Raw genomic sequence first — 57671 nt, 5'->3', positions numbered from 1 at the left:
GGGGAGTACGATTAAGATAACCTATTTGTAATAAATAAGGCTCATAGACCTCCTCGATCGTCTTGGCATCTTCCCCCGTGGCTGCTGCTACCGCTTCCAATCCCACGGGTCTGCCTTGAAACTGTTCGATCATCGTCTTTAATACTAATCGATCGGTCCAATCTAAACCCATAGAATCCACATTTAATTGATTTAATCCCTCAGCGGCTAACTGGGGGGTGATCATAGTTTCTCCCTTCACCTGTACATAGTCGCGCACCCGTTTTAATAAACGATTGGCAATGCGTGGAGTTCCCCGACTGCGACGGGAAATTTCGATCGCACCTGCTTCAGTCATGGGAATATTAAAAATAGTGGCACTTCGGAGAATAATTGTGGTCAATTCCTCAACTGTATAGAAACGCAGACGTTGAATCATGCCAAAACGATCGCGCAAAGGGGAAGTTAAAGAGCCAACTTTGGTAGTAGCACCGATTAAAGTAAAGGGAGGTAAAGAAATACTGCGAATTTTCGCCGCTTGACCCTTGCCAATCGTCACATCCAGGCGATAATCCTCCATCGCGGGGTATAATAACTCCTCCGTTACCCGATTCAGTCGATGAATTTCGTCGATAAAAAGAATATCCCGGGGTTGAAGATTGATCAGGATGCCGGTAATATCCCGGGGACGCTCTAAAGCGGGGGCGGCAGTAATGCGGCAATTTACTCCCATCTCAGCCGCTAAAATTAAAGCCATGGTGGTTTTTCCTAACCCCGGCGGTCCGTAGAAGAGCAAATGATCGATCGCTTCTTGTCTAGCTTTGGCCGCCGCGATGGTGACTTTTAGATTAGCTTTTAAGTCCTGTTGACCGATATAATCCTCTAGGGATTGCGGACGAATCTGCGCTTCTGCTTTTTCCGTTTCTTCTATAGTGGGATTGGGGGTGAGCAGATTTTCCTCGGCAGCCGGGGGGGAATTATGCGATCGTTTGATGGCCATTGTTACAATCAAGAGTCTAGGATATGTTAGCGAAGCGGATTTTGCCTTGTTTGGATGTCAATAAAGGTCGGGTAGTGAAAGGGGTTAATTTCGTCAATCTTCAGGATGCTGGCGACCCCGTGGAGTTGGCCCGCTTGTATAATCAGGCAGGGGCTGATGAGTTGGTTTTTCTTGATATTACTGCTACCCATGAAGATCGCGACACGATTATTGATGTAGTCTATCGCACGGCGGAACAGGTTTTTATTCCTCTGACCGTGGGGGGTGGTATCCAATCCTTAGAAAATATTAAAAATTTGTTAAGAGCCGGGGCCGATAAAGTCAGCATTAACTCGGCTGCCGTGCGCGAGCCGGAATTGCTCGATCGAGCCAGCGATCGCTTTGGGAAACAGTGCATTGTGGTGGCGATCGATGCTAGACGACGTAGGGATGAGCATAACCCTGGTTGGGAGGTTTATGTTCGGGGTGGACGCGAAAATACGGGTATTGATGCTTTATTATGGGCCCAAGAAGTGGAAAAACGCGGGGCAGGTGAGTTGTTAGTTACCAGTATGGATGCCGACGGCACGCAAGCGGGTTACGATCTGGAATTGACAAAAGCGATCGCTGAAAGGGTGGAGATTCCTGTGATTGCCTCTGGAGGAGCGGGTAATTGTCAGCATATTTACGAAGCATTGACGGAAGGGCGGGCAGAAGCGGCTTTATTGGCTTCTTTACTCCATTATGGTCAATTAACCATCGCTGAGGTCAAAAATTATCTGCAAAATCAACAAGTACCCGTGCGTTAGCCCGGGAAAATGAGGGTCAGATTTGCAGAACTTAATCTAGGGATTGAGTCGGTTAATGCTATTAGTTACTGCCAATTTCTTCAGGCTGCAACCCCAGAAGAGCAAGGTTTAGACCTATTACTGAAAGCTAACGGCCGACGGCTGACAGCCCCGATCGAGAAACCGGCAAAAATCCCTGTTTTTAACTTCAGTCCGATTATCCCTGGGGAAAATTATGTATTAGAATAGAGGAAAGTTAACAAAATTTAAAATATGTTAGTTCCGATTCTCATCTTTGACCTCGGTCTTGTGGCCTGGTCATTGCATCTGATGCAGCAAGCGTTCGACCAGCAAGAGTTTTCCTTGATGCTGGCGGGAACCTTAGTAGCAGCGGCGGCAGCGGCTATGTTAGTAGTTTATTTCCTCATGGGTCACTGTTTAACCTATTTAACCCAAATTCCGGCTCCTGTCTAAATGGGGGCGATTGTTTTACCATTGTCTTAACAGCGATCGCCTTTTGTCTGACAAATTTTTTTCTCGTCCCCCCTTGACAAAATGATTCTATTTAAGCTATATTCAAAAATGGTCTTCGCGGGGTTATAGCTCAGTTGGTAGAGTACCTCAATGGCATTGAGGGGGTCAGCGGTTCGAATCCGCTTAGCTCCATAGGGTTAGGATAAGAGTTTCGGGATTACTTGAGACTAGAAAAGTAACGAGGAGATGCTAGATTGAAAGAGGATTTCTGGTTAGAAAAGTCTCTTTTTACCTCGATACTATCTCAGGACAAAATTAGTTATATGATAGAGCTTTTTAAGCAACTACCTCGTTGGTTGCGGCTAAGTCTAGTTTTTCCGCTCTTATTTCTCAATGGCTGGTTATTATTCCAATTATTTAGCTATCTAGAACCCTTAGTCAGTATTTTTGTCACTGCTAGTTTACTAGCTTTTGTCTTAGATGTTCCCATCAAACTGCTGCAAAGACGCGGGGTTAATCGCAGTGGTTCAATCGCTATTGTCTTTTTAATTGCCCTATTAATTTTGGGCGTTTTAGGTTTAATTTTAATTCCGCAGATTGTCGAACAATTAAGCAGTTTAATCAATAGTTTGCCCCAGTGGATCGAGTCAGGAACCGAACAGATACAAAATTTAGAAAAGTGGGATAAAACTCAGAAATATGCGATTTATATCGAGCAATCAATCACCCAGTTATCGGAACGACTCACCAACGTTTTACAAACTCTTAGCACTCAATTACTCAGCTTTGTGCTGGGAACTATCAACAGTATCCTAAACATTCTCTTTGTTCTAGTTCTCACCGTCTTTCTTGTTCTCTATGGCGAACAAATTTGGGAGGGAATTTTTAGCTGGATTCCCTCTCCCTGGAATTTCAAATTAAGAACGATTATTCGTCAAACTTTTGAAACCTATTTTGCCGGTCAAACCATTTTAGCGGGAATTCTCAGCCTTGCTCAAATCTTTGTTTTTGTGATTCTCAAGGTCGATTATGCCCTATTATTCGGGGTGGCGATCGGTCTAACTACACTAATTCCTTTTGCCAGTGCTTTTACCATTATTGGCATTAGTACCCTACTGATGTTTCAAGATTTTTGGTTAGGATTAAAAGTTTTGACCCTGACGGTTATTGTCGGTCAAATTAATGATAACGTCATCGCCCCTCGGTTAATGGGAGGTATGATCGGACTTAATCCCGTCTGGATTATTCTATCTCTTTTTATCGGGGGCAAAGTGGCAGGAATTCTCGGTTTATTGATAGCAGTTCCCATCGCTAGTGTGCTGAAAAGTACCATCGATATCATCCGCTCCCAGCAGCGGGAAAAAGAACCGGTAGTTTTCCTAGAAGAAACGGTGAAAAATTCCTCGGAGGAGAGCAAATAATAATAAATCCTGTTTTTTCAGTGAACAGTGAACAGTGAACAGTAATGAGTGAATTGAAAACTCACATCTGCTAACTGCTAACTGATAACTGATAACTGATAACTGATAACTGATAACTGTTATGAGCGGCTAATTTCTTCGAGAATAGCCATCGCTTCTGTCACCCTATCCCTAGGGATAAATAAATGATCGTGATAATAACCGGAAATGACATTGACGCTAATTGCCGCTTCGGCCAGTTTCTTGCTAATCACCGCTAAAAATCCCACCGCCGCTAAACTAGAATGCACAGAAAGAGTAATTTGTCTATAAATACACTTGTACTGTAAGTCTCTGCGATCGGCTTGCTGACGGGGAATAATCACCGTTATGCCTTCCTCTTCCCGAAATTGGCAGATAGGGGTTAATTGTAGCTGTTCTAGTCCTGTGGCTGTTAGGGAAGAGAAAACGAATTCTTCGGTATTGAGGATTGGTTTCAGGGATTGGAGCAGAATATCGCCATTAGTTTCCCCTTCCTTGGCTTTTTCGGGCGATTTTTTCGCCGCATCCATACAGTGATTAGCAGCAGCGTCAGCCAAACTATTTTTAGCTCGTTCAATCCAGCGCCAGCTAATGCGATCAAATTGGGCGACTAATTGACAAGCACGCTGATAAAAGGGACGTAAACTATCGCTTTTTACCTTCCAGTCTCCCTTAACTTGATTGATGACTAATTGACTGTCTCCGCGAATTTCTAGGCTTTTTAAGCCTAATTCTTGGGCTTTTTCCAATCCAATAATCAATCCCGTGTATTCGGCCTCGTTATTAGTGGCTCTCTCCATATATCTAGTCGTAGTCAAGGAATTGCCCTCGGCTAAAACTATTACCGCAGCACCGGCTGCTCTCCCCGGATTGCCGCGAGAACCACCATCAAAATAGAGAACTGCTGAATTATCGTTTTTTTGAGCTTTTTTATCCATAATTTTCGTCAATAAATCTTGTTATCTCCATTTTTATCCCTTTGACAATTCTAGGCGGTAGGGATTCCTGTCGGCAAAGCGGACAAGCAAGATTTTAGCCGATCGCCGCTACCGGGTAACTTTTTTTCTTCGGGTTATTGATAATTATTTGCATTTGTCGGTTATACTGAAAACATTAGCCCAGACTTATATTGCTAATAGTTCTCAATTAAAAGCCCCATGAGTATAGACAAATGGCCATCGGAAGGTGAGAAAATCTTCCCTCTTAGTGCGTGGGATCGCTGGCATCTCTACCACCGGCTCCAGTCCCTAGAAATTGAATGTAAATGCTGGCTCCATCAGCTTTTGCAGGTTCGCATCGATGGACCGGCTCAACTTTTACAGCTGTGGAGTGTCCTGCGACAGGTAGAGGATCCGAGGCTGTTTAATCGGTTGGCTGGAAACCTGTTGGCAGGCCTAATCCTTGATAAAAATTAGCAATTTGAGAGTAAAAAGTGAGAAAGTATGTCAAAATCTGCAACTACCATGGTTCCCTTTCAAGTGGTCGGTCAATTCCTCGGTTTTGTCCTCAAGGACGGATATAAGGTAAAATACCTGAGAATCAGTGTTGATAAACGGGAATATTGGTTTAAGCCCGAAAAACCACTGCGAGACCACATACCTCTGAATATTGCTCTCCACTCATGGCTAAAAGTGACGGGAGAAAGTAGTCTTTGTTCAAAAAAGGGAAAATTAAAACTGAGGGTACTAGGGATCGAGCATTTATCTGGCGAAAAAACCCCAGAAGTCGCCCCGGCAAAAGCTAAAAAAGCCACCGTCTTAATCTGTCAGAAGTCCGATTGTTGGAAAAATGGCGGTGCGAGAGTTTGCCAAAGGTTAGAGAGTGGTTTAGAGGAAAAAGGACTGGGAGAAGCGGTGAATATTAAATTAACCGGCTGTTTAAAACAGTGCAAAAAAGGACCAAATCTGGTGGTTATGCCCGATAAAAAGCATTATAATCAGGTGGCTCCCCAAGATGTCCCCTCTCTGATCGAGCGGCATTTTGCCACTTCTGAGCAAGGGAATAGCCTATCAGTTTAACCGGAAATTTAATCGGCGATCGCTATTGACAAAAGATCTTTTTTGTGTATCAAAGGGACGAAGTGCCTAAAATTGTAATAAATTAGGCATAGAAAAAGTCAATTCCTGCCGCCGATAATTTATGACTGCTGCCACTGCAACTTTGTTAATTTCTTGTCCCGACCAGATTGGTCTAGTGGCGAAAATCGCTAATTTTATCTACGCTAATGGCGGCAATATTATCCATGCTGACCAACACACGGATTTTTCGGCGGGATTGTTCCTGATGCGGATAGAATGGCAATTAGAGGGGTTTAATTTACCCCGTGGGATGATCGAACCAGCTTTCGCCGCTATTGCCAAACCTTTGCAGGCTAGTTGGTCCTTACATTTTTCCGATACTGTCCCGCGTCTAGCTATTTGGGTGACAAAACAGGATCATTGTCTCCTCGATTTATTATGGCGACAACAGGCGGGAGAAATTAGGGCAGAAATTCCTTTAATTATTAGCAATCATCCAGAATTACACTCAGTTGCCAATCAATTTGGTATTGATTTTTATCATCTTCCCGTTACCGCCGAAACCAAGATTGAACAGGAAGCCAGACAATTAGAGTTACTGCGGGAATACCGGATAGATTTAGGGATTTTAGCTAAATATATGCAGGTTCTCACCCCAGATTTATTAACTTTTTTCCCAATATTATCAACATTCATCATTCTTTTTTACCAGCTTTTGCGGGAGCTAATCCCTATCAACGGGCCTACGATCGAGGGGTAAAAATTATTGGAGCCACGGCCCATTATATCACTGCCGATCTCGATCAGGGGCCAATTATCGAGCAGGATGTGGTCAGAGTTAGTCATCGCGATACCGTGGGAGATTTAATTCGTCAAGGTAAGGATTTAGAAAGGGTGGTGTTAGCGCGAGCGGTACGTTTACACTTGCAAAATCGCGTTTTAGTTTACGCTAATCGCACGGTAGTATTCGCTTAAAATGGTATAAGATGTACTTGACAAAAAAGAGAGCATGGAAGGTTAAAAATTAGGAAGTACCGGCGCAATTGACTAAAATAACAATAGACTAGATCGGAAGGAAACAATTATTTATGGCAACCACATCCGAAGACGTATGGCGACTCTTAGCCGAATTAACTGCCGCTCAAAAAGAAACTGACAAACAACTCAAAGAACTGGGCAAACAAATTGGGGGACTCGGTGCAAAATTCGGCAGCTTTACCGAAGGACTTGCCCTTCCTTCAATGGAAACGATTCTCGGACAACAATTTGGTATGGAGGTTATCAGTCCCAGTGTCCGAGTCAGTAAAGAAGGACAACACCTAGAAATTGATGTTCTTGCCTATAGCAATGGTGAGCTAAATACTGCTTATATCGTTGAGGTTAAAAGTCATGTTAGACAGGAAGATATTACTCAATTAAAAAGTATTTTGCAACGGTTTCGCCGCTTTTTTCCTGAACACAAAGATAAAAAACTCTATGGCATATTAGCAGCCGTTGATTTATCCCCAGAATTACGCGAAAAAATTCTGCAAGAAGGGTTTTATGTGGCTCGGATTCATGACCAAGTATTTGAATTAGATATTCCCGATAATTTCCAACCTCAAACCTATTAAATAACCCTGTACTAGGAAAAACTTTTTCAGTAAGCTTTATTGTAATTGTCCGCGCAGAGCATAACGATCTTTTTCTAAACCGAAAGCGAAGAGAAAAGAATGGCTTATAGTGGGGTTAGAAAGAGTAAAAAAGAGAAAGAGAGCGATAACAGCTAATCCTGACGATAAACTAAACATAGTTTTGTAGGAAATTGCTAAAACCCCCAGAATTGGACCTGCTAAGGCCGTTCCCACATCAAAACCGCCGATACAGATAGAATAGGCCCGGCCGCGTTCTTGGGGCCTAGAGCGATCGGAGATTAAAGCCAGTAACATAGGGAATAAAATCCCCCCTCCCGTACCTTCGAGAATAGCGGCTAAAATTAAAGCGGAAGGAGATCGAGCAGAAGATAGAACCAACATGGATAAACCATAGCAAAAAACGCTAATAGTGATGAATAAACCCCGTCCATAGCGATCACTGGCTCCTCCCGACAAAATCCGTCCGATTACCCCCGATACTGCCGCACAACTGTAGAATAGACCGGCACTGAAAGGGATCTGATTTTCGAGGAGAAACAGGGGTAAAAAAGCGACTAAACCGCCGAATAAAGTGCCAACCAGCAGAAAAACTAAGGTAGGGACTAAAAAAGCCCGCTCTTGACATAATGCCCAAAAACTGCGCTCAATTGTCGGATTTTCTGCCTTCATTTCGGCTAATTTTTTCTTGAAGTCCGGTTCTTGAATGGAGAAACTCAGGAGAAAGGCGATCGCTCCCGAAGTGGCGGAAACTAGAAATAAACCGTCATAACCGATCGATTTGTAGAGATAACTGCCTAAAGCTGGACCGATTCCCATGCCTATGGGTGCAGTTAAGCTCATATAACCAATTATCTCTCCCCGTTGACGAACGGGGGAAAAATCCACCACTAGGGTACTGTAACCGGTGGTAAAAGCGGCGATACTGAGGCCATGGTAGGCACGGACGACGAATAAAGAGGAAAGATCGCGAAAAAATAGATAACCGAGGGGTGCGGTAGCGGCGACAATAGTTCCAAATAAAACCACTAATTTGCGACTGCGGCGATCAACTAGATTGCCTAACCAACTGCGCGATAAAATTAAACCGATGGCAAAGGCCCCCATGACAAAACCGATATCTTGTTTGCTACCGCCTAGGGAGTCAATATAGATGGGGAGAGTGGGGAGGAGAGTGGTGATACTTGTCCAGAAAAACAGCGCCGTGACGAAGAGGATGAGTAGTTGACGACGAGTTTCGGCAGTAAGCGATCGAAAAGTTTTGAAAGCGTTCACAACAGCGACCGTCACAGGCAACAAAAAGACCCGGAGATCACGCCAGTCACAAGCATCCCGTATTGCTGCTACCTTCCGGTCCTGACAAGGTTAAGGCGTTGCGATCGCATGAGTCCGAGTCTTTTCTATCATAACATCTTTTTCGGGGATACTGGTATTTTTTTCTGGACAATTTCCTCTCAATCTAGACTGGGAACAGAAATTTTCTCAACGAGGCGGTTTTTGCAATTGTTGTTGTAGAGAAATTTCTGGTTCGATCGCCAATCCGCTACACTGTCGGATCAAGAGGGAAGGACTCTCCCTAGAATCGGCAGCGAGGAAAAATAACCAACGGCTGCCGGGGGTGAGTTGTTCGATGGAATTGAGGTTACTTGTCAACCAAATTACAGGTAAATTAGGCAGATTAGCCTTTTTTTGACTAGCTTTTGCCTCTATACCAGCTAAAGTCTCTAAAATGACCCTTTCCCCTTGAATTAAACCCGTTTCACCGGTCCAGAGTTTCACATTTAATTGCCGACGATGGGCATAAAAATAGAGGGAAGCAGCGGCAATAATCGCCTGTTCAAAACTGTCTTCTGGCCAATCACAGAGGGTATCGAGACAGATAATCACTTCCTGTCCTCCCGTTAACACTTCTAATTCCCGAATTTGCAATTCTCCCAAACGGGCGCTAGTTTTCCAGTGAATTAAACGGGTAGAATCACCGTGGCGATATTGTCTCAGGTTTCGGGTCAGTCCTTGACTAGCCTTTTGATAATAGCGATTATTTTCTAATTTTTGTGCCACCTCTTGACCGAGGGAATCGATCAGGGGACATTGTTGTAAGGGTAAAATTTGCGGATAAACTAAAGCTTTAGCCGCTGCTTGACTACAACGACGACACCAAAATAAACCGAGAGGGGCCGCTGTTCTTAATTGTACTTCTTGCCAGTGATAAACACCCCGTTTACTGGTGGGTAAATAATAGGTCCAACGATGGCTACTTTTGGGGGCAATCGCTTCTATTGGGGTTATTTTTGGCTGATCGAGAACAATTGGCAGCATATCTGTCACTTCTAACAGATTTATCGGCTGATTGCTGGTATTTTCTATCTCTAGGCTCATACTAAGATCGTCCCCCGCACTTACGGGTACAATGGCAAGACGACGCACTTTCAGAGGAAGAAGGGAACGACGGGGTAAAATTATCGATAAAATTAAAATGGCGATTGTCGTGCCACAGATAGCATACAACCATCCCGCCATGGTATTGGTCGCCGCCCCGAAAAAACAGAGGGTAATGCCAATGATTACCCCCCCACCGTAAGCGGGTAAAATACCGCGATCTTCTAACCAAGTTTTCATAGGGTTTAGTGGTTTTGTCGTCTTTGCTGGAAGGCTAAAAATCAGGCCCACACTTCTAGAATTATCCCAAAACCCTTGAGAAACTATCAAAGAAATCGGACTGATCTGTTCAGGGAGTTCTCTTCCTTGCCACTCTTAGGACTTTTCTTAACAAAACTTAACAATTGAGGGCAAAATTTTGCTTGCTTTTGTGGGCAGATTTTGGGATAATATTTTTAAAAGAGTTTATTCATAATCGGAACCTAAGCAGTCAAAAATAAACACAGACATCCCACTATGAAACAAGCATAACCCAAGCCGCCGCTAAAGTCAAGCACTTACTCTAATTATTTTTCGCCTAAAACTTCTAATTCCGTGGTCGGTGGGGGGTTGGGGGTATTGGTTAAAAGGAGAACGCTTGATTGTGCATCAAGTACGATCGCTCTTGTTTTCGTTGATTTGTCGGATGATTTCAATCATTTGGGCGTGTCGATCATCCATTCTCTCTAAATGCCGGTAAAAATCGGCTTGAGTCTGATAAAAATCTGATTGTGCGCTGGCTATTCGAGCAAGGTAATCGTAAAGCCCTTTTTGCTCTTGTTTTCGTTCTTCTCGATCCCTAGCCACGGCATCGGCAAGAGCTTGAATTGCCCTAGCGTTTGATTCAACTATTTTCTCAATCCGTTCTAATCTATCTTCTGCCATTTCTGCCTCCTCTCTTTTGGGATGTTGCGATCGCTATGATGGGAACCCATTCGACAATATCGTTGACTCCGATCCCTTGATCCTTATATCTCTCAAGGATCAAGTCGAAAACTCTAGCACTAGGGAACTGAGAGGGATCATTTTTCAGTAAGTAGATATTATTCATGCTAAGACCAGTATCTTTGGCAAATCGGTAGGGAGTTATGCCAAGTCGCTTGATGAAGGAGTCGATCTTGTTTTTCATGACCATATAGGCATTATCCTTTTTACCCCTTGCCTTTCGCCTGTCCTGATCAGTAGCCCATACTCAACCGATTTAGTATTGTACACCATTTAAGTAGGGAGGCACGATTATTTGTAGGATGGGTTAGCGGGAGCGTAACATAATCGGGCGTTGGGTTTCATGCTTCAACTAGAATTACCCCAAAACCCTTGAGAAACTATCAAGGAGATCGGACTGATCTGTTCAGGGAGTTCTCTTCCTTGCCACTCTTAGGACTTTTCTTAACAAAACTTAACAATTGATGGCAAAATTTTGCTTGCTTTTGTGGGCAGATTTTGGGATAATATTTTTAAAAGAGTTTATTCATAATTGGAACCTAAGCAGTCAAAAATAAAAACAAACATCCCATTATGAAACAAGCATAACCCAAGCAGCCGCTAAAGTCAAGCACTTACTCTAATTATTTTTCGCCTGAAACTTCTAATTCCGTGGGGGGTTGGGGGTATGAATTAAAATAACAAAGGTTGAAACCCGTGTTTGCGGGAAGCTGCACCGATTTGTTCCATTTTAGGGACGGTAATTTGATTGCGTCCCCAGGAAAAATTAGTTTGCCAACCCTCCAACTCCAATAAAATCGCCTCGGCAAAACAGGCAAACATTTGACGAGAGGGAATATCCATATTAACGATTTTCATAATTTTCCAGTCAATATCGAGGGAATGCTCGACAATGCCGCCCTTAATCACCGAAATATCGGGGGCATTTAATACCATGCCTAAATTTTTCGGATAACCACCATCAATAATAATACAGGGGCGCTTGAGTTTATCTGGATCAATTTCCACGCCTTTAGGCATACTAGCCACCCAAACAATGATATCAGCCAGGGGTAAAGCCTCCTCTAGGGGGAGAATTTTACCGCGTCCTAACTCCTCTTGGAGAGATTGTAAACGCTCTTGATTGCGTGCCACATAGATTAGTTCTTTTGTATCGGTTTTTTCATTTAACCAACGACAAACGGCGCTGCCGATATCTCCGGTTGCCCCGCAAACCACGACGGTGGATTGAGCTAAATCGATGTCCATTTTGTCAGCGAGGGTTTCCACCTGATTGCAGATGACGTAAGCGGTGTGGGTATTACCGGTGGTAAAACGGCCAAAATCTAGCTCGATATTCCGTACCTGTCGATTATCTTTGAGATTAAATTCCTCGAAAATAATCGAAGAAAAACCACCGAGTGCGGTGATATTGATATCACTTTTTTGAGCGAGTGCCATGGCATTTAGCACCTTACGAATAGCAGACTTTACCCAACGATTCGACAACATCTCTGGTAAAAAACAGGATTCGATATATTTTCCTCTGATGGTTTGCCCCGTGATGCTGGTGACATGAAAATCATCGACAATTTGCGGGGGGGCAGCACACCAAAAATCTAATCCCTGGTTAGCATATTCAGGATAACCTAGATCGTCGGCGACCGATTGGGCGTGTTCTAAACTGGTAAGATGACCTATAAGACCAAACATTGATTGTTCTTTCGTTAGACTAGATGGCACTAGATAAAAAAATGAGGATATTGCTAAGAAATCGTTAAGACTCTTAAATATATTACACAAAAGCGCCGCTCTGTGTTGAGCGGCAGCAGGGGAAAAACAGGAAATCTCGACGCTCAAGGTTTAGACGGCAGTTAATCCGTAGGCAGACATCCGCATAATATCACGGGTGCTGAAACCAATATTGCTTAAAGCTTCCCCGTAGCTAATCATGAAGTCTTCCACGAGGGCCTCTTTTTCCATACCGAGGACGCGAGCATCATCCTCGACTTGATTGAGCATTCTCCAGACAATGGGAAGATTAGCTCGATTTGCGGCTTCTAATTCCTTTTTAGCGGTTTCAAAGTTCGCTTTTAGCCATTCTTCGCCAAAATTGAGATGTAAATATTCGTCTTTAACTACGCCTTCAGTAATTTTACGAGCAAAAGGATCAGCAACAGGAATATAAATATTATAGGCAGCGATCGCGAAAGCTTCGATAATCAAAGATTGGATTAATAAACAGGTGACAACTTTACCTTCTGCGTAGGCAATTTGGAAGTTCTCGTGCAGAGAGGAAAAGAATTCTCTGGCATAATCCATATCAGGAGTGATTTGCAAATTTTGGCCGCAAGCTTGAAAACCTTTCATGTGACGGTTTTCCATTTTTGCCAGACGGTGTAACTCTTCTTTGTTATCGGCGAGGATGTCTGCTAATTGAATATAATTGCTATTGGCCTCGTATTCGCCTTCAATAACGATGGCATTAATGCGACTATAGGCTGATTTATAGGTTTCGCTGGTGAAATCAAGCTCTAATGGTACAGCAAGCTCTGGCATAAACTCGATTGACTCCTATTTCTGACGAGATTTTTCCGACGTTCTTTCCAGTCTAGGGTAAGCCTTCTAGATGGAGTTATCTTTTTACGAGTCTAGCTCGATCGGTCTTTTTTGTATAGCTTGGCTTGAGAGGCTGACTTGCCAAGTTAGCTATAGGGGTTATCTTTGGCCACTGAAAACAAGTTTAGAGGCAACCCCTTCTTAACAGAGGAGATTGCTGGCTGTTTGCTCAAACCGTAGCCAAAGATTTCTGGCGCTCGGCCTGTTGTAAGATGGCCCTGGCTGCCTGTTTACCCGATAAAGTGGCTCCTTCCATGCTATCAATGTAATCCTGTTGGGTATAACTACCGGCAAGGAAAAAGTTAGGGATAGGAGTCGCTTGCGAGGGACGATAGACATCCATCCCCGGTGCTTCCCGATAGAGACTCTGGGCCAATTTCACCACACTAAACCAAGTCATCTTTAACTCCCGGGAGGAGGGAAATAACTGATGGACTTGCGCTAAAACGTGCTGGGCGATATCTTCATTTTTAGCTTTAATAAAAGGATCCCCGGGGGTTAAAACCAACTGTAATAAAGAACCTTCTCCGGGGCGATAATAATCCCTAGGACTGGTGAGAGCAAGATCTGCAAAACAGGAAAAATCCGCTTGGTGGGTGTACAAAAGATTGTCAATTCCCACCGCTTTTTGCAGTTGTCGGCGTTTTTCGGCATCATTTAACTCCGTCACCCAACCGTCAAAACGCAATTGTACCGTGGCGACGGGGACGGCTTCTAGTCGGAAAATATTGTCAAAAATCGGCATTTTTCGCCAATCTTGGGGAATGAGACGCTGAATACCGGGGACATCACCAGCGCAAACATAGGCATCTGCGGTGATAGTTTCCGTGGTTTCTCCGTTAGCGACGATCAGGCCATTAACTTGCAGATTTTCGCCCTCTCCAGAATAGAGAATTTCCCGCACCTGACGACGGGTAGAGATTTTGGCGCCCCGTGCCTCCAGATAGTTAATAATCGGTTTATGTAGGTATTCGTGGGGGGAACCTTCCAACATCCGCAGGACGGAAGCTTCGGTTTTAGCGGCAAAAAATTGGAAAATCGTCAGCATACAACGGGCCGAGATATTTTCCGTATCGATAAATCCTAAGGCATAGGCGATCGGATTCCACATTTTTTTTAAACTGCCTTGATTACCGCCATGGCTACGAAACCAATCAGCAAAACTAATCGAGTCCAGATCCCGAATCGTTTTCATCGCTCCTTGGAAGTCTATCAGACCGCGGACGATGGGACTGGTACCTAAGGCCAGAGAATTAAAGATTTTATCGGCTGCCGAGAGTTGGGAGGAGGTAAAAAAGGCTTTTAAACCGTTAAAAGGCGCACCTGCGGCGAAACGAAAGTCTAATTCGCCGATTTTTCCCCCTTCGTTGATAAAAGTGTGGGTGTGTTCTTTGAGCAGTAGGGATTGAAAAGCGCCCACTTTTTTCATTAACTCAAAAAGATTATAGTAACAACCAAAAAAGACGTGCAAGCCCATCTCGATGTGATTACCGTCCGCATCTACCCAACTACCGACTTTTCCCCCGACAAAGGGACGAGATTCTAAGATTTCTACTGTACAGCCCGCATCGACTAGATCGATAGCTGTTGCCATTCCCGCTAACCCTGCACCAACGATCACCACTCGCATTTGTCAAGTTCCTGTTACAATTTTTCACTAAATCTTTATTTTACCCCGATCGGTCTGGTGTTTCTTGCTGGCGATTTTTTCAGGGTCGCTTGAGAGCGTGGCAGAATAATTGAGAGTTGCACTAGGGAGAAGTCATTTTGAAGCGATCGCTAGATGGGAGACAGGGATTAATTATTGTCAGTATTATATGGATATTGGGGATATTAGTCGATAGATTCTGGTTTAGTCTCGATCATACCATTCCTGCTTGGGATCAGGCCGATTATCTCAACGGTGGGATTATCTATACCCAAGCTTTCCAAAATCCTCGCTGGTTTGACGGGGATTGGTGGCGCAGTTTATGGCTAATGTCGCCGAAAATTCCCCCTTTAACCTATCTTGTAACGATTCCCTTCTTTAATCTCTTTGGTATTAGTCTTGATGCGGGTATGTGGGTAATGGCTATCTATAGCGCCCTACTGCTCTTTTCTGTGTACGGATTGGGAATTATCCTCTTTAATGGGACTGTGGCTTTATGGGCAGTCCTAATCTGTCAATTTCTCCCCGGTTTATACTATTATCGCCTCGAATATCTCTTAGACTTTCCCTTAGCGGCAATTGTAACGTTTTCTTACTTTTGCTTGACATGGTGGCGATTTAGTGGACAAGGCTGGCCAAAAGCGATCGCTTTCGGGATTTCTTTGGGTTTAGGGATGTTAGTCAAACAAACCGCCCTATTTTTCCTCTTTTTACCGATTTTGTGGGTATTGGGCGAAAATCTCCGGCGAAAACGTTGGGGCAATCTAGCGCAATTAATGCTCAGTTTTTTAACGGCAGCATTGTTAATGTTTCCCTGGTATCGGACGAATTGGTTATTAATGTTAACCGCAGGCAAACGTGCCACGGTAGATTCGGCGATTTTGGAGGGAGATCCGCCTCTTACCAGTCCAGATGCCTGGACGTTTTACGCCCAAGTTTTACCCTATTTTCTTTCTTGGGTATTGTTATTAGTTCCTGTGGTGGGATTATTAATCTCCTTACGTCATAGAAAAACCGAAGATAAGGTTAATCGTCCTGTGTGGATTTGGTTAGGAGTTTTTCTGCTGGGGGGATACCTATTATCATCCCTCAACATCAATAAAGATGCTCGTTATATTTTGCCGATTTTACCGACTTTATCCTTAATTTTATCCGTCGGTTTATTATCTTGGCGCGGTCGTTTTGCCCCCGCTATCCGTTGGGGAACGATAACTATTGCCGCTATCCTCACCAGCTTAAATTTATTCCCCTTGGGGGGAGATATAATTACTAACGTTTTCAGTCCCAAATTACAACACCATCCCTATTTAAAAACTGGCTGGCAAAACGAAGAAGTAGTTAAAGAGATTCTAGCCGATTCTCCCTATCTTCGCAGCACCCTAGGGGTTTTACCTTCCACCCCCGAATTAAATCAACATACTTTCTCTTTCTACGGTGGTAAACATAATTCCCAGGTTGCCGGCAGACAGGTGGGAGTTCGGGAAGAAGATATCGAAAAGGATGTCAATTCTTTAGATTGGTTTTTAACTAAAACTGGTGAACAGGGTTCCGTCCCCAATGTCCAGAAAAAAATTGTTAATCGAGTCGCCACTGGGCCAGATTTCCAAGTGGAGAAAACTTGGCAGCTACCGGATGATAGCACCCTGTCCCTACACCGAAAAATATATCCTTCCGTCACGGTTAAACCCCTTGAAAATCCGCCAAAACGGGTGGAATTAAGAGAGATTACCCTTGCCGAAAAAGCTTCTCCTAATCAACCCCTTCCCGTGGTTTATAAATGGGCCGGAGACTGGCAACAATTAAAGTCAGGGATAGTAATTTTAACCTGGCAAGAAGTGGACGGGAAGGATTATTGGATGCACGATCACGGTATGGCTATGGGGGGATTAGTGGCAGAAAAATTAACTTCAGAAGAGCAACAAAAGGGTTTTGAAGTCACTGAAAAAACCGCCATGCAGTCGGCAGCAACCCCCGGAGTTTATCGCTTATCTGCTGTCTATCTCAATCGGGAAACTGGCGAAACCTATCCGATTAAAACTAATGCTCAAATTACCATCGATCCTCAAGTTCCCAAGTTAGCAACCCCCCAATTAGATTTAGTCACCCAATTGCGCTTAAAGTCGGCTAATATTGGTCAAGGATTAACGGGGATTGAGCCAATTTTTGAGTTAACTAATCGTATCAATCAATACGATTCGATTCAGGATTATGTGCTGCAAGCAGACAAGGCTTTTTCCTATCGTTTACAGCAACAAAACCCCCCCGATAAATTATCTTTAGCCTACGGATTAGCAATTTCTAAGGTACTACAACAGGATGTGGCAGGGGCAATAAAAGCCACCGAGGAAATGATTAAAATTGACCCCCATAATCCCTATCATTATGCTTATCAAGGTTTTATTTATCTCTACGATTGGCAACCGCAAGCAGCCCAAAAAGTCTTAGATAAAGCTAGACAATTAAATCCCGATAGTGAGGAAATTAAGACTTTAAATGCAGTGGCTGCCTTGATGGGGGGAAATCTCGTTAAAGCTTGGCAATTATGGCAGTCAAATTAAAATAGAGTGGGGTGTAGGGTGTGGGGTGTGGGAAGTGGGAGGTGGGGGAGTGGGGTGTGGGGAGTTTTCTCAGTGAACTGATAACTGATAACTGATAACTGATAACTGATAACTGATAACTGACTTCTAACCCAATGTTGGACAAAGATAAGTAAAAATTATTTATTGACTGCAAAAACTTAAGAATATTTAAATTAACATTCCGCAATATTTATAAATTCTTAAGAATTAATTGAGAAAGATTTTTATTTAACAACGATGTTATGATAGTTACAGCGATTTGATAGAATTTCATAATGGGTTATTCTGTGCTTTTTTGGGCAGCAATGGTTAAAACCCTTGCCACACCTAGAAGGTGATCCTAATTAAGACGGGTAAATCAGTCAATTTCACCGGCAACGATGATCTTTTTTTGTGTAGTTTTATTGCAAAAAAAAAGTTTTTTTGACAAAAAGCACAAAGTATGATATGAACCCAAGGTATTTCTGGTTGCGAGTAATTATTGTAGAGAAGGGAGGAGGGAAGTGGGGAAGCTGTCTCATCACCCTATCACCCCAAAACCCTATCACCCTATCTCCTGCCTCCTGAATCCTGACTCCTGACTCCTGACTCCTGCCTCCTATCTCACCATTGAGACAACTACTGTAACAACTCCCTGGGATCGGTTACTTCCCCTTTAATTGCTGCTGCTACCACCATCGCCGGACTCATCAACAAAGTACGCCCAGAAGCGGAACCTTGACGACCTTTAAAGTTGCGATTGGAGGAGGAAGCGCTGATCTGATCTCCCTGCAATTTATCGGGATTCATGGCTAAACACATGGAACAGCCAGCCTCGCGCCATTCAAAGCCCGATGCTAGGAAAATTTGGTCTAATCCTTCCGCTTCCGCCTGTTTTTTGACTCTTTCGGAACCGGGGACGATAAAAGCTTTCACATGGGGGGCCACACGATGACCTTGGGCAAATTTGGCCGCTTCGCGCAGATCACTGATCCGGCCGTTAGTACAGCTACCGACGAAGCAGACATCGATTTTTGTGCCTTTAATCGGGGTGCCGGGGGTGAGTTTCATGTATTGATAGGCTTCCTCTGCGATCGCTCTTTCCGTTGCCGGTAAACTTTCGGGAGTGGGAATGACTTCGTTAACTCCGATTCCTTGGCCCGGAGTGATACCCCAAGTAACTGTAGGTTCGATTTCGCCGGCATCAAAGACCACCACATCGTCATAAACTGCATCGGCATCGCTTTTAATGCTTTCCCACCAATTAACCGCACTTTCCCAGTCTTTAGGCGCAAAATCAAGACCTTTGAGGTAATCGTAGGTGATTTGATCGGGGTTGATATAACCACATCGGGCCCCACCTTCGATCGCCATGTTACAAATCGTCATCCTTTCTTCCATGGACATCCGTTCAATTGTACTACCAGCGTATTCATAGGCATAACCAACACCGCCTTTAACGCCCAATTGACGGATAATATGGAGAATTACATCTTTAGCATAGACCCCGGGGTTTAAATCGCCGTTTACCTCCACTCGACGCACTTTTAATTTCGATAGGGATAGGGTTTGGGTAGCAAGAACATCGCGTACTTGGGAAGTGCCGATGCCAAAAGCGATCGCCCCAAAAGCGCCGTGGGTGGAGGTGTGGGAGTCACCACAGGCAATCGTCATCCCGGGTTGGGTTAGGCCCTGTTCAGGAGCGATCACATGAACTATGCCCTGATTACCAGAACCGATGCCGTAGAAAGGAATATGATTGCTTTGAACATTAGTTTCGATCGCCCGGATCATTTCCTCAGCCAAATCGTCAAGGAAAGGACGCGCCTGATTTTCGGTGGGGACGATGTGATCGACGGTAGCAATAGTCCGTCCCGGAAATAATACTTTTAAACCCCTTTCTCTCAGCATCGAAAAAGCTTGGGGACTGGTGACTTCATGGACTAGATGCAGTCCGATAAATAATTGTGTCTGTCCACTGGGAAGAATCTTAACCGTGTGTGCGTCCCAGACTTTATCGAATAACGTTCTTGCGCTCATTGACCTTGGAATGATAGTCATCTCCTTGATCATATCAGCTAACCTGGTCCGATAAATATTAATTTTTTCTTTTCTCTTGGTTAGGAGGGATAATAGGTAAATAGTTCTGTTTTTGCTGGATTAAAACCATCAGTTTTTGAGTGAAACAAAGGACTTTCTAGGAGAGTGGGAAGTGAGGAGAAACAATCAATTTAAAAACTGATTTGGTCTAAGAATAACAAATTGGCGAACATATAACTAGCTATGAGGGAGAGCTTATAGAGGAGTTCCGCTTCTGTGTATCTGCCTTAGTATTTGTCTAAATCTACACATTTATCTAAGGGTAAAACATCTAAAGCTATAGACTCAAATTCCGTACTAAGACACCTTTCCCTAGGGATGACTAATATCTTAATCCTAGAATCTTTTGGTAACATTCGATGTTGAATATTGTCTTCAAGGTTTTGTAATTGGTCAGTAGCCATGGTAAAATAAGCTTAAATTAGCCAATTAATGCAATTATGATCTATCCATCTAGAAATGTCATTCCTTTGGCTGTCCCCCACTCACCAACACCCAACCCCCAACACCCAACACCCCAAGGATCACAGAAAAAGCCTAGCTCAATCTGGAAATTTTGATTATGATCATTAAGTGATTGACTTGTATTGTGATATAGATTCAAAGGAGAGACACGGTGTCCACAGAAGTGATCGAAAAGCGTTCCACAGCGACAATCCGTAAACCAGCGCCTCGTTATCGCGTTTTACTCCACAATGACGACTTTAACTCGATGGAGTATGTGGTTCAGAGTTTAATGCAAACGATCGCCGGTATGACGCAACCCCAAGCAGTTGATATCATGATGGAAGCGCACACGAATGGTACAGCCTTGGTGATTACCTGCATCCAAGAACACGCGGAATTTTACTGTGAAACCTTGAAAAATAAAGGTTTAACCAGCAGCATCGAACCCGATGAATAAAAGATTACGGGTAATTGCCACTTACCCAGTCCCCCTGCGACTGGGAATTTTTATTTTGCTCCTACTTTTTCTCTGGTTGCCGATCGCACTTCCCCTCTATCACTTTTTTGCCACTAATGCTAATCTGGTCTCAATTTTGACCCTTTCTGTTCTCTATCTGGAATTTTTGGGGTTATCCCATTGGTGGGGACGGACAATTTATGGCGATGAGGGATTAGCCGATTATGGGTTGATTTGGCGAAGAAAAACGCTGATCAAGTTAATTAACGGGTTAGCGATCGGTCTATTTTTTACTTTCTCGCTTTTTCTGTTCCAAGCGTTCCTAGGTTGGTTAAATTTCTTACCTGCAAATCCCCAGATCAGCAAAATCATCCTGGAGGGGTTTTTAGTCGCTTTAGCGGTGGGTTTTGCCGAAGAATTGCTATTTCGGGGCTGGTTACTGGGAGAATTAGAAAAGGATTATCGTCCCGCTATCGCTCTAGTGATTAGTGCCTTAATTTTTGCTCTTGCTCACTTTATTAAACCTTTAGCCGAAATTATCCGCACTTTTCCCCAATTTCCTGCCTTAGTCTTGCTAGGATTGATTCTCGGTTGGGCAAAACGCGCCTGTGGTGGTAGTTTGGGTAAAAGTATCGGTCTGCACGCGGGTTTAATCTGGGCATACTATATATTAAATGTGGGTCAGTTAATTAAATACACTGGTACTGTTCCCGATTGGTTAACTGGAATCGATAAAAATCCTTTAGCGGGAGTGATGGGTTTACTTTTCCTGACAATTCTCGCTATCTGGATCAGAAAAAAAGCAGTTTTGAGTGAACGATAGGGGATTAAATCAATTACTATAAAGGGGAAATTGCCCATGAGAGTTATAGCCGATGAATCGATTATTATCTTTTCTAGAATATCGCCCGCGTTTGCGTAATATCCTATCTTTTTGTTTCTCTCTTATCGTCATGCTGTTGATCGGTGTAGGCAAAGTCACAGCACAAGATTTAAATAATTCTACTCTGGATTTAGTTGCTAATCTCTGGATGTTAATAGCCGGCTCGTTAGTATTCTTTATGAATGCGGGTTTTGCCATGCTGGAAACGGGTTTTTGTCGTACTAATAACGCCACTAATGTCTTAGCTAAAAACCTAATTGTCTTCTGTGTTTCTGCCTTGGCTTATTGGATGTTTGGTTTCGGTTTAATGTTTGGTGATACATCTGAACTGGGAAATAGTTTCTCTGGTGGGACAGGATTTTTCTTGGAAATTTTAACCCCCAATAATCAATACATTCAATTCCAAAAATTGTGGCCAGGTCGTTCAATTGCCACTTTATTTTTCTTTCAATTAACTTTTGCGGGAACTGCGGCGACCATTGTATCGGGAGCAGTGGCAGAAAGGGTTAAATTTTGGGCATTTTTGCTATTTAGTTTCTTTTTAGTTGCTTTTTCTTATTCTCTGACAGGACATTGGATTTGGTCATCGGAAGGGTGGTTATATAACTTATTTAAGTTTCGAGATTTTGCCGGTTCAACGGTGGTGCATTCGGTGGGAGGAATGGCCGGATTAGTGGGTGCTTGGTTACTAAAACCGAGAGATGGACGTTTTGGTTATAATTGCAAAACTGACTGTTATGAAGAAAAAGAAAGAGGAAACTTTGCTCCCCATCAGTTAGGATTTGCAACCCTTGGTTGCTTAATTCTTTGGTTAGGATGGTTTGGTTTTAATGGTGGTTCGGCGGTAAATTTGGATAATGTCCCCATGGCAATTACTACCACGATGATTGCCGCTGCCGCTGGGGGAGTTTTGGCATTAATTCTTAATCCTTTAATCGGTCGCAAGGCCAGTTTATCCACAATTATTAATGGCATTTTAGGGGGATTAGTGGGGATTACGGCATCATCAGGTTATGTTAATATCAGATCAGCTATTATCATTGGTGGCATCAGTGGCATTATTGTCTTATTAGGAGAAGAATTTTTAATTAAAACTAAAGTAATTGATGATCCAGTGGGAGCAATTCCAGTACATCTTTTTTGTGGTTTTTGGGGAACAATGGCGGTGGGGTTATTTAGTAATAAAGATGCGGGAGAATTTGCTGGTCCCAATTTATTGACACAGGATAATTGGCTATCTCAAGTCGCTTTTCAATTTTTTGGATGGATTGTAGTCATGGCATTTACCTTTATTTTTAGTTTAATTCTCTGGCTAATGATTGGCAATCTCCTCTACTATATGCAAGTAATTGTTTTACGTCAAAAGAACCCACAGGTTAACTTCTCTCCTGTTGTCAGGAGTCAATCCTTCAATGTTTCTGACCTATTCTTTTTATTTTGGTCACGGGGAAGAGAAGGAATCCGAGTATCATTATCCGATGAGTTAACGGGTAGTGATGGGGTATTTAGTGATTGAAAAATTAATGTTTATTCAATAAGTTTTTGGCAATTTGGATTATCTTGCAAAGCTCGATCGATATCCGATTTCCAAGCTCTGTCATTATACCAACGTTTTGCCCAAAATTGAGCTTCTTTAAAGTTATCAGAAGTTGGGGGGATTTTGCACAAAATTTCAAAAGCACCTTCTCTACCCGGCACATCAGCGACAAAATTATCGACAGCTATTCCTATTGCTTGCTGAATTAACCTTAATTCATTTAATTGAGTCCCACACTTGTAATAAAACTGATCACCTTGTTTCCTTTCCAATTCTTGCAGTTGTTGAATGTTCATTTCTAAGCTAATATTAAAATCTCGTTTAGTACAAATTTCTGGAATACTAGGTGAGGGTTCCTTATCGGGAGTTCTTTGTGGTTGCAATGATAATAAGAACAAAATAATAAACGTACCAAGTAGTAATAGTACCGACGAAAAGGTAGAATCCTCCTCCTTAACTAATTTTTCTAATTCTTGTTTAACCCATTGAACATTAAATACCTCTTTATAAATTCGGTTGGTCACTTCTAGATAACCATCATTTTTAATCACTAATTCTGCTTGCTGAAGTGCCAATTTTTCTGGTTTGTTATCAGCAGAGACTCTCCCCTGCAAAATTTCTTGATAGATTTCTAATCTTGACCTAACATTTTTATCAGGAGTTAAGAGACTGTTTTGTATTTTCTGGAGATGAACTGCCGCTTTATTTTGTAACCAATTTTCTACAATATTTTTCTGAATCAATTGTTCAATTTTTGGTTTTTCTTGTCCTTCTCGTAACTCATTTTTATTGTCGATTAGCAAAAGGATAACTATTATCGTTAACTCCCAGTTACCACCTGTCCAAGCTGGAATTTCCTCAATTAAAGCTGCTCTTTGATTCTCATCAAATTCAGTCCTTAATAGTATTTTATCTAGTTGATCTACTATTTCGTAGTATGCAGGGATTTTATTTAATTCCGTTGTCACCCAATTTTCATTAAAAACATTTCTATAAATCTTATTATAAACTTTTAACTTTTGTCGGTCTTGAACTACCAATCCCGTTAAGCGTAATTCTATTTGATCGGGACTACCATCATCGGTAATTTCACCATTTTTTAAAATTTCTAGGTAAAGCTCCAGCATTCTTCTACCCGTGACACGCTTATTTAATAAACGATTCCGAATAGTTTTTAGGTGTTCTGGACTATCTTGAGATACCCAGTTACTAATTACTTGCGACTGGATAAAATCGCCGACATTAATCGAGGTTGCTGGGAATTCCTTGCCAAATCCAGTGCGAGATGTGGAGATTAAATGACAAATTTTTTGAGTTAAAAACGGTTGTCCACCTGTCCATTCTATAACCTCCTCTAAAACCCGTTCCGGTGCGATAACTTTGTCCTGCAATCCCTCGGCAAGTTTTCTGGCATCCTTTATAGTAAATCCAGATAATCGAATATCTTGACCAATATTAAAAGGACTACGATTATTATCTCGAATAAAGTTAGAAACTGCCGCTACCCCCAACATACAAAAGGTTAGAGGTTGGTAATCCCTATTATGGGGACGTTTTTCATGACAGCTACGCAGCCAAGCAAAGAAATCATCTGTGGAAAATTTTAAACTCAGAACGCTATCAATTTCATCGAAACAGATAACAATAGGTCGGGATACTTCCCTTAAGAGAATTTCTTCAACAAATTCATCAAGACGATTAATAGCTGATTTATAGGCTCGTTCATCCCACCAAGTTTGCTCTTTTCCCCGAATAGAAAGATCAAATCGTTTAACCAGTTGCTCAAATAATACTCGATACCAAATATCTTCGGATAGGTTTTTTCCCAGACCACTCAAATAAATGGTAGCACAATCAATATTATCCTCTTGCAGTCGTTTTTGTGTCTGTACCCACAAACTTGATTTTCCCATCTGACGGGAACTCAATACATAGCAATACTGTCCATTTTTTAGATAGTTATAAAATATATCATCTGCTTCCCGCTTGATATAACTAGGTGCATCTAGGGGGATGCTGCCTCCAACATGATAAAAATTGGTCGCCATAGGATTAAAATTAGCAATTTGTCTGATTGGTTAAGTTCGATGAATAATTTAATCAAAGGTTATGTGTGCCTAAGCTAGTCCGCATTTAAAGTTCTGGGTTCGATGGGGGAACGGGGAACAGGTGAAAACGAATATTAGATTTAGATGTACAACAGTTTAACTAAATATATTGGATTTTAGGAGGATAGGCGATACCTAAAATAGTTGCTGTATAGTGGATAACGGGGTTGAACAGCATTCTGCACAAAGGTTACTAATCCTAAACTATGAAGTTGCCAATTAATTGTTGCACCTAAATCAACGGGAGAAGAGGACTCTACAACCTTTTTCATTCCTGCTGCTAGGTTTGGATGTTCTTGTAAGTTTAGCAAATGTCCTCGCAAATGATCCCCATAAATCCCCGCTTCCTCGGCTGCTGTCTCTAAAAAATCTGCTAAAGACAGTTGTTTTTGGGTAATCCCATAAATCGCCTTTTGGATTAAATAGGGATGTCCCCCGACAAGATTAATTATTTTTTGCAGTTCATCTTCTCCCAAGTTAGCCTGATATTTATTGGCTAGAGTCAAGACCTGTTCTAGAGTAAAATCAGGTAACAGGATTTCTGTTCCTACATTCACAGGAGATTTATTCAGGTCAGCAGGAACATAATTTTCTGTGGAATAGGTGATAAATAAGTGTAACTTTTGCCAAGTATTATTATTTTTTGCCTCCTCGTGCCAAAGACGAAATAAACTAAGGAAATCGTCGGCAACGCTGGTATAGGCAAAGAGACTATCTATCTCCTCTAAAACTAAAATTAGGGGTTTATCCAGCTTTTTGAGCAAATGGTCTTCAAAATAGGCAGTACAGCTATAAAGTCCTAATCCTTCTTGCCATTTTTCCTGAAAGAGAGCTGCTAACCCTAATTTCTTGGAAGTAATCAAAGCAAACCAAGAGAGCAATCGGTCTAAATCGCTGAGAATTCCTTTACTTGCCTGTAAAAAACTCAAACTGACAGTTTTATACTGTCTTTTGTCAACTTGACTCAAAATTCTATCGACTAATAGGGTTTTACCCATCCCCTTGGCTGATTTAATCCGCAATAATGAACCTGCTTGACTCACCGTCTCCAGACAAAGCTGTTCCACTGGAGGACGTTCAATATACTTGGAAAAATCCGCGGCCCGGTTTTCTCCCTCATCCTCAGACGTGGCAGCCGGTGTTTCCTCCAACTCATCCCAGTCAGCGATTTCTCGATAATCAAGGCCTAATTTTTGACAAATTTCAAAAAAATTGAGATTACTAATCGATTTACCGTTAAGAAAAAGGCTAATAGTCGATTTTGCGAACCCTAACTCCTCAGCAAGCAGCTGTTGAGTTGCGTAACCATTGAGTTTAACTGCTTGTTTGACTCTAGGGATATATTCTGATTTTACTTTAAGCGATCGCGCCATAAACTTCCATCAATCGACGTAATTTCTATTTTATCGCAAAAAACTCAGACATATCTCAGTCATTCTCAGTCATGAACTCAGAGAGTCATGACTGAGGATCAAGATGTACTGGTCGAAGTGTATTTATAAACTACACAAAACAGAATGCTTGACATATTTCCTTCTAAGTCCAAAGACAATGACACTTATAAGGGTGATTCTGGGACTTCAGCTAAGTCTGACAATTATTTAACCTCCGCGGAGAAGTCTCTTTTATCTGATTTACTCAAAGTTAATGCTGCCACTGTCTTGAGCTTTGAAATTGAAACAGATAGAATTGGAGAAGCTAACTTACAAGACAAATTAGAAAAACTAGCGGACAAAGGCTATATCAAAGTCAATAAAGAAGAAAGCTACAAAATCTTTACTCCCACTTGGAAAACTCGTTGGCTCAGGGTAAATGGTATTTTGTAGTCAGGTTCTAACGGAATTAGATAATTTTCCTTTTTTCAGTTCATTCACCCATTACCTATTTTTGGTAGATTCTCAGACAACCGCCGCCACCGATCTTTTTAGCGAAATACGGAAACTTCTGGGAGAAGATCGGTGGCTTTTTGTGGTGACTGCGATAATTATTGGAGTAGCAGTTGAAACTGGAAGTACCTATTTCTCAGCTTTTAGGATTCGTCATTTATTTCCCGATTTAAAAAAGGATTTTTTAAAGACTTTCAGTTTTTTATTAATTGTCAAAATTTTTGTATCAATACTTTTATACCTTTTTATTCAGTTTATATTTTCTCTATTAAGCTCAATCGAGGATAATGTATATGTGGGTTTAATCATTGCTCTAGTCTTTGGTTTTATTATTAGTTCCTTAAACCCTAATTTAGAACAAATCGACCAAGTAATGGGTGGATTTAGCTTATCAACAATTAATCCTGTCTCCAGTCTGATCAAAAAGATATTAGGGTTGTACAAACAATTTCAAGCATCTATTATTGAGCCTTTCCAAAAGAAATTGGGAAACAAGAAAACCAGCCTATATATGTCTATCAAGTCTGGATTTTATTTTAAAATAGTTACTATTCAGGAATACATCCAAGAATTAATTGGTAGATTTTTTACACTAAAAGAAACGCAAGAGAAATATCAAGGAAAATTAAACGCTATCATCGGGGAAAAATTTAGTGACGAGGATAAGAGAGAAAGATTAATATGGTTATTATTTGATATAAGGGAGGTTACTTATGAAGAGATCAATAAAATTAGAAATGACTCGAAAATTAGAAATGACTCGGATAAATCAGAAATTTTAGAAAGACTACGAGACATAGAACAGGGGAATAGTAGGATAAATTAAACGTCGGCCAGTTAATTAAATACACTTGTACGGTTTATGATCGATTAACTGGAATCGATAAAAATCCTTGAGGGGGAGTGATGGGTTGACTTTTACTGACAATTCTCGCTATCTGGATCAGAAAAAAGGCAGTTTTGAGTGAACGATAGGGGATTAAATCAATTACTATAAAGGGGAAATTGCCCATGAGAGATATTTTTCTGAAGCTAGAAGGGTATATTAAGAAGGTAAGAGATTCCGATCAATGCTTATTGAGATCAACCTATTATGCTGATTTACTTTATTCATGGAGTGGCCACAAGAGATGCTAGTTATGCCAATAAATTAATTAAACTAATTGAAGAAGAATGTAAACGCAAAAATCTGATTATTCCCTACTGTTATGCAGGATTTTGGGGAAATGTCCTCAAAGGAACCGAAAAATTATGGCGAGATATCGACCAAGAATTACAGACACAAAAACAGAAAAATAGTAATTTTAATCCCGAGCAATCCTTTCGCTATCAAAATTTTAGAAAAGAGTATTTATCTTATTTTATCGGTGACGCATTTAGCTATTTAGGCAGTGATCGAGGAAAACAAATTCGCCGCATTATTGCCGATCAATTAATCGATCTCGTTCAAGCTCACCCCCGGGAAACCGAATTACATATAGTTGCCCATTCTTTGGGTACTGTAATCCTTTGGGATCTGTTATTTTCTGATCGTTTTGATCCTAAGGATCCCGCTCATGAAATTCGTGATCTTATCGGTAAAGAACGGGGGAAGCTTTCCCTATCTAGTGTAACAACAATGGGTTCACCGATCCCATTTTTAAATTTAACTTTAGGCATTGATACCAATCAAATTTTAAAATTTATTACCCAGCATCAAAGTCAGCGTTTGCTCTGGAATAATCTGATCAATTCCTCCGATATTATCGCTTATCCAATTCGTCCTCTTTTTGATTCTATAACCGATGTATCCAAGATTTTGATAAGCGATTATTATCTAGAAGCGACTGGCAATATTTTTGATTCTGTAGAAATTGCTGCCGTTGTCTTAAATTCCATTAATGCTCATACCTATTACCTAGCATCAGATAAAGTGGCCAAAAATATCGTAGAGACAATTTATTTTGATCAGCACGATTATAATAATGGCAATAGTTACGGCAATAACACCTGTGTTGAGCTTGCCATAGAAAGAATAGCTAAAATATCTGGAGTGACTAAAGATCTGGCAAAAATGAAATCTTTAAAAGAAAAAATATTACTAGAAGGTAAATTTAAAGATGCCAGTGGTTATATTTATTTAAGCTCAGATTTATATCGTGTTCATCATGTTTATATACAGGACAATCACCAAAATATTGTATATGCTGTATATGTGGGTTGGATTCATGTAGAGGGATTGAAAAATTCTGTCACCGAAATCATCAGACAGCTATGTTATGTGAACGATGAAGCAAAGAATAGCTAATAGCTGCGCTATACTGCCATTATTGAGATTAAACCAGCATTTATGAATCAATCCCCCCGCATTCTAGCACTGGATTTTGATGGTGTTCTTTGTGATGGCATGATCGAGTATTTTCAGATTAGCAAACGCACCTATGAAACCCTTTGGCCGGAAATAATTCCCGAGGATTTTTTCCCGAGGTTTTCGCAACTTCGTCCCGTTATCGAAACCGGTTGGGAAATGCCTTTACTGTTGCGATCGCTCGTTCTCGATATTCCCGACGGGGAAGCTTTAAATAATTGGCCGTCAATTCGGCAAAATCTGCTAGAAAGGGAGAAAATAGCGAAAAAAGTTCTCTCAAATGCCCTCGATGGTCTTAGAGATCGATGGATTGAGTCGGATCTAGAGTCTTGGTTAGCCTTACATCAATTTTATCAACCCGCGATCGATCGCCTAGCCTCTCTTTTAGACTCGGATTTTTTGGTTTATATCATCACCACCAAAGAAAGTCGTTTTGTCAAGCAATTGTTACAAAAAGTAGCAATTAATTTTCCTGCGGCGAGATTAATTGGCAAGGAAATTAAACAGCCAAAATACCTGACTATTCAGCAAATACTGGCTGATTTACCGGAATCCCCCGCCAATTTGTGGTTTGTCGAGGATCGTCTCGATGCGTTGGAATTAGTGGAGCAACAAGCAGATTTAAACGATGTGGGCTTATATTTAGCCGATTGGGGATATAATACCGCTCAAATGCGCCAAAAAGTCGCTCAAGATACCCGCATTAAGCTGTTATCCCTAGCTCAATTTGCGGCAGACTTTACCCACTGGGAAAGTCAGTGACGAGGAATATTCAAACTTCGTCCATTCTCCCATGAGCATTGTTAAGCTTTCTTTATACACTTGTACTAATTGTCAATTTCTTCTACAATGGCCATAGGTCGATATTCTAGAAATTTTGTGGAGCTATGATTGATACTAAATCCTGTTTAAAAAGTATAGGATAGTGGGGAAGTGGGGTGTGGGGTGTGGGGTGTGGGGTGTGGGGTGTGGGGAATTATGAATTATGAATTAGGGAGTGGGGAAGTGGGGGAGTGGGGGAGTGGAGCATTTGGATGAAATTTCCCTATCACCCTATCACCCCAAAACCCTATCACCCTATCTCCTGACTCCTGAATCCTGACTGCTGACTGCTGACTCCTGACTCCTGACTCCTGAATCCTGACTGCTGACTGCTGACTGCTGCCCTACGAACAGCTTAATTGCTTTCTCTCCCCAAACAATTGCGATTTTTTAACCAAATCGACCACTAATATATTCTTTTGTTTTCTCGTGAGTTGGTTCTTGAAACATAATTTTAGTTTGTCCAAACTCCATCAGTTCACCCAAATACATAAAAGCTGTGTAATCAGAAATCCGGGCTGCCTGTTGCATACTGTGGGTGACGATTAAAATGGTAACTTTTTCCTCTAATTTACCAATTAGTTCTTCTATACTATTAGTGGCGATCGGATCGAGAGCGGAAGTGGGTTCATCAAAGAGGATAATTTCAGGATCCGTAACTAAAGCGCGGGCAATACAGAGACGTTGTTGTTGTCCCCCCGATAAATCGTAGGCACTGGTGTTGAGACGATCCTTGACTTCATCCCACAAAGCGGCACCGCGCAAAGCTTGTTCTACTTTATAATCGATAAACTCCCGTTTTTTTTCACCCCTAACCCGCAAACCGTAGGCGACATTTTCGTAAACAGATTTCGGGAAAGGGTTCGGTTTTTGGAAAACCATACCAATCCGCATCCGCACCTCGATCGGATCGACCTTGTGAGCTAAAATATTGACTGTATCGATATAAATGCCCCCTTCGTAGCGATTAGCGGCATAAAGGTCGTGCATTCGATTAAAACAGCGCAAAAGCGTCGTTTTACCGCAGCCAGAGGGGCCAATTAGAGAGGTGACTTGTCTTTCGGGAATGGTGAGATTGATACTTCGCAAAGCGGGTTTATTGGTGCCAGCGTAGTAAAAGTCAAGGTTTCTCACCTCGGCTTTTGGTTGAAATTCTTTGATATTAGACATCATTGAGGGAAAAATAGAGTTTACCATTTGATACCTTTGCGGAAACGATAGCGGAGATAGATAGCTACAGCGTTCATACCGAGAGTCATCACAATCAACACTGTACCAGCGGCAGCCGCATTGACTTCAAATTCTGGCTCTGGACGAGAAACCCAGTTAAACATCTGAATAGGCATAACTGTAAAGGGTGCTTTCAGCCAATTAAAGTTAATAAAGGGAAAATTTGCTTGTAAAGGAGCATCGGGTAGAAAGGCAATAAATGTGAGCGCACCAATAGTAATCACGGGAGCCGTTTCTCCAATCGCTCTGGAAAGCCCGATGATCACACCAGTGAGGATACTACCGAAGGAGTAGGGAAGAATATGATCGGCCACTACTTGCCATCTACTTGCTCCCACGGCATAGGCCGCTTCCCGGAGACTGTTGGGTATTGCCCGAATTGCCTCTCTGGTGGTGACAATAACCACAGGTAGGATCAGCAAAGCTAGGGTTAAACCGGCGGCAATAATACTTTGTCCGAGATTGAATTGATAGACAAATAAACCGAGGGCGAGTAAACCATAGATAATTGAGGGAACACCCGCTAAATTAGTGACGTTAATCTCAATAATTGCTGAAAGCCAATTTTTCTTACTATATTCTTCCAGATAAATTCCCGCCGCAATACCGAGAGGAATCGCAATCAAAGCTGTTACCAACATCACTAGCAAGGTTCCCACCCAAGCGGAAAGAATACCAGCTTCTTCAGGGTGACGACTAGGAAAAGAAGTAAAAAACTGGGGGGTAATGCGCGGCAACCCTGCTATCATCATCTGGGCGATCAGGATAAAGAGAATTAGGGTAGAAACAAAAATAATCAACAACCCTAAGCCAGAAAATACCGTGCTAATCAGCTTGCGCCGTTCAATATTAGCTCTTAAATTCGATAATTGTTCTTGCTGCATGGTTAGTAAACCTCTCGATATTTTTTGGCGAGGAAATAACCGATAATATTAAAGATTAAAGTCAAAATGACTAGCATAATACCGGCGGCAAAAATTGATTGATACTCGATCGAACCGTGGGGTAAATCGCCTAAACTAACCTGAACAATATAAGCGGTAATGGTGGCCGCTTCACTAAAGGGATTGAAGGTTAAATTTGGCTGTAATCCTGCGGCGATCGCTACAATCATCGTTTCTCCCACGGCCCGGGAAACTCCTAAAATATAAGCGGCACTAATACCAGAAATAGCGGCAGGCAAAACCACATTTAAAGCAGTTTGTAAACGAGTTGCTCCGGTAGCATAGGAACCTTCCCGGAGGGTCAAAGGTACGGCACGCATGGCATCTTCACTGATGGAACTAATCAGGGGAATAATCATTAATCCCATGACCAAACCAGCACTGAGCATATTAAATGAAGGTAAGTCAGGCAAAAAAGTTTGTAGGAAAGGGGTGACATTTAAAAAGGCAAAATAACCATAAACTACTGTCGGTATAGCCGCTAATAATTCTAGACAAGGTTTAACCACTTCTCGCAGACGCGGGGGGGCAAATTCACTAAGATAAATAGCGGCAATTGTTCCCAAAGGAACAGCGACAAACATCGCCACGATCGAAGTGGTTAAGGTTCCCGAAAGTAGCGGTATAATACCATAACGAGGATCGGCAAAAAGCGGACTCCAAACCGTATCGGTTAGGAATTGAATCAGGGGAACTTTCTCGAAAAAATGCACGGATTCTACAATCAAAACCTCCATAATGCCGATAGTAGTGGCAACAGAGGAAAAAGCCGCCAAAAATAGAATAACTTCAATAATAGTTTCTTTGAGGTTGCGAATCTTTTTGGGAGTAGCTGCCTGAATCCAGACACTCTCTGATTTAATTTCTGGTTTAGTCATGCTTTAAATATCTAGTTGCTAGTTTTTTTAATTCAACTCCAAAAACGGGGAAGATAATCGCTTCCCCATTCCATTTATTGGCAGATAAGCAACTATTCTTTAGCTTCTAGCTGGACAATATCTTGGATGGTTAAACCCACCACATCTCGGCCAACGAATACACTCCCTGTTTTATTATTTCTAAAGTTTCTCATTACCGATTGATAGACATTAGCGGGTAAAGGAACATACTTAACTTCCCGGACTAATTTGGGAGCATTATTGATGAAAAATTCGACAAAACTTTTCACCTCTGGACGTTTAGCCGCATTAGCATTAACGTAGATAAAAACAGGACGGGAAAGGGGATTATATTTACCGTTGTTGACATTTTCTGCTGAGGGAGGTACGGCCCCTTTGCCGTTATCAATGGCTAGAGCTTTCAGACGACCTTTATTCGCTTCATAATAGGCATAGCCAAAGTAACCTAAAGCGTTACGATCTCTGATAACTCCCTGCACTAGAACGTTATCATCTTCACTGGGGGTAAAGTCGGTGCGACTTTTCTTCGATTCACCGACAATTGCCTCGGTAAAGTAATCGAATGTTCCCGAATCTGCACCTGGTCCGAACAGTTTTAGGTTGGCATTAGGCCATTTAGAATTAACTTGATTCCACTTAGTGATCTTGCCTTGAGCAGCGGGTTCCCACATTTTTTTCAGTTCAGAAACCTTGATGCTATTAAGGGGATTTTGTTTATTGACTACCACTGTTAAAGCATCAAAAGCGATCGGCAATTCTAAGAATTTAACGCCATTTTTAGCGCACAATTGACGCTCAGAATCCTTAATTGGACGAGAAGCATTAGAAATATCCGTTTCACCAGCACAGAATTTTTTAAAACCGCCACCTGTTCCCGAAATACCCACAGTTACCTGTGTCTGACGATTTATCTTTTGAAATTCTTCCGCTACTGCTTCTGTAATTGGGTAAACGGTGCTAGAACCATCAATTTTGATAGTATTGCGGCTTTGGGAATTAACCGCCGGGATGGTGAGAGCTAGGGCCGCTCCTACTGCCGCTAAACCAGCGCTGATTGTCCATCGATTTAGTTTGAATTGGAAATTCTGCATACTCATTTCGCTAATTATTGCTGATTCGGGAATAAAAAAATTAACTCTCAGGTTGGATTGTACATAAAACCCCAAAATTATGATCAATTATTTTAGTTAATTTAAGGTTAAGGTTAAGATTTAGTTTGGTTAAATTTAGTTTAAGTTTAGGTTAATTAAGCTTAACTTAAACAAATATCTCTCACATTTTTGGTTATTTAAATTAGTTGATGACCACCCTATTGCAAATTAAAGTCAGTCAAAACGCTCAATAATGTAGTTTTATTAGATAATAACAAGAAAAAATCAGAACAAGTTGATTAACTCATCCCGATAATTGATCTCAAAAAGACTAAAGTAATTAACCAAAACGACCGCTAACATAATCTCTAGTGGACTCTTGAGCGGGATTTTGAAAGATAACCTCGGTGCGATCATATTCCACTAAATAACCTACTTTACCACCTTTTGGGGTCGGTTCAGCATTATAAAAAGCCGTTAAATCAGAAACCCGCGACGCTTGTTGCATATTATGAGTAACAATAACTATAGTATATTGGGTTTTCAATTCGTGAATTAATTCCTCAATTTTTAGGGTAGAAATTGGATCGAGTGCCGCACAGGGTTCATCCATTAAAACAACTTCCGGTTTAACCGCAATAGCGCGAGCAATACATAACCTTTGTTGTTGTCCCCCCGATAAAGCTAAACCACTTTCTTTGAGTTTATCTTTAACATCATCCCAGAGAACGGCTTTTTTTAAAGATTCTTCCACTAATTGATCCATATCACCGATGTAACCATTTAATCGCGCCCCAAAAGCGATATTTTCATAGATAGATTTAGGGAAAGGATTCGGTTTCTGAAAAACCATACCAATGCGACTGCGTAACCCGATAGGATTAACGGAATTACCATAAATATCTTGACCGCGAAAGGTAACTTTTCCCTCGATTTTGGCACTTTTAACTAGATCATTCATGCGATTAAAACAGCGCAAAACCGTACTTTTTCCGCAGCCAGAAGGACCGATAAAAGCGATCGCTTTTTTCTCAGGAATATCAAGGTTAACATCACGAACAGCAAGATTAGAACCATAGTAAACATTTAAGTTTTTGGTTCTCAAAACCGCATCGGTAACAACATCGGTACTATACATAATTTTCAAAGGAAATAAGGAGATGGGTGTTTTTTTTCAGTGACCAGTAAACAGTAATCAGTGAAAAGAAAACTCCAAACTTGCCACTTTATACTGATAACTGATAACTGATAACTGATAACTGATAACTGATAACTGATAACTGATAACTGATAACTGATAACTGATAACTGATAACTGATAACTGATAACTGATAACTGATTTAGCCAAAACGTCCACTAACATAATCTTTAGTTGCTTTTTCTTGAGGATCACTAAAGATTTTGTCCGTATGATCAAACTCGACTAGATAACCGATTTTGCCACCTTTATCGGTGGGTTCAGCGTTATAAAAAGCGGTTAAATCCGCTACTCTGGTGGCTTGTTGCATATTGTGAGTAACAATGATAATTGTATAACGTTCTTTTAATTCGTGCATTAACTCCTCAACTTTTAAAGTTGAAATTGGATCCAGTGCCGAACAGGGTTCATCCATTAATAATACTTCTGGTTGAGCGGCAATAGCGCGAGCAATACATAATCTTTGTTGTTGTCCCCCCGATAGGGAAAAACCGCTTTCTTTTAGTTTATCTTTTACTTCTTCCCAGAGAGCAGCCCGACGCAAGGAAGTTTCTACTAATTCATCTAAATCGCCTTTATAACCATTTAATCGCGCTCCGTAAACCACATTATCATAGATGGATTTGGGAAAAGGATTAGGGCGCTGGAACACCATACCGATGTATTTTCTGACTTCGACAGGATCCACCTCTTGAGAGTAAATATCTTGGTTATGATAAAAAACTTTGCCGTCAATACGAAAACCGTGGATTAAATCATTGAGACGATTAAAACACCTGAGAATGGTACTTTTTCCACAGCCAGAGGGTCCGATAAAAGCGGTGACTCTATTTTTGGGAATATCGATGGAAACGTCCCGCACTGCTCGATAATTACCATAGTAAATATCAGCCTTATCGACCTTTAAAACGGTTCCTGTAGAATGGGGGTTAGAATTAGTTAGCATAAATTATTTCAATTGAATTTGGATAATTGAGGAATTGGAAAGATAGGTAGATTTTTACTTAAATATCCCTTTTTACTTTTTCCTTGACTTAAGTAGGGAGGCACAATTATTTGTAGGATGGGTTAGCGATAGCGTAACATAATCGGGCGTTGGGTTTCATGCTTCAACCCAACCTACGTTCTTTTTCCTTGACTTAATAGGTTTTCTGGCGCGTGGCTAAACGGGATAAAATGTTAGTTACCAACACCAAAAACACCAGAATTAAAGCTCCTGCCCAAGCTAATTGCTGTTGGGGGGCAAAAGGGGCAGTAGCAAAGTTGAAAACCAGGACCGAAAGGGTGGCAATCGGTTCAAAGACACCCCGGGGCCAAAAGTTAGAGAATAATGCCGTAAAAATTAAAGAGGCCGTTTCTCCAGCCGCCCTAGCAATTGCTAAAGTAACACCGGTCAAAATAGCGGGAACTGCGGCAGGAAGGACGATTTTTAGGACGGTTTGGTAGTTATAGGCCCCTAAACCCATGGCCGCCCAGCGGATGTCTTGGGGAACGATTTTTAAAGCCTCATCGGTGGTTCTAATAATAGTCGGTAACATTAACACCGCTAAACCGATCGAACCGGCAAGGGCAGAAAAGCCTAAAAGGGCTGTTCCTTCGCCAAATAATGGCGCAACTAGCAAACCGTAGGCGAAAACCCCGACAATAATCGAAGGGACACCCGCTAAAACGTTGGTAGCAAAGCGCACACCCTGGGCAAGTTTGTTATCACCGCTAAATTCCGAGAGATAAACCGCCGCTAAAACGCCAATGGGAACTGCGATCGCCGTAGCGAGGGCAACGACGATAATTGTGCCTAAAATGGCGTTAGCGATGCCTCCCCCTCCTAACCCCGGCGGTGGCGGTAATTTGGTAAAGAGATTGGCGTTTAAACGGCCCACCCCTTGCACAAAAACGAAGCCTAGGACGGCAAAGAGGGGAATCACAGTAACAGCTAAACATAAAGCCGAGAGAACGGTCATAATTGTCCCCAATAGCGATCGAGGACTACTCGGTTTCTTTTTGAGATTATTGCCTAAATTCGCACTATCCATATCAGTTATCAGTTATCAGTTATCAGTTATCAGTAAACAGTAATCAGTGAAGAGTGAACAGTAAACAGTAATCAGTAAACAGTGAACAGTAATCAGTGAACAGTGAAAAGACAGCAGTAAACTGCCATTTGATGATGAACACTTAATACTCAAAACTCAAAACTGATAACTGACGGCTTAATACTTAGCTTTAACGCGATTAACGATTAATTCGGCGAAGATATTGACTACTAGGGTCAAAACCAAGAGAACAAAACCCGCATACATGAGCGCCGATACTTGCATTCCCGAGGCTTCGGCGAATTGATTAGCCAATAAGGAAGCGATCGTGTTAGCAGGAGCGAGAATAGAGGCACTAATGCGGTTAGAATTGCCGATAATCATCGTTACTGCCATGGTTTCCCCTAAAGCGCGCCCTAAAGCTAACATAATCCCCCCGACAATCCCAGAAAAAGCGGCAGGAATTAATACCCGAAAAATTGTTTCCCAACGGGTGGCCCCCAAACCGAGGGAAGCTTGCCGCAAATCCGGCGGTAAAGCGGCCAAAGAGTCACGAGAGATAGCGATAATAATCGGCAGGATCATAATTGCTAAAATAACCCCCGCCGGTAACATCCCGGGACCCCCTAAAGGAGTACTAAACAGAGGAATCCAACTAAAATTAGCATTTAACCAGTTACCAAGGGGTCTGAGGATAGGAATCAATACAAAGATACCCCATAATCCGTAAACAACACTGGGAATAGCGGCCAAAAGTTGTACGAGAAAAACCAAAATTGTCCGCGCATTTAAGGGAATAAAATCTTCGCTTAAAAAAATGGCTGAACCGATACCGAGGGGAACAGCAATCAGGAGGGCAATCAGAGAACTAACGAGAGTTCCGTAGATAACGGGCAGAACTCCGAATTCTTCCCGACCGCGCACGGGATTCCAAGCACTACTGGTCAAAAATCCCAGACCAAAGCTTTGAATCGCTGGTAAAGCCCGAATAAAAATAACTAGAGCAATCAGGAGCAAAATTAGCCCAATAGCGATGGCAAAGGCGGTGGTTAACCCAACAAAGCCTTTATCAAGGATTTTTTCCGATTCTGGACGTTCTTTAAAATTTGAGTCGGGTGGAACTGTGGGCGCACTCATGATTAGGGTTTAAATCCAGCTAGTTTGCGGTAGCTAAGGGAGAAATTGGCCTTTCTCCACTACTATTGTAACTTTGAATACATTTTTTCGGCGACTAATCCACCCTGATTGTGTAATCGGGATAGATGACATCGGCAGCGGCGGCTACTCGTTCCCGGACGTTTTTCGGTAGGGGAATATAACCAAGGGGAGCTGCTTGTTCTTGTCCTTGGTTAAGTCCAAATTCGATCATCGCCTCCATAGCTAAAGCTTTTTGGGGATCGTTGTATTTTTTGTAAACCAACATCCAACTATAGGTGACAATGGGGTAGGAATTTTCCCCCGGGGGATCGACGATAAAAGCGCGTAAATTTTCAGGCAGTTCAACGTTAGCGAGGGTAGCAGCGGCGTTGGTTTCATCGGGAATGACAAATTTACCCGCCTGATTTTGCAGGGCGGCCATGGGCAGGTTATTATTTTTAGCGAAACCGTACTCAATATAACCGATCGAGCCTTGATTTTGTTGAATTAGGGCAGTTACACCCTCATTGCCCCTACCGCCGAGAAATTTACCTTTTTTGGTCGGCCATTGTACGGCTTTTCCTTCTCCGATGCTTTTTTTCCATTCGGGACTAACGGCGCTTAAAAACTTAGTAAAAACTCCCGTTGTTCCGCTACCGTCTGCCCGGTGAACTACGGTAATTTCTTGATTGGGTAGTTTTAAATCGGGGTTATCGGCGGCAATTTTGGCATCGTTCCAACGGGTAATCGTGCCTAAAAAGATGCCTACATAGGCTTCCCTGCTTAGTTTCAGCCCTTCTACTCCGGGCAAATTATAAGCCATAACGATGCTTCCCGCCGTCATCGGTAGCAGTAAAACCCCGCGGCTAACTCTGGCCATATCCTCGTCACTCATGGCCACATCGGAAGCGCCAAAATCGATCGTACCTTGGATAAATTGTTCGACTCCCGCCCCGCTACCGGTAGATTGATAGTTAATTAGCAGTTTAGAAAATAGTTGATTAATGGTGACAAACCAGTTTTGATATAGGGGTGCAGGAAAAGAAGCGCCCGCACCATTGAGAGCGACCTCTCCTTGCAGAGGAACCTGGGCGATTCTATTGCTTCCCTCTCCGCCGGTTCCCGCCGTATCGCCGCCCCCACAAGCGGTTAAAGTCGCTGTTAGAGTCGCTAGGGATAAGGCTGTTAGTAAATTGGTCTTGTTTCTGCTGGCCATAGGATTAATTTTGATCCGTAAACTGCCTTAAATCTTACGCTAAAAGTTACCACGGATTGGTAAAGAATAGGTTAAGAAGTGAATAAAAGAACATAATGTATTGTCAAGAAAAATTTTCTCGATAACTAGACAAAAATCTCAACTTCTTTTACTATTTATTTTGACTAAACATTAGTTTTAAGTAGGGAGGCACAATTATTTGTAGGATGGGTTAGCGGTAGCGTAACCCATGCGGGCGTTGGGTTTCATGCTTCAACCCAACTTACGTTCTTCTTTTACTATTTATTTTGACTAAACATTAGTTTTAAGTCGCGGGTAAAGCCGCTGACTTTTCCAGTTTAGATTAGTTTTTTCTCTTTCCCTATCATTGTAGTGACGTAAAAACAACAAAGAAAAGATTAAGGTTTTTAGTCATCATCCCTCAGCCTTGAATCAGTTATCAGTTATCAGTTATCAGATGTGAGTGGGAGCATCCCAATTATGTAATGAGTATAAATGCTCGGAAGGGGGAGAAGGCTTTTGTAGTAACGATTCTGGTTTGAATCACACAATTTAGAGAACCGTTAAAAATCTATGAACTCCCGAAAAGGCTTGCCATCTAAGCATTTCGCATCTAAGTACAATTTCTTATTGCAAAAGTGGGATGCTCCCGATGTGAGTTTTCAGTTCACCGATTACCGATTACAGCAAAAAACTCCCCACTACCCCACTACCCCACTGATAACTGAAAAGTCTCCCCAATACCCGTTTTTACTTTCTCCTTTTTACACCTATGCTAGAAATTTTTACTCAGCTATCTCGTCCCACCAAAGTAGTGGCAATTGTCCTGGGTACTGCTCTAATTTTACCCGCCTGTGCCAATATTAATCCTCAAGACCTCAAACCAATTAAAATTGATGGTTCGAGTACCGTAGCACCAATTACCAACAAAGTTCTCGAAGATTTTAAAGCCAATCCTCCCCACAAAGCTTTGGCTGATGTTAAAGTTGACGCTAATATTTCAGGAACCGGCGGCGGTTTTAGAAAATTTTGTGCGGGAGAAACCGATATTAATAATGCTTCTCGGCCGATTTCTGTGGAAGAATTAAAAAAATGTGATGCTAATAAGGTAAGATTTATTGAACTACCGATCGCTTTTGATGCTTTAACCGTGGTAGTCAATCCCCAAAATAACTGGGTTGATGATATTTCCACCACAGAATTAAGAACTATTTGGGAACCAGCAGCCGAGAATAAAATCAAACGTTGGAATCAAATTAATCCCGCTTGGCCCGACCGACCGATTACCCTTCACGGGCCAGGTAAAGATTCCGGAACCTACGATTTTTTTAGTGAGGTAATTAACAGCAAAGATGCCAGTCGTGGGGACTTTAATTTTAGTGAAGATGACCAAGCTTTAGTTAATGCCGTCAGTCAAGATGCCAACGCTTTAGGCTATTTTGGCCACGCTTACTATGAACAAAATCGGGATAAATTAAAAGCGTTAAAAGTTAACGGTATTGAACCAACTCGCGGCAATGTTGAGGATAGTAAATATCAGCCTTTATCTCGTCCTTTGTTTATTTATGTTAATGCCCAAAAAGCCCAAGAGAATCCCGCTTTAGAGAAATTTGTCAAATATTATCTCGATCGAGTTCCCAATTTATTAGATACTATTGGTTATATTCCCCTACCCGATGAGGCCTATCATTTGGCACGGGTACAGTTGCAAAAATTTGAGGTAGGAACGGTTTTTGAGGGCAGACCCCAACCCAATTTAACCATCGGGGAATTACTTCGTAAACAAGCCCAATTTGAAGCTAAGTAACGATTCCCATCTGGAAGGAAAATATATAAGAATTTTCCTGCTGCCATCTGCCTCCTACTATAGCAAGATGTTGGCCAATTTCACCCAACAGAGATAGATAAAAAAAGAGGGGATAAACCCCCCATTCGTATCGAGAAACTTGTTAATTAACCTTTCGGTGTTGCGCCAAATTGTTCGATGAGGATAGAAGTTAACAGCGATTTTAGATCCTCACAGGGAATCCCTTTTTGTACACAACTTCCCAGGTGGGCATCTTTACCCACTTTACCCCCCATGTAGAGGTCAACTCCCTCCACGGTTTTGCCGTCTTTGCGTGCTTTTGTCCCCATCAAACCGATATCGGCCACTTGGGGTTGTCCGCAGGAGTTAGGGCAACCGGTCCAGTGAATCCGCACACCCTGGGGGATATTTAATTCAGCATCTAACTGACTAATTAAGTCCACAGCCCTGTTTTTGGTTTCAATCAGGGCAAAATTGCAGAATTGAGCCCCCGTACAAGAAACGAGCGCTCGTTGCAAAGGAGTAGGATTGGGGGTAAACTTAGCCAGTAAAGGCTCGGTTAAAAGAGTTGGCATATTTTCAGCCGCTATATTGGGAATAATCACGTTTTGTTCCACGGTTAAACGCAATTCTCCGCTGCCATACACTTCAGCAATCCGGGCCAAATCGAACATATCATCGGCAAATAGACGACCAACGGGAACACAAAGACCGATATAGCTCAATCCCTCCTGTTTTTGCGGAAAAACTCCTAAATGATCCCGTTTTTCCCAGTCGATTGCGTCTTTTTCCGCTGCCGTTGCCAAGGGATAACCTAAGTGATTAGCCACCCGCGTGCGGAATTCCTCGATTCCCCACTCATCAATTAACCACATTAAACGGGATTTTTGACGATTGGCGCGTAATCCGTTATCGCGGTAAACTTCCAAAATTCCTCGGCATAAATCCACCACCTCCTGATTCGGTCTCACCCAAACATTCATAGGAATTGCCGCTTCACAGCGTTTAGCCGAGAAAAAGCCACCTACCACAACATTAAAGCCTAATTCTCCCTCTTTATAGGCAGGAACAAAGGCAATATCGTTAATTTCCGCATGAACCGAGTTATCCCGGCCCCCCTCGATGGCAATATTAAATTTGCGGGGCAGATTGGTAAATTGATAATTACCTTGACCGTAGTTGGTAATCATATCTTGGACTTTTTGGACTAATTCCCTGGTGTCAATTAATTCATCTGCGTCTAGTCCCGCCATGGGTGAACCGGTAATATTTCTGACATTATCCATACCCGATTGTACCGAAGTCATACCCACGGATTTTAGTCGTTGGAAAATATCGGGAATATCTTCGATGCGAATACCGCGTAATTGTAGGTTTTGACGAGTAGTAATATCGGCATTGCCATCATCACCGTAACGCTGCACGATTTCCCCTAAAACGCGCATTTGCTCACTGCTAAGAATGCCGTTAGGAATCCGTAAACGCATCATGAATTTGCCCGGGGTGACGGGACGATAAAACACCCCCACCCATTTTAAGCGATGTTCTAAATCGGTTTTATCCATCGCTTCCCAACCGATTTGGGCAAAATGATCTAGTTCATCTTTGATGGCTAATCCGTCTTTTTCGGCTTTAAATTTCTCGAATTTATTGAGAGTTGTTCCATCTTTTTCAGGTGCTTGTACCACGAATCTATCTCCTTACTGATCTGTAGGTGCAATTGTTCTAGTTGGTGCGGGTTAGAAATGAAGAAATCGGGATTTAACAATAAGTATTCTTTAAAATACCGTCGTCATTAGCAAAAATTTAGTAATTTACCTAGTCTCTATTTGTTATTTAATTCGTTTTAAGTTGGATAATTTTGTATTGTTTGTAACAGAAATCCGCTCACCATCGTGTTTAGGCATTTATATCATGCAGTAAGTGCATTGAGGGGGGGTGTGGGAATTATGAATTATGAATTATCAATTAGGGTTGGCTGAAAAAGTAGGGGCGACCGCTGGTCAAAATGCAGGGTTTTTGAGCCACTAGCTTGAAAATATTGTAGCTGCTTCGCCAAACAAGACCCCAAACCCCTTACCTCGTCTATATTTCACATTTATTATTCAGCCAACCCGAATTAGGAAGTGGGGAAGTGGGGGAGAAGGGAGAAGGGAGAATAAATAAAGGTTGGCTGAATAAATCTAAAAACCTTGTTGGATAAGACTTTTAGACTTTTTTCTCCTCAAAAAGTGCCAGCCATTGCGGGGATCGAGGGGAAAATTCAGGGACTTTTTCCCTGAAAATTAGGTAGTTGACCACCTGAAAATCGATAAACCCTAAATAAAGGCAATCTCCCGACCCCTCAATACTGGCTCGGAGTCTCTTGCCCTTGCCTAGCGGTTCAGGGGGTATTGTGTAAAAATAAGAAAAGATCGGTTTTTTTTTACTAAACCTATGGCCACTTCTTCCATTGCCGTTAGAGAATTACCCCTCTTTCCCCTACCCGAAGTTGTTTTATTCCCGGGTCGTCCCCTGCCCCTGCACATCTTCGAGTTTCGCTATCGGATTATGATGAATACGATATTGGAAGAAGATCGCCGTTTTGGGGTCTTAATGGTAGATCCGGCCACGGGAGAAATCGCTAAAGTCGGCAGTTGTGCCGAAGTTGTCCGTTGTCAACGTCTCCCGGACGACCGGTTAAAAATTCTCACCATCGGTCAACAGCGCTTCCGTGTCCTAGAATACGTCCGGGAAAAACCCTATCGTGTCGGTTTAGTGGAGTGGATTGAAGATGTCCCCACCACCCAAGATCTGCGACCTCTGGCCAAAGAAGTGGATCGACTGCTGCGGGATGTGGTTCATCTCTCAGCCAAATTAACCGCTCAAAAAATTGAACTCCCCGACGATTTGCCTAGTCTTCCCCTGGAATTATCCTACTGGGTGGCGGGTAATCTCTACGGTGTGGCCGGGGAACAACAGGCTTTATTGGAAATGCTCGATACAGTTAGTCGTCTGCAACGAGAATCGGAAATTCTCACCTCGACTCGCAATCATCTGGCCGCTCGCACGGCTCTTAAAGATGCTTTAAATTAATAATCTTGAGGTTTTTCAGCTGCGGGAGAGGGAAATGGGGAAGTTATTTCAGTGAACAGTGAACAGTAATCAGTAATCAGTGAACTGATAACTCATACTAAATCCGTTGAGTATAGGCTACTTATGAGGACAGGCAATAGGCAATAGGCAATAGGCAATAGGAGCAATAGATAATCAGTTTTTAATAACCAGATTTAGTATCACATCTGAAAACTGATGGCTCTTCTAGGTTCTGTGTGATAAGTTTAATTGACATAGGATCGATCGATCTTTGTGTCCTTTGTGTCTTTGTGGTTCGTTCCACCCCCTCGCTCTTGAGAAATGTATCTTAGAATACATTTTACCCACCAAAGCTGGGAGAGCCAACTGATGACTTACCCACTGATAACTGATAACTGATAACTGATAACTGTTAATCTGGGGATTACCTAATGTTTACCTTGATACAGTAAAGTGGGGTTAAAATTGCTATTCCTTCACCCAGGAGAACTTCGATCATGTTGCTGACCTATAATCCCAATGTCTCACCCTTCCGAGAAGACTATAGCGAGAGTCGTCGGCTGCATTTTTATGATCGCGGGGAAAATATTCCTCTGGTGGTTGATGGAGTCTGGCAAGTTTATCGGGGTATGGCGCAACTAAGTCAAGTATCTGAGAGTGGAGAGGAAATTTTACTAGGCTGGGCCCATTCATCCCACTTTTTTGGCTTAAATTTGACCCATCTGGAATCCTATCACGCCAGGGCCTTGTCGGAACTGTACCTAAAATGGTACACGATCGCCGAAGTGGAAAACTCGGTGGAATTAACTAGGATGATGTTAAATCAAATGATCCGTCGTCAACAACAAACGGAATCGCTACTGGCGATCGCTGGAATCAAACGAGTGGAGGAACGTCTCCAGCAGTTACTACAGTTATTAAAGCGGGAAATGGGAGAACCAATCGCCCAAGGCAGTCGTTTAAAGATCCGTTTAACCCATCAAAATCTCGCCAATGCTATCGGTACCACCAGGGTAACGATAACCCGTTTATTAGGGGAATTTCAGCGTCAGGGAGCGGTGAGCAGCGATTGCGATCGCCATTTAATTATTCACGATTAAGTCAGTCCCCCCCCATAATAGACTCCCCGCGGCAGTCCACTAATTGCCAAGCTAATTTAGCAGCCCCCACCATGCCGGCGCGATTACCTAACTCGGCCGTTAATACCTCTAATCCTTCTCTGGAACTAGGTAAAACCCGTCTTTCGATTTCTGTGAGCAGAGAGGGAAAGAAAAACTTAGCACTGGCGCTAATGCCGCCGCCGATAATTACCGCCTCTGGGGTGAGAACATAGAGTAAACTGGCAATACCAGCCCCCAGTAAACAACCGTAACGCTGCCAGAATTTTAAAGCCTCTTGATCGCCTTTTTCGGCCAATTCTGCCAATTGCTTCGGTTCTTTGCCGGTCATCCGGCGAATAGCTTGCCGGGAGACGTATTGTTCCAAGGAACCCTGATTCCCGCTATTGCACAATGGACCGTCAAAATTGAGGGTTATTAAGCCTAATTCTGCGGCTGTTCCCTTGCTGCCCACAAATAAGTTACCATCGAGGATAATTGCCCCTCCTACTCCCGTCCCCAAGGTCAACAGGATGAGGTTTTGAAAGCGTTTGCCCGCTCCTAACCAAGCTTCCCCTAAACCGGCACAATTGGCATCGTTGGCTAAAATTGTCGGCATTCCCGTGCTTTCTTCTAACCAATCGGCGAGGGGAATATCCCGCCATCCTGCCAAATTAATCGCTATTTTGGCAATTCTTCCCTGAGCATCCGCCGGCCCCGGCGTTCCCACACCGATGGCTTGACAACTTTTATCTAAATTTACTTGACAAATGCCTTGATGTATGGTATGGGCAACTTCTTTGGGTGTAGCGGGTTGGGGAGTGGGCAAGGTGAGAGATTCGAGACAATTGCCCTCTTGGTCAAATTTACCAATTTTAATCGCAGTTCCACCTAAATCGACACCTATTACTGTTTTCACCATCGGGCTTTCCTTGTTACTCTGGGAGTAGCTAGGTTTATTATCACTCTTTTTGGCGGTTTTTTCGCAGTTAGATGTGATTGAGAGGATAATTCGGCTAAACTGGCAAAACTAGCTAATTGATTAGCCCCAAATTTCTTCTATAGTTTAGATAAGTACCTAAGCAAAATTAATTACACATCCAAGCCGTCACCCGTCAGCGAAAAGCTTTTTGCTGTGACCAGTAAACAGTAAACTAAAAATTCAAATCTGATCCCTGATAGCTGTCCCGGAGTCCCCGTCTCCTGTCTCGACTAGGAAATTAATTTTGCACGACTACTTACCTGCAGCTTAACTCCTGATTTTTTCCCATTTCAAAAATGATCAAAGTTACCATCCCAAATCTCTACGATAGCGATTATCAGCTTTGGCTAGAAAATACTATCAACCAATTACGTCAGGGGGATTTTCAAGCGGTAGATTGGCCGAATTTATTAGAGGAGTTAGCGGATTTGGGAAAAAGTGAACGACGAGCATTAGAAAGTTTATTAACTCGACTTTTAGAACATTTACTGAAGTTAACTTACTGGCAATCCCAACGAGATTATAATCAAGCTGGATGGAAAAAAGAAATTCGCAATTTTCGGATTCAGATCAAAAAAATTCTCAAAGATAGTCCCAGTTTAAAGTCCTATTTAAGGGAAATTTTGCAGGAATGTTATCTCGATGCTCGCAATCTGCTTATTGACGAAACCCAATTAGATGCTAGTATTTTCCCCGGGGAAGTGTTAGCTAGTCTAGAGGAGATTCTCGATGAAAATTGGTTGCCTAATTGGGAAGCTATCAGCAATAATTCTGAACAGTGAAATTAAGGAGTAAAAAATCATGAATATTACCATCCAAAATCTCTACAATAGCGATTATCAACTTTGGTTAGAGTCCACTATCAACCAATTGCGTCGGGGGGATTTTCAAGCGGTAGATTGGCCGAATTTATTAGAGGAGTTAGCAGATTTGGGTAAAAATAATCGACGAGCATTAGAAAGTTTATTAACTCGACTTTTAGAACATTTACTGAAGTTAACTTACTGGCAATCCCAACGAGATTATAATCAAGCAGCATGGAAAGGGGAAATTAGAACCTTTCGGAAACAAATCAAGAAAATACTGAGAGATAGTCCCAGTCTCAAACCCTATTTATCCGAGATACTTGAGGAATGTTACAGCGATGCTCGGGAGATAATTATTGATATAACCGAATTAGATGCCAGTATTTTCCCTGGGGAAGTGTTAGCTAGTCTAGAGGAGATTCTCGATCAAAATTGGTTGCCGGATTGGGAAGCTATCAGCAATAATTCTGAACAGTGAAATTAAGGAGTAAAAAATGATGAATATTACCATTTCCAATCTCTACGATAGCGATTATCAACTTTGGTTAGAGTCCACTATCAACCAATTACGTCGGGGGGATTTTCAAGCAGTAGATTGGCCGAATTTATTAGAGGAGTTAGCAGATTTGGGTAAAAATAATCGACGAGTGCTTAAGAGTCTCTTAACTCGACTTTTAGAGCATTTACTAAAGTTAACTTACTGGCAATCGCAACGAGATTACAATCAAGCAGCATGGAAAAAAGAAATCAGAAATTTTCGCCTACAAATTGCCGATCTTTTAGAAGATAGTCCCAGTTTAAAGTCCTATTTAAGGGAAATTTTGCAAGAATGTTATCTCGATGCTCGCCATCTGCTTATTGACGAAACCCAATTAGATGCCAGTATTTTCCCCGGGGAATTGTTAGCTAGTCTAGAGGAGATTCTCGATGAAAATTGGCTGCCGGATTTTCGGGAGACATAAACAGCGATAAATCTTCTGAGACAAACTAAAGATTAGCTTCACCTACCCGGTTTACAGACATTATAATCCTCGTGAGAGATCACCGCTTCCGGGACGAGAAGATTGCCGTGGTCGCGACAGATGAGGCGATAATTGCGGGTAACGGGGATACTGATAATAAAGCGATCGTGTCGCAATCGTTTACCATGGAAATCTCGATAATTGCGGTGATTTTGCAATCCTTGCAGGATTTCCCTGGCTTTAATTACCACATTTTTCGGCAATTCCCGCAAATCGATTGGATCCTGGGAAAAAGTGGCTTCCCAGGCATTTTTTTGGCGTTTTCTTTCTTCCCAAGCGGCATCTAGTTGAGCGCAATGATGGCAGACTTGGCCATAACCCTTATGACCACAGGGAAACTTCTTCTTTCTTCTAGACATAATACCATCTGTCTGTGAGGCTGTCAGGGAGTATTCAAAAGCGGTAAAGCTCGCTTCACTTTTGGCAGATGAAGAAGAAAATCTTTACCTAGTGATTATCTATACTTACCAGCATACAGGGATCGATCCCCGGTTTGGCGATTGACCAGCAAGAAAGTTTATCTTCGTTAGTTGAGGCTGCTGTCACCGACAAGATTAAGGCTGCTTAGAATAATTCCCATTCTTGGGTTCTTAAACGCTTGAGAATGGCCAAACGGCTACTAAAATAATTGGCACAGAGACGACTATAATCGGTTAAACGCAGATTATTTAAGCTAATTGACCAAGACCAAATATAGGCCGCTTGGGTGAGATACTGAAGACAAGATAATTCACCATCGGTTAAAGGTACTGTTTCATCGTAACCTTGAATAAAACCATGGCGAACCCGGCGATTTAAACCAGATTGTAGGGAAACTTGCAGAAATTTAGCGATATCGAAAACTCGCCAACCATAACCGCACTGATCGAAATCAAATAGGGTCATCTGATTATCAGGGGTGATGTGTACATTACCACTATGGGGATCGCCCCAACAAATGCTCCAATAGGGAGATTCGGTCGGTAATTTAGCGGTTTCTTCCTCTATTTCCCCAATGGTTTCTAAGACACACTCTAGGTCGCTCGGTCGTTGGTGCAGAAAAGGTGCGATAATTTGCAGGGAATCCTCGAGAAGATATTTGAGGTTGAGGGGATGACGATAGGCTAGGGTTTGAAAATCTGCTGTCACCCGATGTAAATTAGCCACGATCGCCCCTAAATGATAGGCTTGTTCTATATCTATGTCGCCAATGGCAATTCCTCCAGGAGCATAGGGAAAAAGGACGGCGTAACGTTTTCCTTCCGGAGCCTTAATTTCTACGGATAAATCACCGTTTTTGGTGCGAATTGGCGCGGCGACGGGAACCTGAGAGCGATCAAGATAATCTAATAATTCTAACTCGAAGTCGATTTCCATTTTGCTGCGCCAATGGCAGTGAGACACGCGCAAAATGTAGGGAGTAGTCAAGGTTTCGAGGAGATACACATCACTTAAACCCCGATGCCAAAATTGACAATTTTTCGGCACTTCAATCTCGTAACGAGAAAAAACTAAATCTGCTAGGGCAGCGGGAGCCAGAGTCGAGTAGAGTGTGGGAAACGTCCATTCCCCGGTCTGAAGATTAGCAGCGGGATAACTCGAAAGCGGTAAATTGAGCGAAGCCAGAAAAGTCGTCACGGTTCCCTCCCGATGCAAGTATGGACTAGGCTCGCATCATCCTATTCTATAGGCCACATATATTACAAATTGGCTCGATCGCTCCGTATATTTCGCTACATTCCTCTGACTGGAAAGTGGGTGTAGGGTCTGGGATCTGGGGTGTGGGGTGTGGGGAAAGAAACCTCTTTCATCTGTGGGGGTGAAAATTTTTTCATCGGCACTGACTCCTTACCCCACAGTTAACTTTACTTTTGTCCAACTACTTATCAGTACCCCAAAAATTAATATAGGAGCTGCTGAAAAAGTCTTGGAGTGGGAACGCCAGAACAGTTTTTGAGGCTTTAACACCTACTTACTAACCGCCGATTCTAACATAGTAATTGTTCCCTGATTAGCATCAAATTCTACTGCAATACCAATAGCCAGAGTCTCGATAATCTCCAAATGTCCGATCATTAAACCTAAACAAGCGGGAATTTTTAAGGGTTGAATATATTCTCGGATCACTTCTTCTAAAGTCAGGGAACCATAGTTACTATCGGCGCTACAATTGCTACATTGACCGAAGATAAACCCCGCTAAATTATCGAAAATTCCCGCTAATTTTAATTGATTTAACAGGCGATCTATTTCATAAACATCTTCACCAATATCTTCTACAAATAGGATAGCTCCGGTAAAATCTGGTAGATAGGAAGAACCTGCGATCGAGGCTAAAGTGGTTAAATTACCACCGATTAATTTACCTTTTGCTTGACCTTTAGTAATGGTTTGAATTCGATTTTTTACCTGCATTAAACGATTAGCATCATCGGGATCAGGAAGATTTCTAAAAGTCAACTTTTCCCCAGAAAATAACACTTGTCGAAAGCTTTCAGTTTGAGCAGTGCGCCAACTAGAAAAGCCATTGGGAGCATGGAAAGTAACTAAACCAGTTTTGGCATAAATAGCCAATAATAAAGAGGTTATATCACTGAAACCACAGATGATTTTAGGATGACGACGAATTAAATCGTAGTCGAGATAAGGTAATAAACGAGCGCTGCCCCAACCGCCACGAATTGGTAAAATTAGGGCAATATTATCATCGGCAAAAAATTTATTTATATCCGACGCTCGCTCCCTATCTTTACCAGCTAAATAACCATAACGATCTAAAGCGTATTCACCAACTTGTGGGACTAATTTTAGGGATTTAACTGCTTCGATAACTATGTTCAAATCATCTTCTTTAAAAGTTGCCCCCGCCGGACTAATAATACCCACTCCGTCCCCTGGTTGTAGATTTGGCGGTTTAATCAGAGGAAAATTAGTGCTAACAATTTTTCTAGGAATTAGGGAAAAACTAACAGCAGTTAGGGCGGAATTAGTGAGAAATTGACGGCGCTTCATCCTGAGGGTTTTTAGAGAAATTGCAAGGGAAATAAGAATTTAGAGATTAGCGCTCAGAAAAAAAGTTTTCACAATTGCTGCAGCTAGGGGGACAATTAATGCCCAAACCTGATATTTTTGGTTTCCTTCTAATGAGTTTAGTCGATTTTCTATTCCCTCAACTTTTCCCGTTAACACTGCTTGTCCTACGTTTAAATCCGTCACATCTTTTTGTAAAAAATCGATTTTTCCCTCAATCCGCAGCAAGATAGTTTCTAGGGAATAAGTAACCGTTTCCTGAGATTGATTCATTTGTCCAAGACCTGTTAGTTAATTGTTGCCCTAAAAAAGCAATTATGCTTCCGATTTTGCCATATCGCGAATGATATCGCCGCGGGTGATAATACCGATTACTTTGTGGGTTTCTTCCTCAATCACCGGTAAACGACGCACATGACGATCATACATTAACGAGGCCGCTTCTTTCAAAGGGCGATCAGCTGTGATACTAATAGGTTTATCGGTCATTACTTCCCCCACGGTTTGACCGAGAGCTTTATGGAGTAATTTCTCGTGACGGCTAGGATTTTGTAGATAGATGACGCTATCGAGGAGCATAATGTAAGGAGGAGCTTCTACTCCCGTTTCCTGCCACATAAGGTCAGTTTCGGAGATAACCCCAATCAGTCGCATATTGTCATCTACCACGGGTAAACCACTAAAGCGCTTTTCGGCCAAAATCTTCACTGCTTCGGATAGAGAAGTGTTAGCGGTGACGGTGATGGGATTGGGAGTCATGATATGGGCAACTGTTTTCGTCATCTTAGCGACCTGCGACAATAATGCTTTCTCTCTCCATCTTATCATTAGGGTAATCAGTCGCCGCTTATAGCAGTCGTCTTAGTGGCGAGATACAAAGTTTTCGTTTTGGGGAACCAGTGTTCGGTCGTTAGGAGTCGATACAAAATTAGGTTACACTTCATCTTTATGATAAACACTGTATTTAGTTGACAAGGAAAAAGAAAAATGATCTCTCAACCTCAATACCCAGAAAGAATGACCACGGAAGAGTATCTAGGATGGGAGGCTACACAGGAATTGCGCCATGAATACATTGATGGGGAAATTGTCGCCATGACTGGGGGTAGTCTGGCTCATAATGATATTACCTTGAATTTTTACAGAACTTTATATTCTCATCTCCGTCCGCGAGGCTGTCGGGTGAATGTATCTGATGCGAAGGTACAAGATAATAATGGTCGTTATTTTTATCCCGATTTGGTGATTAGTTGCGATTCTAGGGATAGAGAATCTCGTCATTTTATTCAACATCCACAAGTGATTATTGAAGTGCTTTCCCCTAGCACAGGAAACTATGACCGCACTAAAAAGTTACAATATTATCGTCAGATTGCCAGTGTACAAGAATACGTTTTAGTCGATGTCGAATCGATCATTGTTGAGGTTTATCGCCGCGGTGAAGGTAAAATTTGGTTTTACTGCGCTTATAGTCAAGGGGAAGAAATTATTCTATCTAGTCTCGATTTTCACTGTGCGATCGAGTTAATCTATGAAGGGATAAGTTTCGATTAAAAAAAGTTTACAAAAAGGTCAAACCTTCCTAGACTTAAAATAAATACGTCCCGATTGTTTCGATAAATCCTATGTTACCGCCCCTATTAGTCCTTGATCCCTTGTTAGAAAACTGGTTACGAGAAGATCTCGGTAGAGGCGATCGCACCACCCAAGCAATTTTCTTCGGTCATGCTAAAATCGGTCAAGCCACTTGGATTGCCAAGGAAGCGGGTGTTATTGCCGGTTTACCCGTAGCTGAACGCGTTTTTCAACTGCTTAACCCCACTATTCATTTTACCCCCACCGTTGCCGAGGGGGAATTCTGCCCTAAGTCTAAGGTTATTGCCGAGATAGAAGGTTCTTTCGATGCGCTGTTAATCGGGGAAAGAGTCGCTTTAAATCTTGCCATGCGCTTGAGTGGGATTGCTACTGCCACTCGTCAGTATGTGGAGAAAATTGCCGATTTATCGACAAGATTGGTGGATACTCGCAAAACTACTCCCGGATTGCGAATTTTAGAAAAATATGCCTCCAGTATCGGTGGCGCAATCAACCATCGTTTGGGGTTAGATGATGCAATTATGATTAAAGATAATCATATTCAAGCAGCCGGCAGCATCGAGGAAGCAGTGCGTCGTGTACGGCAAAATATGCCCTATCCTCTCACAATTGAGGTAGAAACCAGCCAATTAGAAGAAGTGAATCAGGCCCTGCAGCAGGAGGTAGAGATCATTATGTTAGATAATATGGATTTAGAAATGATGCAAACTGCTGTGGAGATGATCCGCAAGTTTAATAGTAAAACCAAAATAGAAGCATCGGGAAATATTACCCTTGATCGCATTCGCAACGTTGCCGAAACAGGAGTAGATTATATTTCTACTAGCGCCCCGATTACCCGTTCTACTTGGTTAGATATTAGTATGATAATTGATTAAAAGGCTCTATCAGTTATCAGTTATCAGTTATCAGTTATCAGTTATCAGTTTTGATCACTGACTCCTATCTATTCTAACCTCGATCGCATCGCCAATATTTAGGTGTAATTGCTTTTGAGCGCTGCCACTATTGACGGCAATTTCTAACCCCCCGTGACTACCGATAAAAGCGACTATTTCCCCCGAAGCAACATCACTGTAGGTGTTTTTTGCGGGGATAATGTTTGGTCCTAACTGCACCGACCAATTTTTTCCTTCTAGGAGATAATCGGCAATATTGCTGATTAAATTGCCGAAAATGTCAATATATTGAATTTGACCCCTAATTTTATCTTCCTCGATTTGCGGAACAGCGATCGCTAATTGTTGCAAGCTATCGGGATCAATAATCTCACCTAACATTTCTAGGGGTACTCCCCGGGCTAAATAAGCGGCCACAGCAGCAAAAATATCACGACCGTGAAAAGTAGTGCTAGGGTTAGGGGTGCGCCAATAGGAAGAATTATTGAGATTAACGGCAGATATAGCGGGAGATTGGCTTAAAATGCCACTAAATAAACCATTATCTGGCCCGACTAAATAACCACCGGCAAAACGAATCCCTACCCCGCGTCTTTTGCTTCCTACCCCCGGATCTATAACTGCCAGATGAATAGTGCCTTGGGGAAAATATTGATAGGCATTCAGGAGAATAAAACGACCAGCGTAAAGGTCTTGGGGCGAAATTTGATGATTCAGGTTGATCGTGCGAGCATGGGGGGCAATTCCTGCGATTACTCCCTTGATAATCCCCACATAACCGTCCTGTAGTCCAAAATCGCTAGTAAGGGTTATTATTGCCTTTTCCGTCATCGACTTGTCCCTAGGGTGGCCAACACTGTTAATAAATCTTAACGCTAAATTCAGTAACTAAAGATACAGTTTACCAAGGAGAATGTTATGATTTAGATATAAGGTAAGTGAAGTCGCTCAAAAGTCTGTCCATCATGAACAAAAATCGTCAGCAAGTCCTAACACAGGCCACCGTCGCTCATAGAGAAACACTCCGCAGAAATTTACAACACCGACTGGAAGTAGCTAGAGCGCAGGGAAATGAGGCTCTAGTGCGTCAATTGGAGGCGGAGGCGGCCTATTTGCACCTTCGTTAGATTTAATCGGTGTTTAGTCATAGTCTAGTTGTCGGTTTTTGGTGATCGGTATGCCGGTCACTTTTTTTTAGACGAATTTTTAGGAAAAAAAATTGCTGATATCTCCGCAATCCCTAAAATAGAAAGAACAGCAGTTTAGAGATCAAATAATTATGGCTTTTTTCCGGCAATATATCGCCCCGCTCCTGACTATCTTAGTGTTTTTAGTGGCTCTGGCTGCTACTGGCATCCGGATTTTTTTACCGGCAGATTTAGCGGCACCCGCTCCGATCGAGCCATCCCTGGGCATAATTTTCTCTTATCCTTGGCATGGCTAACCTTCCCGAAAATTATCGGCTGCGACTGGGAAAAGCGGGCGATCGCTATCTACTCATTAATTTTCTGACCCGAACCTATGAAGAATTTTTTCCCGAACAAAAAAACCTCTCCCATCTAGCTGATACAGTCAGACAGTTTTTTGGCCTCGATACTCCCCTGTGGATCGTCGAAGCACAACAAACGGCGATCGCTTGTCTCTGGATGGGGAGCGCCGTCGATCAGGTGACAGGCGATCGCTATGGTCATATTTTCCTAATTTACGTCGATCCCCAGCATCGTCGCCAAGGTATCGCCAGCGCACTAATCGATGAAGCTAAGGATTGGGCAAAAAGTCGCGGACAAACCCACATCGGTTTACAAGTTTTCATCAATAACGACAATGCTCTCAATCTCTACCAAAATCTCGGCTTTCAAACTCGCTCTTTGCTGATGTGGAAAAATATTTAAAAACTGTCAGGAGACAGGGGACAGGAGATAGGGTGATAGGGTGATAAGCAGGGTCAGCGCATCTCAAAACCTATTGACAGCTAGATTGTAGCTCTTGAGTGCAAGCAGGTAAGCCAGCCACCAGCAGGGTAAGCATATAATCATACTAAATCCGTTGAGTACAGGCTAGTTATGCGGAGAGGCACTCATGCAAAGGGGAATAAATAATCAGTTTTTAATAACCAGATTTAGTATCATTATCCATCGCTGCCCGCTTTGACTTCTGCCTGAGGCTGCGCTTGAAGGTAGATTCTCGGTTGAGGGTATTGACAGCAAAACGCCGCACCAGTCCCAGATTGTCTGGGACCTGCCGAGAGCGGACACGACAAGCATCTTCCCCAAAAGTGACATTGAGCGTCCAATGTCAGGAATTTTCAACACCCCAGTGCAGGCGAATAGCCAGGGCAATTCTGGGACTATAGTCAGGTAAACTGCTCAGGTAAAACTGAATTTCGTGGGTGGGAGCAAATCCTTGGAATATGAGAGGATCGCGAATCAGTGGGACAACAACTATCATTCTCTAAAAGTCCTCTCCAGGGAAGGAAAGCTGACAAATTGTCATGCCTCTTGCCCACACCTTATACTAAATCTGGTTATTAAAAACTGATTATTTATTCCCTTTTGCATGAGTGCCTTTTGCCTATCCTCCTAAGTAGCCTATACTCAACGGATTTGCTATTATTACTTGTCTTAAATGTCTGTATAATTCGCTACATTTTTAGATGCGCTTACCCTAGGGTTTATTGATGGCCGTTTGCAGATTTTAACTGGCTAAATTGTCTGGGGGTTGATGCCTAATTCTCGTAATTTTGCCGCTAATCTTTCCTTGGCTTGTCGTTCTTGTTCTTTTTCTAAAAGAGCCTGTTCTTTTGCCTGTCGTTCCTGTTCCTTTTCTAAAAGAATCTGTTCCTTTTCTAAAAGAATCTGTTCCTTTTCTAAAAGAATCTGTTCCTTTGCTTGTCTTTGCTGTAATTCAGCTTCTTGGGGAGTGGGAACCAATTGACCATCGGCGGTAAAATAACGCAGTTTACGGTCAAATATGCCTAAATATAATCCTAACTGTTCACTCCATAGATAACCCCGGTCATTGGGAGAAATAGCTTGATATTGTCCCTCAAGTATCGTAAATCCTTGGAATTCTAAGGTATTAGGATCGAACCAAAAATAATTAGGAGTGCGAAAAGTATTTTGGTAGAGAATTTTCTTTTTAGTGCGGTCAATATTGGCCGTAGAATCGGAAATAATCTCCACGATCACATTGGGATATTTACCCTGTTCTCCCCAAACCACCCAACTTTTGCGGGGACGTTTTTCTGTATCTAAAACCACAAAAAAATCAGGACCACAGAAATCACGCTTTTTCAGTTGTTCTTCGTTATAGTGGATAGTCAGATTACCGGAAGCGTAGTAATCGTTTTTCTCTTGCCATAATAATTCTAGACAATTGAGGAGAATTATGATCTGTTGCAGGTGTAAATCACTTTCCAAGGGTGGTTCATCACTCCATAAATCGGTGGGGGGACAGGTAACTTCTGCTGAAATGTCGAGAGTCGTCATAGTTTTTACCCTGGCTGGGACATTTATCTAATTATAACAGCTATGAGAAATTATGAATTATGAATTATGAATTATG

The 57671-nt window shown here is 42.2% G+C and carries 58 protein-coding genes, 1 tRNA gene, 1 other RNA gene and 2 pseudogenes (1 of these 62 running past the window's edge); 29 read left to right on the top strand and 33 right to left on the bottom strand.

From position 1 onward, the window contains the following. Positions 1–979, bottom strand: partial view of a Holliday junction branch migration DNA helicase RuvB gene (ruvB, locus tag MICAI_RS00590; protein WP_008196209.1) — the 5' portion only. It extends 98 nt beyond the left edge of the window; the window shows 979 of its 1077 coding nt (coding positions 1–979); the start codon lies at positions 977–979; its stop codon lies beyond the left edge, outside the window. Positions 980–1002: 23 nt separating this feature from the next. Between ruvB and hisF the strand changes: the two genes are divergently transcribed. The 5 genes from hisF to MICAI_RS00565 all read left to right on the top strand — a co-directional run bounded on the left by hisF (position 1003) and on the right by MICAI_RS00565 (position 3641). After that, a complete protein-coding gene (gene hisF / locus MICAI_RS00585; RefSeq protein ID WP_008196207.1) occupies positions 1003–1767 on the top strand; it encodes an imidazole glycerol phosphate synthase subunit HisF in 765 nt (254 codons plus the stop codon). Between the two features lie 9 nt (positions 1768–1776). Then, complete coding sequence (locus MICAI_RS00580) at positions 1777–1995, top strand: hypothetical protein (protein WP_008196204.1); 219 nt, start codon at positions 1777–1779, stop codon at positions 1993–1995. A 24-nt stretch (positions 1996–2019) separates the two neighbouring features. After that, positions 2020–2220 (top strand): hypothetical protein, encoded by a 201-nt coding sequence (locus MICAI_RS00575; protein ID WP_008196202.1) that lies wholly within the window; start codon positions 2020–2022, stop codon positions 2218–2220. A gap of 119 nt (positions 2221–2339) precedes the next feature. After that, a tRNA-Ala gene (locus tag MICAI_RS00570) sits at positions 2340–2412 on the top strand. 131 nt (positions 2413–2543) lie between these two features. Further along, positions 2544–3641: an AI-2E family transporter gene (locus tag MICAI_RS00565; RefSeq protein ID WP_039899222.1), complete on the top strand. Its 1098-nt coding sequence runs from the start codon at positions 2544–2546 to the stop codon at positions 3639–3641. A 119-nt stretch (positions 3642–3760) separates the two neighbouring features. On the opposite strand, the gene MICAI_RS00560 is transcribed toward MICAI_RS00565, so the two are convergent. Further along, positions 3761–4600: an ACT domain-containing protein gene (locus MICAI_RS00560; RefSeq protein ID WP_008196196.1), complete on the bottom strand. Its 840-nt coding sequence runs from the start codon at positions 4598–4600 to the stop codon at positions 3761–3763. Between the two features lie 219 nt (positions 4601–4819). Between MICAI_RS00560 and MICAI_RS00555 the strand changes: the two genes are divergently transcribed. The 4 genes and pseudogenes from MICAI_RS00555 to MICAI_RS00540 all read left to right on the top strand — a co-directional run bounded on the left by MICAI_RS00555 (position 4820) and on the right by MICAI_RS00540 (position 7293). Continuing rightward, the gene (locus tag MICAI_RS00555; protein ID WP_008196194.1) at positions 4820–5077 is read left to right on the top strand and encodes an Asr1405/Asl0597 family protein; all 258 of its coding nucleotides are present in this window, start codon (positions 4820–4822) and stop codon (positions 5075–5077) included. A 27-nt stretch (positions 5078–5104) separates the two neighbouring features. After that, positions 5105–5680, top strand: coding sequence for a (2Fe-2S) ferredoxin domain-containing protein (locus MICAI_RS00550; RefSeq protein WP_008196192.1), 576 nt, complete (start codon positions 5105–5107; stop codon positions 5678–5680). Positions 5681–5801: 121 nt separating this feature from the next. After that, a pseudogene (purU, locus tag MICAI_RS00545) lies at positions 5802–6655 on the top strand (formyltetrahydrofolate deformylase). A 113-nt stretch (positions 6656–6768) separates the two neighbouring features. Then, complete coding sequence (locus MICAI_RS00540) at positions 6769–7293, top strand: DUF3782 domain-containing protein (RefSeq protein ID WP_008196190.1); 525 nt, start codon at positions 6769–6771, stop codon at positions 7291–7293. 36 nt (positions 7294–7329) lie between these two features. On the opposite strand, the gene MICAI_RS00535 is transcribed toward MICAI_RS00540, so the two are convergent. From MICAI_RS00535 to zds, 8 genes are all read right to left on the bottom strand, one after another. After that, positions 7330–8601, bottom strand: a complete 1272-nt coding sequence (locus MICAI_RS00535) for an MFS transporter (RefSeq protein ID WP_008196189.1) — start codon at positions 8599–8601, stop codon at positions 7330–7332. 9 nt (positions 8602–8610) lie between these two features. Beyond that, positions 8611–8707: signal recognition particle sRNA small type (gene ffs / locus MICAI_RS22770), an RNA gene on the bottom strand. 86 nt (positions 8708–8793) lie between these two features. Further along, positions 8794–9930 (bottom strand): DUF58 domain-containing protein, encoded by a 1137-nt coding sequence (locus tag MICAI_RS00530; RefSeq protein ID WP_008196186.1) that lies wholly within the window; start codon positions 9928–9930, stop codon positions 8794–8796. Positions 9931–10338: 408 nt separating this feature from the next. Next, positions 10339–10614: a hypothetical protein gene (locus MICAI_RS00525; protein WP_008196184.1), complete on the bottom strand. Its 276-nt coding sequence runs from the start codon at positions 10612–10614 to the stop codon at positions 10339–10341. After that, positions 10601–10858 (bottom strand): helix-turn-helix domain-containing protein, encoded by a 258-nt coding sequence (locus tag MICAI_RS00520; RefSeq protein ID WP_149979267.1) that lies wholly within the window; start codon positions 10856–10858, stop codon positions 10601–10603. The genes MICAI_RS00525 and MICAI_RS00520 overlap by 14 nt, the downstream gene beginning before the upstream one ends. Positions 10859–11346: 488 nt before the next feature. Beyond that, on the bottom strand, positions 11347–12366 hold the full coding sequence (locus MICAI_RS00515) for a long-chain acyl-[acyl-carrier-protein] reductase (RefSeq protein ID WP_008196181.1): 1020 nt from the start codon (positions 12364–12366) through the stop codon (positions 11347–11349). 150 nt (positions 12367–12516) lie between these two features. Then, positions 12517–13212 carry an aldehyde oxygenase (deformylating) gene (locus tag MICAI_RS00510; protein WP_008196179.1) on the bottom strand — a complete coding sequence of 232 codons (696 nt, stop codon included), beginning with the start codon at positions 13210–13212 and terminating at the stop codon, positions 12517–12519. 229 nt (positions 13213–13441) lie between these two features. After that, positions 13442–14902: a 9,9'-di-cis-zeta-carotene desaturase gene (zds, locus tag MICAI_RS00505; RefSeq protein WP_008196176.1), complete on the bottom strand. Its 1461-nt coding sequence runs from the start codon at positions 14900–14902 to the stop codon at positions 13442–13444. 137 nt (positions 14903–15039) lie between these two features. Between zds and MICAI_RS00500 the strand changes: the two genes are divergently transcribed. Beyond that, positions 15040–17478 (top strand): glycosyltransferase family 39 protein, encoded by a 2439-nt coding sequence (locus MICAI_RS00500; protein WP_008196174.1) that lies wholly within the window; start codon positions 15040–15042, stop codon positions 17476–17478. A 639-nt stretch (positions 17479–18117) separates the two neighbouring features. On the opposite strand, the gene leuC is transcribed toward MICAI_RS00500, so the two are convergent. Then, positions 18118–19518: a 3-isopropylmalate dehydratase large subunit gene (gene leuC / locus MICAI_RS00495; RefSeq protein WP_172456642.1), complete on the bottom strand. Its 1401-nt coding sequence runs from the start codon at positions 19516–19518 to the stop codon at positions 18118–18120. Between the two features lie 287 nt (positions 19519–19805). Then, on the bottom strand, positions 19806–19982 hold the full coding sequence (locus tag MICAI_RS25545) for a hypothetical protein (RefSeq protein ID WP_008196171.1): 177 nt from the start codon (positions 19980–19982) through the stop codon (positions 19806–19808). 212 nt (positions 19983–20194) lie between these two features. On the opposite strand from MICAI_RS25545, the gene clpS reads away from it, so the two are divergent. From clpS to MICAI_RS00480, 3 genes are read left to right on the top strand one after another with little or no spacing between them, the layout of a single operon-like run. Beyond that, positions 20195–20482, top strand: coding sequence for an ATP-dependent Clp protease adapter ClpS (clpS, locus tag MICAI_RS00490; protein WP_002738526.1), 288 nt, complete (start codon positions 20195–20197; stop codon positions 20480–20482). Continuing rightward, positions 20475–21305, top strand: a complete 831-nt coding sequence (locus MICAI_RS00485) for a CPBP family intramembrane glutamic endopeptidase (protein WP_008196152.1) — start codon at positions 20475–20477, stop codon at positions 21303–21305. The genes clpS and MICAI_RS00485 overlap by 8 nt, the downstream gene beginning before the upstream one ends. Positions 21306–21357: 52 nt before the next feature. After that, entirely contained in the window at positions 21358–22881 is a 1524-nt protein-coding gene (locus tag MICAI_RS00480; RefSeq protein WP_008196149.1) for an ammonium transporter, read from the top strand. 11 nt (positions 22882–22892) lie between these two features. Here MICAI_RS00480 and MICAI_RS00475 read toward each other — a convergent pair whose 3' ends face one another. Continuing rightward, a complete protein-coding gene (locus MICAI_RS00475) occupies positions 22893–24950 on the bottom strand; it encodes an AAA-like domain-containing protein (RefSeq protein WP_008196147.1) in 2058 nt (685 codons plus the stop codon). Positions 24951–25126: 176 nt separating this feature from the next. Next, positions 25127–26383: an AAA-like domain-containing protein gene (locus tag MICAI_RS00470; RefSeq protein ID WP_008196145.1), complete on the bottom strand. Its 1257-nt coding sequence runs from the start codon at positions 26381–26383 to the stop codon at positions 25127–25129. 144 nt (positions 26384–26527) lie between these two features. Between MICAI_RS00470 and MICAI_RS00465 the strand changes: the two genes are divergently transcribed. From MICAI_RS00465 to MICAI_RS00450, 5 genes and pseudogenes are all read left to right on the top strand, one after another. After that, positions 26528–26836, top strand: coding sequence for a hypothetical protein (locus MICAI_RS00465; RefSeq protein WP_008196144.1), 309 nt, complete (start codon positions 26528–26530; stop codon positions 26834–26836). Then, complete coding sequence (locus MICAI_RS00460; protein WP_008196142.1) at positions 26823–27722, top strand: hypothetical protein; 900 nt, start codon at positions 26823–26825, stop codon at positions 27720–27722. The genes MICAI_RS00465 and MICAI_RS00460 overlap by 14 nt, the downstream gene beginning before the upstream one ends. Continuing rightward, positions 27719–27811: pseudogene (locus MICAI_RS26705) on the top strand (CPBP family intramembrane glutamate endopeptidase); the annotation flags it as partial. The gene MICAI_RS00460 and the pseudogene MICAI_RS26705, both read left to right, overlap by 4 nt. A 178-nt stretch (positions 27812–27989) precedes the next feature. Beyond that, the gene (locus MICAI_RS00455) at positions 27990–29183 is read left to right on the top strand and encodes a hypothetical protein (protein WP_008196137.1); all 1194 of its coding nucleotides are present in this window, start codon (positions 27990–27992) and stop codon (positions 29181–29183) included. Positions 29184–29225: 42 nt separating this feature from the next. Beyond that, complete coding sequence (locus MICAI_RS00450) at positions 29226–30005, top strand: HAD family hydrolase (protein ID WP_008196136.1); 780 nt, start codon at positions 29226–29228, stop codon at positions 30003–30005. 450 nt (positions 30006–30455) lie between these two features. Here the strand turns inward: MICAI_RS00450 and pstB (MICAI_RS00445) are convergent, their stop codons facing one another. The 9 genes from pstB (MICAI_RS00445) to pstS form a co-directional block, all read right to left on the bottom strand. Then, complete coding sequence (gene pstB / locus MICAI_RS00445) at positions 30456–31262, bottom strand: phosphate ABC transporter ATP-binding protein PstB (protein WP_081504635.1); 807 nt, start codon at positions 31260–31262, stop codon at positions 30456–30458. Further along, positions 31256–32179, bottom strand: coding sequence for a phosphate ABC transporter permease PstA (pstA, locus tag MICAI_RS00440; RefSeq protein WP_008196133.1), 924 nt, complete (start codon positions 32177–32179; stop codon positions 31256–31258). Before pstA (MICAI_RS00440) ends, pstB (MICAI_RS00445) begins: the two co-directional genes overlap by 7 nt. A 2-nt stretch (positions 32180–32181) precedes the next feature. After that, positions 32182–33117 (bottom strand): phosphate ABC transporter permease subunit PstC, encoded by a 936-nt coding sequence (gene pstC, locus MICAI_RS00435; RefSeq protein WP_008196131.1) that lies wholly within the window; start codon positions 33115–33117, stop codon positions 32182–32184. A gap of 92 nt (positions 33118–33209) precedes the next feature. Next, positions 33210–34235: a PstS family phosphate ABC transporter substrate-binding protein gene (locus MICAI_RS00430; protein ID WP_008196130.1), complete on the bottom strand. Its 1026-nt coding sequence runs from the start codon at positions 34233–34235 to the stop codon at positions 33210–33212. A 334-nt stretch (positions 34236–34569) separates the two neighbouring features. Then, positions 34570–35367 (bottom strand): phosphate ABC transporter ATP-binding protein PstB, encoded by a 798-nt coding sequence (gene pstB / locus MICAI_RS00425; RefSeq protein ID WP_008196127.1) that lies wholly within the window; start codon positions 35365–35367, stop codon positions 34570–34572. Positions 35368–35570: 203 nt separating this feature from the next. Continuing rightward, positions 35571–36374, bottom strand: coding sequence for a phosphate ABC transporter ATP-binding protein PstB (gene pstB / locus MICAI_RS00415; protein ID WP_008196122.1), 804 nt, complete (start codon positions 36372–36374; stop codon positions 35571–35573). A 193-nt stretch (positions 36375–36567) separates the two neighbouring features. Beyond that, positions 36568–37461, bottom strand: coding sequence for a phosphate ABC transporter permease PstA (pstA, locus tag MICAI_RS00410; protein WP_008196120.1), 894 nt, complete (start codon positions 37459–37461; stop codon positions 36568–36570). A gap of 177 nt (positions 37462–37638) precedes the next feature. Beyond that, positions 37639–38598, bottom strand: coding sequence for a phosphate ABC transporter permease subunit PstC (pstC, locus tag MICAI_RS00405; protein WP_008196118.1), 960 nt, complete (start codon positions 38596–38598; stop codon positions 37639–37641). Positions 38599–38692: 94 nt separating this feature from the next. Beyond that, entirely contained in the window at positions 38693–39814 is a 1122-nt protein-coding gene (gene pstS / locus MICAI_RS00400) for a phosphate ABC transporter substrate-binding protein PstS (protein ID WP_008196116.1), read from the bottom strand. Between the two features lie 772 nt (positions 39815–40586). On the opposite strand from pstS, the gene MICAI_RS00395 reads away from it, so the two are divergent. After that, positions 40587–41621: a PstS family phosphate ABC transporter substrate-binding protein gene (locus MICAI_RS00395; protein ID WP_008196114.1), complete on the top strand. Its 1035-nt coding sequence runs from the start codon at positions 40587–40589 to the stop codon at positions 41619–41621. A gap of 146 nt (positions 41622–41767) precedes the next feature. Here the strand turns inward: MICAI_RS00395 and MICAI_RS00390 are convergent, their stop codons facing one another. After that, entirely contained in the window at positions 41768–43309 is a 1542-nt protein-coding gene (locus MICAI_RS00390) for a ferredoxin--nitrite reductase (RefSeq protein ID WP_008196112.1), read from the bottom strand. A gap of 748 nt (positions 43310–44057) precedes the next feature. On the opposite strand from MICAI_RS00390, the gene MICAI_RS00385 reads away from it, so the two are divergent. Continuing rightward, positions 44058–44696, top strand: coding sequence for an LON peptidase substrate-binding domain-containing protein (locus MICAI_RS00385; protein ID WP_002739408.1), 639 nt, complete (start codon positions 44058–44060; stop codon positions 44694–44696). A gap of 497 nt (positions 44697–45193) precedes the next feature. Continuing rightward, entirely contained in the window at positions 45194–45796 is a 603-nt protein-coding gene (locus MICAI_RS00380; RefSeq protein WP_008196089.1) for a Crp/Fnr family transcriptional regulator, read from the top strand. A gap of 1 nt (position 45797) precedes the next feature. Here MICAI_RS00380 and MICAI_RS00375 read toward each other — a convergent pair whose 3' ends face one another. Then, positions 45798–46715, bottom strand: a complete 918-nt coding sequence (locus tag MICAI_RS00375; protein ID WP_008196087.1) for an ROK family protein — start codon at positions 46713–46715, stop codon at positions 45798–45800. A gap of 356 nt (positions 46716–47071) precedes the next feature. Between MICAI_RS00375 and MICAI_RS00370 the strand changes: the two genes are divergently transcribed. The 3 genes from MICAI_RS00370 to MICAI_RS00360 are packed head-to-tail and all read left to right on the top strand — an operon-like array spanning position 47072 to position 48543. Then, positions 47072–47557: a DUF29 domain-containing protein gene (locus MICAI_RS00370; RefSeq protein ID WP_008196086.1), complete on the top strand. Its 486-nt coding sequence runs from the start codon at positions 47072–47074 to the stop codon at positions 47555–47557. A 19-nt stretch (positions 47558–47576) separates the two neighbouring features. After that, positions 47577–48059: a DUF29 domain-containing protein gene (locus tag MICAI_RS00365; RefSeq protein ID WP_008196084.1), complete on the top strand. Its 483-nt coding sequence runs from the start codon at positions 47577–47579 to the stop codon at positions 48057–48059. A 19-nt stretch (positions 48060–48078) separates the two neighbouring features. Further along, complete coding sequence (locus MICAI_RS00360) at positions 48079–48543, top strand: DUF29 domain-containing protein (RefSeq protein WP_039899187.1); 465 nt, start codon at positions 48079–48081, stop codon at positions 48541–48543. Positions 48544–48581: 38 nt separating this feature from the next. On the opposite strand, the gene MICAI_RS00355 is transcribed toward MICAI_RS00360, so the two are convergent. From MICAI_RS00355 to MICAI_RS00335, 5 genes are all read right to left on the bottom strand, one after another. Next, positions 48582–48962, bottom strand: a complete 381-nt coding sequence (locus MICAI_RS00355) for a DUF7682 family zinc-binding protein (protein WP_008196079.1) — start codon at positions 48960–48962, stop codon at positions 48582–48584. Positions 48963–49167: 205 nt separating this feature from the next. After that, positions 49168–50220, bottom strand: coding sequence for a phosphotransferase (locus tag MICAI_RS00350; RefSeq protein ID WP_008196077.1), 1053 nt, complete (start codon positions 50218–50220; stop codon positions 49168–49170). A gap of 330 nt (positions 50221–50550) precedes the next feature. Further along, complete coding sequence (locus tag MICAI_RS00345; protein WP_008196075.1) at positions 50551–51594, bottom strand: S66 peptidase family protein; 1044 nt, start codon at positions 51592–51594, stop codon at positions 50551–50553. 39 nt (positions 51595–51633) lie between these two features. After that, positions 51634–51885, bottom strand: coding sequence for a hypothetical protein (locus MICAI_RS00340; RefSeq protein ID WP_008196073.1), 252 nt, complete (start codon positions 51883–51885; stop codon positions 51634–51636). Between the two features lie 42 nt (positions 51886–51927). Beyond that, the gene (locus MICAI_RS00335; RefSeq protein WP_008196071.1) at positions 51928–52395 is read right to left on the bottom strand and encodes a CBS domain-containing protein; all 468 of its coding nucleotides are present in this window, start codon (positions 52393–52395) and stop codon (positions 51928–51930) included. A gap of 204 nt (positions 52396–52599) precedes the next feature. On the opposite strand from MICAI_RS00335, the gene MICAI_RS00330 reads away from it, so the two are divergent. Next, complete coding sequence (locus MICAI_RS00330; RefSeq protein WP_008196069.1) at positions 52600–53166, top strand: Uma2 family endonuclease; 567 nt, start codon at positions 52600–52602, stop codon at positions 53164–53166. Between the two features lie 71 nt (positions 53167–53237). Next, positions 53238–54086 (top strand): carboxylating nicotinate-nucleotide diphosphorylase, encoded by an 849-nt coding sequence (gene nadC / locus MICAI_RS00325; protein ID WP_008196068.1) that lies wholly within the window; start codon positions 53238–53240, stop codon positions 54084–54086. Positions 54087–54140: 54 nt separating this feature from the next. Here the strand turns inward: nadC and MICAI_RS00320 are convergent, their stop codons facing one another. Next, positions 54141–54938, bottom strand: coding sequence for an SAM hydrolase/SAM-dependent halogenase family protein (locus MICAI_RS00320; RefSeq protein ID WP_008196065.1), 798 nt, complete (start codon positions 54936–54938; stop codon positions 54141–54143). Between the two features lie 134 nt (positions 54939–55072). Between MICAI_RS00320 and MICAI_RS26185 the strand changes: the two genes are divergently transcribed. The 3 genes from MICAI_RS26185 (at position 55073) to MICAI_RS00315 (ending at position 55999) form a co-directional block, all read left to right on the top strand. Then, positions 55073–55234 (top strand): arginine synthesis PII-interacting regulator PirA, encoded by a 162-nt coding sequence (locus MICAI_RS26185; RefSeq protein ID WP_002733724.1) that lies wholly within the window; start codon positions 55073–55075, stop codon positions 55232–55234. 152 nt (positions 55235–55386) lie between these two features. Continuing rightward, a complete protein-coding gene (locus tag MICAI_RS26180) occupies positions 55387–55551 on the top strand; it encodes a hypothetical protein (protein ID WP_008196036.1) in 165 nt (54 codons plus the stop codon). Then, entirely contained in the window at positions 55544–55999 is a 456-nt protein-coding gene (locus MICAI_RS00315) for a GNAT family N-acetyltransferase (RefSeq protein ID WP_008196035.1), read from the top strand. Before MICAI_RS26180 ends, MICAI_RS00315 begins: the two co-directional genes overlap by 8 nt. 403 nt (positions 56000–56402) lie before the next feature. Here MICAI_RS00315 and MICAI_RS25535 read toward each other — a convergent pair whose 3' ends face one another. Together MICAI_RS25535 and MICAI_RS00310 are read right to left on the bottom strand one after the other, a co-directional pair. Then, a complete protein-coding gene (locus tag MICAI_RS25535; RefSeq protein ID WP_008196033.1) occupies positions 56403–56555 on the bottom strand; it encodes a hypothetical protein in 153 nt (50 codons plus the stop codon). Between the two features lie 254 nt (positions 56556–56809). Next, on the bottom strand, positions 56810–57595 hold the full coding sequence (locus tag MICAI_RS00310) for a Uma2 family endonuclease (RefSeq protein WP_008196032.1): 786 nt from the start codon (positions 57593–57595) through the stop codon (positions 56810–56812). Between the last annotated feature and the right edge of the window lie 76 nt (positions 57596–57671).

The sequence above is a fragment of the Microcystis sp. T1-4 genome (genome assembly GCF_000297435.1).
GTDB lineage: Bacteria > Cyanobacteriota > Cyanobacteriia > Cyanobacteriales > Microcystaceae > Microcystis.
Note: the sequence above shows the minus strand (reverse complement) of the source record. Positions and strands in the feature narration are given on the sequence as shown.

What these genes read in the sequence shown, in the direction of transcription:
- MICAI_RS00520 (WP_149979267.1), bottom strand. Translation starts at nt 10,858, where the DNA reads ATGAAAAACAAGATCGACTCCTTCATCAAGCGACTTGGCATAACTCCC.
- pstC (WP_008196118.1), bottom strand. Translation starts at nt 38,598, where the DNA reads ATGAGTGCGCCCACAGTTCCACCCGACTCAAATTTTAAAGAACGTCCA.
- MICAI_RS00320 (WP_008196065.1), bottom strand. Translation starts at nt 54,938, where the DNA reads ATGACGGAAAAGGCAATAATAACCCTTACTAGCGATTTTGGACTACAG.
- MICAI_RS00450 (WP_008196136.1), top strand. Translation starts at nt 29,226, where the DNA reads ATGAATCAATCCCCCCGCATTCTAGCACTGGATTTTGATGGTGTTCTT.
- pstA (WP_008196120.1), bottom strand. Translation starts at nt 37,461, where the DNA reads ATGGATAGTGCGAATTTAGGCAATAATCTCAAAAAGAAACCGAGTAGT.
- MICAI_RS00465 (WP_008196144.1), top strand. Translation starts at nt 26,528, where the DNA reads ATGCTTGACATATTTCCTTCTAAGTCCAAAGACAATGACACTTATAAG.
- MICAI_RS00455 (WP_008196137.1), top strand. Translation starts at nt 27,990, where the DNA reads ATGCTGATTTACTTTATTCATGGAGTGGCCACAAGAGATGCTAGTTAT.
- MICAI_RS00315 (WP_008196035.1), top strand. Translation starts at nt 55,544, where the DNA reads ATGGCTAACCTTCCCGAAAATTATCGGCTGCGACTGGGAAAAGCGGGC.
- MICAI_RS00355 (WP_008196079.1), bottom strand. Translation starts at nt 48,962, where the DNA reads ATGTCTAGAAGAAAGAAGAAGTTTCCCTGTGGTCATAAGGGTTATGGC.
- MICAI_RS00345 (WP_008196075.1), bottom strand. Translation starts at nt 51,594, where the DNA reads ATGAAGCGCCGTCAATTTCTCACTAATTCCGCCCTAACTGCTGTTAGT.
- MICAI_RS00575 (WP_008196202.1), top strand. Translation starts at nt 2,020, where the DNA reads ATGTTAGTTCCGATTCTCATCTTTGACCTCGGTCTTGTGGCCTGGTCA.
- MICAI_RS26185 (WP_002733724.1), top strand. Translation starts at nt 55,073, where the DNA reads ATGAACAAAAATCGTCAGCAAGTCCTAACACAGGCCACCGTCGCTCAT.
- MICAI_RS00530 (WP_008196186.1), bottom strand. Translation starts at nt 9,930, where the DNA reads ATGAAAACTTGGTTAGAAGATCGCGGTATTTTACCCGCTTACGGTGGG.
- pstS (WP_008196116.1), bottom strand. Translation starts at nt 39,814, where the DNA reads ATGGCCAGCAGAAACAAGACCAATTTACTAACAGCCTTATCCCTAGCG.
- MICAI_RS00550 (WP_008196192.1), top strand. Translation starts at nt 5,105, where the DNA reads ATGTCAAAATCTGCAACTACCATGGTTCCCTTTCAAGTGGTCGGTCAA.
- MICAI_RS25545 (WP_008196171.1), bottom strand. Translation starts at nt 19,982, where the DNA reads ATGGCTACTGACCAATTACAAAACCTTGAAGACAATATTCAACATCGA.
- pstC (WP_008196131.1), bottom strand. Translation starts at nt 33,117, where the DNA reads ATGACTAAACCAGAAATTAAATCAGAGAGTGTCTGGATTCAGGCAGCT.
- MICAI_RS00480 (WP_008196149.1), top strand. Translation starts at nt 21,358, where the DNA reads ATGAATCGATTATTATCTTTTCTAGAATATCGCCCGCGTTTGCGTAAT.
- leuC (WP_172456642.1), bottom strand. Translation starts at nt 19,518, where the DNA reads ATGAGCGCAAGAACGTTATTCGATAAAGTCTGGGACGCACACACGGTT.
- MICAI_RS00395 (WP_008196114.1), top strand. Translation starts at nt 40,587, where the DNA reads ATGCTAGAAATTTTTACTCAGCTATCTCGTCCCACCAAAGTAGTGGCA.
- pstA (WP_008196133.1), bottom strand. Translation starts at nt 32,179, where the DNA reads ATGCAGCAAGAACAATTATCGAATTTAAGAGCTAATATTGAACGGCGC.
- MICAI_RS00340 (WP_008196073.1), bottom strand. Translation starts at nt 51,885, where the DNA reads ATGAATCAATCTCAGGAAACGGTTACTTATTCCCTAGAAACTATCTTG.
- MICAI_RS00515 (WP_008196181.1), bottom strand. Translation starts at nt 12,366, where the DNA reads ATGTTTGGTCTTATAGGTCATCTTACCAGTTTAGAACACGCCCAATCG.
- MICAI_RS00380 (WP_008196089.1), top strand. Translation starts at nt 45,194, where the DNA reads ATGTTGCTGACCTATAATCCCAATGTCTCACCCTTCCGAGAAGACTAT.
- MICAI_RS00335 (WP_008196071.1), bottom strand. Translation starts at nt 52,395, where the DNA reads ATGACGAAAACAGTTGCCCATATCATGACTCCCAATCCCATCACCGTC.
- MICAI_RS00540 (WP_008196190.1), top strand. Translation starts at nt 6,769, where the DNA reads ATGGCAACCACATCCGAAGACGTATGGCGACTCTTAGCCGAATTAACT.
- MICAI_RS00510 (WP_008196179.1), bottom strand. Translation starts at nt 13,212, where the DNA reads ATGCCAGAGCTTGCTGTACCATTAGAGCTTGATTTCACCAGCGAAACC.
- MICAI_RS00475 (WP_008196147.1), bottom strand. Translation starts at nt 24,950, where the DNA reads ATGGCGACCAATTTTTATCATGTTGGAGGCAGCATCCCCCTAGATGCA.
- MICAI_RS00485 (WP_008196152.1), top strand. Translation starts at nt 20,475, where the DNA reads ATGAATAAAAGATTACGGGTAATTGCCACTTACCCAGTCCCCCTGCGA.
- MICAI_RS00580 (WP_008196204.1), top strand. Translation starts at nt 1,777, where the DNA reads ATGAGGGTCAGATTTGCAGAACTTAATCTAGGGATTGAGTCGGTTAAT.
- MICAI_RS00370 (WP_008196086.1), top strand. Translation starts at nt 47,072, where the DNA reads ATGATCAAAGTTACCATCCCAAATCTCTACGATAGCGATTATCAGCTT.
- hisF (WP_008196207.1), top strand. Translation starts at nt 1,003, where the DNA reads ATGTTAGCGAAGCGGATTTTGCCTTGTTTGGATGTCAATAAAGGTCGG.
- pstB (WP_008196127.1), bottom strand. Translation starts at nt 35,367, where the DNA reads ATGTATAGTACCGATGTTGTTACCGATGCGGTTTTGAGAACCAAAAAC.
- MICAI_RS00385 (WP_002739408.1), top strand. Translation starts at nt 44,058, where the DNA reads ATGGCCACTTCTTCCATTGCCGTTAGAGAATTACCCCTCTTTCCCCTA.
- MICAI_RS26180 (WP_008196036.1), top strand. Translation starts at nt 55,387, where the DNA reads ATGGCTTTTTTCCGGCAATATATCGCCCCGCTCCTGACTATCTTAGTG.
- MICAI_RS25535 (WP_008196033.1), bottom strand. Translation starts at nt 56,555, where the DNA reads ATGATAGTTGTTGTCCCACTGATTCGCGATCCTCTCATATTCCAAGGA.
- pstB (WP_081504635.1), bottom strand. Translation starts at nt 31,262, where the DNA reads ATGGTAAACTCTATTTTTCCCTCAATGATGTCTAATATCAAAGAATTT.
- MICAI_RS00430 (WP_008196130.1), bottom strand. Translation starts at nt 34,235, where the DNA reads ATGAGTATGCAGAATTTCCAATTCAAACTAAATCGATGGACAATCAGC.
- MICAI_RS00525 (WP_008196184.1), bottom strand. Translation starts at nt 10,614, where the DNA reads ATGGCAGAAGATAGATTAGAACGGATTGAGAAAATAGTTGAATCAAAC.
- MICAI_RS00565 (WP_039899222.1), top strand. Translation starts at nt 2,544, where the DNA reads ATGATAGAGCTTTTTAAGCAACTACCTCGTTGGTTGCGGCTAAGTCTA.
- MICAI_RS00360 (WP_039899187.1), top strand. Translation starts at nt 48,079, where the DNA reads ATGAATATTACCATTTCCAATCTCTACGATAGCGATTATCAACTTTGG.
- pstB (WP_008196122.1), bottom strand. Translation starts at nt 36,374, where the DNA reads ATGCTAACTAATTCTAACCCCCATTCTACAGGAACCGTTTTAAAGGTC.
- MICAI_RS00330 (WP_008196069.1), top strand. Translation starts at nt 52,600, where the DNA reads ATGATCTCTCAACCTCAATACCCAGAAAGAATGACCACGGAAGAGTAT.
- MICAI_RS00560 (WP_008196196.1), bottom strand. Translation starts at nt 4,600, where the DNA reads ATGGATAAAAAAGCTCAAAAAAACGATAATTCAGCAGTTCTCTATTTT.
- MICAI_RS00555 (WP_008196194.1), top strand. Translation starts at nt 4,820, where the DNA reads ATGAGTATAGACAAATGGCCATCGGAAGGTGAGAAAATCTTCCCTCTT.
- MICAI_RS00365 (WP_008196084.1), top strand. Translation starts at nt 47,577, where the DNA reads ATGAATATTACCATCCAAAATCTCTACAATAGCGATTATCAACTTTGG.
- MICAI_RS00310 (WP_008196032.1), bottom strand. Translation starts at nt 57,595, where the DNA reads ATGACGACTCTCGACATTTCAGCAGAAGTTACCTGTCCCCCCACCGAT.
- nadC (WP_008196068.1), top strand. Translation starts at nt 53,238, where the DNA reads ATGTTACCGCCCCTATTAGTCCTTGATCCCTTGTTAGAAAACTGGTTA.
- MICAI_RS00470 (WP_008196145.1), bottom strand. Translation starts at nt 26,383, where the DNA reads ATGGCGCGATCGCTTAAAGTAAAATCAGAATATATCCCTAGAGTCAAA.
- MICAI_RS00460 (WP_008196142.1), top strand. Translation starts at nt 26,823, where the DNA reads ATGGTATTTTGTAGTCAGGTTCTAACGGAATTAGATAATTTTCCTTTT.
- zds (WP_008196176.1), bottom strand. Translation starts at nt 14,902, where the DNA reads ATGCGAGTGGTGATCGTTGGTGCAGGGTTAGCGGGAATGGCAACAGCT.
- MICAI_RS00375 (WP_008196087.1), bottom strand. Translation starts at nt 46,715, where the DNA reads ATGGTGAAAACAGTAATAGGTGTCGATTTAGGTGGAACTGCGATTAAA.